This is a genomic window from Desulfovibrio sp. TomC (genome assembly GCF_000801335.2).
Taxonomy (GTDB): domain Bacteria; phylum Desulfobacterota; class Desulfovibrionia; order Desulfovibrionales; family Desulfovibrionaceae; genus Solidesulfovibrio.
Window position 1 is genome coordinate 1 of the sequence record NZ_JSEH01000016.1, and the last position, 56,857, is coordinate 56,857.

At 64.9% G+C, this 56,857-nt stretch carries 50 protein-coding genes (1 of these 50 cut by a window edge); 24 read left to right on the forward strand and 26 right to left on the reverse strand.

The window, feature by feature from the left end:
- Positions 1–139 precede the first annotated feature (139 nt).
- The gene (locus NY78_RS14980; RefSeq protein WP_043637636.1) at positions 140–2,188 is read right to left on the reverse strand and encodes an acyl-CoA dehydrogenase family protein; all 2,049 of its coding nucleotides are present in this window, start codon (positions 2,186–2,188) and stop codon (positions 140–142) included.
- Positions 2,189–2,423: 235 nt separating this feature from the next.
- Between NY78_RS14980 and NY78_RS14985 the strand changes: the two genes are divergently transcribed.
- The gene (locus NY78_RS14985) at positions 2,424–3,542 is read left to right on the forward strand and encodes a DUF342 domain-containing protein (protein ID WP_082140060.1); all 1,119 of its coding nucleotides are present in this window, start codon (positions 2,424–2,426) and stop codon (positions 3,540–3,542) included.
- Positions 3,543–3,627: 85 nt separating this feature from the next.
- Here NY78_RS14985 and NY78_RS14990 read toward each other — a convergent pair whose 3' ends face one another.
- A complete protein-coding gene (locus NY78_RS14990; RefSeq protein ID WP_043637638.1) occupies positions 3,628–4,098 on the reverse strand; it encodes a chemotaxis protein CheW in 471 nt (156 codons plus the stop codon).
- Positions 4,099–4,407: 309 nt separating this feature from the next.
- Here NY78_RS14990 and NY78_RS25270 point away from each other — a divergent pair, with 309 nt between their 5' ends.
- The 3 genes from NY78_RS25270 to NY78_RS15000 all read left to right on the forward strand — a co-directional run bounded on the left by NY78_RS25270 (position 4,408) and on the right by NY78_RS15000 (position 7,290).
- On the forward strand, positions 4,408–4,575 hold the full coding sequence (locus NY78_RS25270; RefSeq protein ID WP_197084261.1) for a hypothetical protein: 168 nt from the start codon (positions 4,408–4,410) through the stop codon (positions 4,573–4,575).
- Positions 4,576–4,722: 147 nt separating this feature from the next.
- On the forward strand, positions 4,723–5,997 hold the full coding sequence (locus NY78_RS14995; RefSeq protein ID WP_043637639.1) for a magnesium transporter: 1,275 nt from the start codon (positions 4,723–4,725) through the stop codon (positions 5,995–5,997).
- 15 nt (positions 5,998–6,012) lie between these two features.
- Positions 6,013–7,290: an Nramp family divalent metal transporter gene (locus NY78_RS15000; protein WP_043637642.1), complete on the forward strand. Its 1,278-nt coding sequence runs from the start codon at positions 6,013–6,015 to the stop codon at positions 7,288–7,290.
- Positions 7,291–7,544: 254 nt separating this feature from the next.
- Here NY78_RS15000 and NY78_RS15005 read toward each other — a convergent pair whose 3' ends face one another.
- Together NY78_RS15005 and NY78_RS15010 are read right to left on the reverse strand one after the other, a co-directional pair.
- Positions 7,545–8,744 carry an MFS transporter gene (locus NY78_RS15005; protein ID WP_043637645.1) on the reverse strand — a complete coding sequence of 400 codons (1,200 nt, stop codon included), beginning with the start codon at positions 8,742–8,744 and terminating at the stop codon, positions 7,545–7,547.
- Between the two features lie 175 nt (positions 8,745–8,919).
- Positions 8,920–10,035: a linear amide C-N hydrolase gene (locus tag NY78_RS15010; protein WP_043637647.1), complete on the reverse strand. Its 1,116-nt coding sequence runs from the start codon at positions 10,033–10,035 to the stop codon at positions 8,920–8,922.
- Positions 10,036–10,276: 241 nt separating this feature from the next.
- On the opposite strand from NY78_RS15010, the gene NY78_RS15015 reads away from it, so the two are divergent.
- From NY78_RS15015 to NY78_RS15040, 6 genes are all read left to right on the forward strand, one after another.
- Positions 10,277–10,516, forward strand: a complete 240-nt coding sequence (locus tag NY78_RS15015; RefSeq protein ID WP_043637649.1) for a hypothetical protein — start codon at positions 10,277–10,279, stop codon at positions 10,514–10,516.
- Positions 10,513–11,043: an acyl-CoA thioesterase gene (locus tag NY78_RS15020; RefSeq protein ID WP_043637652.1), complete on the forward strand. Its 531-nt coding sequence runs from the start codon at positions 10,513–10,515 to the stop codon at positions 11,041–11,043. Before NY78_RS15015 ends, NY78_RS15020 begins: the two co-directional genes overlap by 4 nt.
- Before the next feature lie 12 nt (positions 11,044–11,055).
- Positions 11,056–11,355, forward strand: a complete 300-nt coding sequence (locus NY78_RS15025; RefSeq protein ID WP_043637653.1) for a hypothetical protein — start codon at positions 11,056–11,058, stop codon at positions 11,353–11,355.
- A complete protein-coding gene (locus NY78_RS15030) occupies positions 11,352–11,582 on the forward strand; it encodes a MoaD/ThiS family protein (protein ID WP_043637655.1) in 231 nt (76 codons plus the stop codon). Before NY78_RS15025 ends, NY78_RS15030 begins: the two co-directional genes overlap by 4 nt.
- 16 nt (positions 11,583–11,598) lie before the next feature.
- The gene (locus NY78_RS15035; RefSeq protein ID WP_043637658.1) at positions 11,599–12,447 is read left to right on the forward strand and encodes a HesA/MoeB/ThiF family protein; all 849 of its coding nucleotides are present in this window, start codon (positions 11,599–11,601) and stop codon (positions 12,445–12,447) included.
- Between the two features lie 90 nt (positions 12,448–12,537).
- Positions 12,538–13,830 carry a histidine kinase gene (locus NY78_RS15040; protein WP_043637659.1) on the forward strand — a complete coding sequence of 431 codons (1,293 nt, stop codon included), beginning with the start codon at positions 12,538–12,540 and terminating at the stop codon, positions 13,828–13,830.
- Positions 13,831–14,062: 232 nt separating this feature from the next.
- Here NY78_RS15040 and NY78_RS25780 read toward each other — a convergent pair whose 3' ends face one another.
- On the reverse strand, positions 14,063–16,303 hold the full coding sequence (locus tag NY78_RS25780) for a transglycosylase SLT domain-containing protein (RefSeq protein WP_043637661.1): 2,241 nt from the start codon (positions 16,301–16,303) through the stop codon (positions 14,063–14,065).
- 190 nt (positions 16,304–16,493) lie between these two features.
- Between NY78_RS25780 and tmcD the strand changes: the two genes are divergently transcribed.
- From tmcD to NY78_RS15080, 7 genes are all read left to right on the forward strand, one after another.
- A complete protein-coding gene (tmcD, locus tag NY78_RS15050; RefSeq protein WP_043637664.1) occupies positions 16,494–17,762 on the forward strand; it encodes an electron transfer complex subunit TmcD in 1,269 nt (422 codons plus the stop codon).
- 10 nt (positions 17,763–17,772) lie between these two features.
- The gene (gene tmcC / locus NY78_RS15055) at positions 17,773–18,432 is read left to right on the forward strand and encodes a TmcC family electron transfer complex membrane anchor subunit (RefSeq protein WP_043637666.1); all 660 of its coding nucleotides are present in this window, start codon (positions 17,773–17,775) and stop codon (positions 18,430–18,432) included.
- A 15-nt stretch (positions 18,433–18,447) separates the two neighbouring features.
- Entirely contained in the window at positions 18,448–19,767 is a 1,320-nt protein-coding gene (tmcB, locus tag NY78_RS15060) for an electron transfer complex ferredoxin TmcB (protein ID WP_043637667.1), read from the forward strand.
- A gap of 23 nt (positions 19,768–19,790) precedes the next feature.
- A complete protein-coding gene (tmcA, locus tag NY78_RS15065) occupies positions 19,791–20,186 on the forward strand; it encodes an acidic tetraheme cytochrome c3 TmcA (RefSeq protein WP_043637669.1) in 396 nt (131 codons plus the stop codon).
- A 382-nt stretch (positions 20,187–20,568) separates the two neighbouring features.
- Positions 20,569–21,516 (forward strand): hypothetical protein, encoded by a 948-nt coding sequence (locus NY78_RS25785; RefSeq protein ID WP_043637670.1) that lies wholly within the window; start codon positions 20,569–20,571, stop codon positions 21,514–21,516.
- 107 nt (positions 21,517–21,623) lie between these two features.
- The gene (locus NY78_RS15075; protein ID WP_043637673.1) at positions 21,624–22,040 is read left to right on the forward strand and encodes a response regulator; all 417 of its coding nucleotides are present in this window, start codon (positions 21,624–21,626) and stop codon (positions 22,038–22,040) included.
- Between the two features lie 58 nt (positions 22,041–22,098).
- Positions 22,099–23,292, forward strand: a complete 1,194-nt coding sequence (locus NY78_RS15080; protein WP_043637674.1) for an NAD(P)/FAD-dependent oxidoreductase — start codon at positions 22,099–22,101, stop codon at positions 23,290–23,292.
- Here NY78_RS15080 and NY78_RS15085 read toward each other — a convergent pair.
- Complete coding sequence (locus NY78_RS15085) at positions 23,204–25,879, reverse strand: PEP/pyruvate-binding domain-containing protein (protein WP_043637813.1); 2,676 nt, start codon at positions 25,877–25,879, stop codon at positions 23,204–23,206. The genes NY78_RS15080 and NY78_RS15085 overlap by 89 nt on opposite strands.
- A 173-nt stretch (positions 25,880–26,052) precedes the next feature.
- Between NY78_RS15085 and NY78_RS15090 the strand changes: the two genes are divergently transcribed.
- Positions 26,053–27,462 (forward strand): SLC13 family permease, encoded by a 1,410-nt coding sequence (locus NY78_RS15090; RefSeq protein ID WP_053062239.1) that lies wholly within the window; start codon positions 26,053–26,055, stop codon positions 27,460–27,462.
- Here NY78_RS15090 and NY78_RS15095 read toward each other — a convergent pair.
- Complete coding sequence (locus tag NY78_RS15095) at positions 27,412–28,497, reverse strand: sensor domain-containing diguanylate cyclase (protein WP_047960220.1); 1,086 nt, start codon at positions 28,495–28,497, stop codon at positions 27,412–27,414. The two genes, NY78_RS15090 and NY78_RS15095, sit on opposite strands and share 51 nt — an antisense overlap.
- 130 nt (positions 28,498–28,627) lie before the next feature.
- On the opposite strand from NY78_RS15095, the gene NY78_RS15100 reads away from it, so the two are divergent.
- Positions 28,628–29,374 carry a hypothetical protein gene (locus tag NY78_RS15100; protein WP_043637676.1) on the forward strand — a complete coding sequence of 249 codons (747 nt, stop codon included), beginning with the start codon at positions 28,628–28,630 and terminating at the stop codon, positions 29,372–29,374.
- Positions 29,375–29,714: 340 nt separating this feature from the next.
- Here NY78_RS15100 and NY78_RS15105 read toward each other — a convergent pair whose 3' ends face one another.
- Positions 29,715–30,032 (reverse strand): hypothetical protein, encoded by a 318-nt coding sequence (locus NY78_RS15105; RefSeq protein ID WP_043637678.1) that lies wholly within the window; start codon positions 30,030–30,032, stop codon positions 29,715–29,717.
- A 194-nt stretch (positions 30,033–30,226) separates the two neighbouring features.
- Between NY78_RS15105 and NY78_RS15110 the strand changes: the two genes are divergently transcribed.
- Complete coding sequence (locus tag NY78_RS15110; RefSeq protein ID WP_043637680.1) at positions 30,227–30,694, forward strand: chemotaxis protein CheW; 468 nt, start codon at positions 30,227–30,229, stop codon at positions 30,692–30,694.
- A 90-nt stretch (positions 30,695–30,784) separates the two neighbouring features.
- On the opposite strand, the gene asnB (NY78_RS15115) is transcribed toward NY78_RS15110, so the two are convergent.
- From asnB (NY78_RS15115) to NY78_RS15190, 16 genes are all read right to left on the reverse strand, one after another.
- Positions 30,785–32,698: an asparagine synthase (glutamine-hydrolyzing) gene (asnB, locus tag NY78_RS15115; protein ID WP_043637682.1), complete on the reverse strand. Its 1,914-nt coding sequence runs from the start codon at positions 32,696–32,698 to the stop codon at positions 30,785–30,787.
- 3 nt (positions 32,699–32,701) lie between these two features.
- Positions 32,702–33,979 carry a glycosyltransferase family 4 protein gene (locus NY78_RS15120; RefSeq protein ID WP_043637683.1) on the reverse strand — a complete coding sequence of 426 codons (1,278 nt, stop codon included), beginning with the start codon at positions 33,977–33,979 and terminating at the stop codon, positions 32,702–32,704.
- Entirely contained in the window at positions 33,976–34,854 is an 879-nt protein-coding gene (locus tag NY78_RS15125) for a class I SAM-dependent methyltransferase (protein WP_043637685.1), read from the reverse strand. The genes NY78_RS15120 and NY78_RS15125 overlap by 4 nt, the downstream gene beginning before the upstream one ends.
- Complete coding sequence (asnB, locus tag NY78_RS15130; protein ID WP_043637688.1) at positions 34,844–36,718, reverse strand: asparagine synthase (glutamine-hydrolyzing); 1,875 nt, start codon at positions 36,716–36,718, stop codon at positions 34,844–34,846. Before asnB (NY78_RS15130) ends, NY78_RS15125 begins: the two co-directional genes overlap by 11 nt.
- A gap of 8 nt (positions 36,719–36,726) precedes the next feature.
- Positions 36,727–37,680 carry a glycosyltransferase family 2 protein gene (locus tag NY78_RS15135; protein ID WP_043637690.1) on the reverse strand — a complete coding sequence of 318 codons (954 nt, stop codon included), beginning with the start codon at positions 37,678–37,680 and terminating at the stop codon, positions 36,727–36,729.
- A 54-nt stretch (positions 37,681–37,734) separates the two neighbouring features.
- Positions 37,735–39,387 carry a hypothetical protein gene (locus NY78_RS15140; protein ID WP_043637693.1) on the reverse strand — a complete coding sequence of 551 codons (1,653 nt, stop codon included), beginning with the start codon at positions 39,385–39,387 and terminating at the stop codon, positions 37,735–37,737.
- On the reverse strand, positions 39,371–40,510 hold the full coding sequence (locus tag NY78_RS15145) for a hypothetical protein (RefSeq protein ID WP_043637695.1): 1,140 nt from the start codon (positions 40,508–40,510) through the stop codon (positions 39,371–39,373). The genes NY78_RS15140 and NY78_RS15145 overlap by 17 nt, the downstream gene beginning before the upstream one ends.
- Before the next feature lie 5 nt (positions 40,511–40,515).
- Complete coding sequence (locus NY78_RS15150; protein WP_043637697.1) at positions 40,516–41,463, reverse strand: efflux RND transporter periplasmic adaptor subunit; 948 nt, start codon at positions 41,461–41,463, stop codon at positions 40,516–40,518.
- 1 nt (position 41,464) lies between these two features.
- Positions 41,465–43,138, reverse strand: coding sequence for a TolC family protein (locus NY78_RS15155; RefSeq protein ID WP_043637700.1), 1,674 nt, complete (start codon positions 43,136–43,138; stop codon positions 41,465–41,467).
- Between the two features lie 20 nt (positions 43,139–43,158).
- Positions 43,159–43,863 carry an ABC transporter ATP-binding protein gene (locus NY78_RS15160; RefSeq protein WP_043637701.1) on the reverse strand — a complete coding sequence of 235 codons (705 nt, stop codon included), beginning with the start codon at positions 43,861–43,863 and terminating at the stop codon, positions 43,159–43,161.
- Positions 43,856–45,109 (reverse strand): ABC transporter permease, encoded by a 1,254-nt coding sequence (locus NY78_RS15165; RefSeq protein ID WP_043637704.1) that lies wholly within the window; start codon positions 45,107–45,109, stop codon positions 43,856–43,858. Before NY78_RS15165 ends, NY78_RS15160 begins: the two co-directional genes overlap by 8 nt.
- A 63-nt stretch (positions 45,110–45,172) precedes the next feature.
- On the reverse strand, positions 45,173–46,456 hold the full coding sequence (locus NY78_RS15170; RefSeq protein ID WP_043637706.1) for an aminotransferase class I/II-fold pyridoxal phosphate-dependent enzyme: 1,284 nt from the start codon (positions 46,454–46,456) through the stop codon (positions 45,173–45,175).
- Positions 46,457–46,582: 126 nt separating this feature from the next.
- On the reverse strand, positions 46,583–47,119 hold the full coding sequence (locus NY78_RS15175; RefSeq protein ID WP_043637709.1) for a hypothetical protein: 537 nt from the start codon (positions 47,117–47,119) through the stop codon (positions 46,583–46,585).
- Positions 47,116–47,559: a hypothetical protein gene (locus NY78_RS15180; RefSeq protein ID WP_043637712.1), complete on the reverse strand. Its 444-nt coding sequence runs from the start codon at positions 47,557–47,559 to the stop codon at positions 47,116–47,118. The genes NY78_RS15175 and NY78_RS15180 overlap by 4 nt, the downstream gene beginning before the upstream one ends.
- Entirely contained in the window at positions 47,556–49,214 is a 1,659-nt protein-coding gene (locus NY78_RS15185; protein ID WP_043637714.1) for an ArnT family glycosyltransferase, read from the reverse strand. Before NY78_RS15185 ends, NY78_RS15180 begins: the two co-directional genes overlap by 4 nt.
- 40 nt (positions 49,215–49,254) lie before the next feature.
- A complete protein-coding gene (locus tag NY78_RS15190) occupies positions 49,255–50,946 on the reverse strand; it encodes a sensor domain-containing diguanylate cyclase (RefSeq protein WP_043637716.1) in 1,692 nt (563 codons plus the stop codon).
- 580 nt (positions 50,947–51,526) lie between these two features.
- Here NY78_RS15190 and NY78_RS15195 point away from each other — a divergent pair.
- Positions 51,527–52,339 (forward strand): glycosyltransferase family 2 protein, encoded by an 813-nt coding sequence (locus NY78_RS15195; RefSeq protein WP_043637718.1) that lies wholly within the window; start codon positions 51,527–51,529, stop codon positions 52,337–52,339.
- Here the strand turns inward: NY78_RS15195 and NY78_RS15200 are convergent.
- A complete protein-coding gene (locus tag NY78_RS15200; RefSeq protein ID WP_043637720.1) occupies positions 52,281–53,294 on the reverse strand; it encodes a hypothetical protein in 1,014 nt (337 codons plus the stop codon). The two genes, NY78_RS15195 and NY78_RS15200, sit on opposite strands and share 59 nt — an antisense overlap.
- Positions 53,295–53,488: 194 nt before the next feature.
- Here NY78_RS15200 and NY78_RS15205 point away from each other — a divergent pair, with 194 nt between their 5' ends.
- Positions 53,489–54,778: an HDOD domain-containing protein gene (locus tag NY78_RS15205; protein ID WP_043637723.1), complete on the forward strand. Its 1,290-nt coding sequence runs from the start codon at positions 53,489–53,491 to the stop codon at positions 54,776–54,778.
- Positions 54,779–54,999: 221 nt separating this feature from the next.
- Here the strand turns inward: NY78_RS15205 and NY78_RS15210 are convergent, their stop codons facing one another.
- A complete protein-coding gene (locus tag NY78_RS15210) occupies positions 55,000–55,464 on the reverse strand; it encodes a hypothetical protein (RefSeq protein WP_197084262.1) in 465 nt (154 codons plus the stop codon).
- 193 nt (positions 55,465–55,657) lie between these two features.
- On the opposite strand from NY78_RS15210, the gene NY78_RS15215 reads away from it, so the two are divergent.
- Positions 55,658–56,806 carry a PP2C family protein-serine/threonine phosphatase gene (locus NY78_RS15215; protein ID WP_043637725.1) on the forward strand — a complete coding sequence of 383 codons (1,149 nt, stop codon included), beginning with the start codon at positions 55,658–55,660 and terminating at the stop codon, positions 56,804–56,806.
- A gap of 5 nt (positions 56,807–56,811) precedes the next feature.
- Positions 56,812–56,857 carry the 5' portion of an ATP-binding protein gene (locus NY78_RS15220; RefSeq protein ID WP_043637727.1) on the forward strand. It continues 734 nt past the right edge of the window, so the window shows 46 of its 780 coding nt (coding positions 1–46); the start codon lies at positions 56,812–56,814; the stop codon falls past the right edge of the window.

Genomic DNA, 56,857 nt, shown 5'->3' on the forward strand with positions numbered 1-56,857 from the left:
CCCACCTTCCCCAAAAACTTTTAAAGGGGTCTTCGTAACGTCAGTACCAGAACCATTTATAAAATACCAAGCAAGGGGGGCCGGGGGGAATAATTCCCCCCGGCGGGGTTCGGGGCAGCGCCCCGATTTTCCCTCTCCCCTACATCGGGTAATCGAGCGCTTCGGGGATCATCACCTGGGTCAGCGCAGCGCCGGCCCGTTCGCGGGCCAGGCCCAGGCCGGCCAGGGACTTGTCGAGCGCCTGGCGAAGCGGGCCAAAGGCGGCCAGATCGGCGTCGGGCGTGGCGTAGCCATGCACGAGGCCGGAGCACACGCGCGAGGCTTCGCCGGCGGCGCGGGCGGCCTGCATCCGGGCGATGTCGTTAAAAAAGGCCATGTAGCCTTCCAGGCCCTCGGCCACCATGGGATTTTCCGGCCCTTTGGCGGCCAGTTCCAGCACGTCGAGGATGAAAAGGCGGCTGGCGATCAGCGGGCACAGGGCGTCGGCCAGGGGGAAGGTCACGGCTTGGCGGTTGCTGTGGTAGAGCTTTTTGCCGTCGGCGTCCTTGTTGGCGCACAGGAAGTCATAGGTCTGCTTCCACAGCCGCAGGCCGGCGGCAACCGAGGCCGCGCCGGTCTCGGGATGGGCCCCGGCCACGCGGTCCATTTCGACGATGTAGTTATCGACATAGGCCTGGAAGATGTCGCTGGCCATGGTGATGCCGAGCTGGCGGCGCTGGACGCATTCCGGGCCTTCGTAGGTGGCTTCGAGCTGGGTGTCGTTCCACTTGTGAAAGAGGAACCCGGGGCAGTCCTCGGTGATGCCGTAGCCGCCCATAAGGGCCACGGCCTCGCGCATGACGGTTGCGCCGTGCCCGGTGTTCCAGAGCTTGCAGGCCGGGCACAAGACGCCGGCTTCGGCTTCGAGCGCCTGGAACTTGACCACCGGATCGGCGTCCAGGGCGGCAAAGCGGGCGGCGTCGCGTTCGGCCTCGGGAACAAAGAGCAGATTGACGTATTCGATGGCCTCGGGCTGGACCTTTTTCAGCGCCGTCATCTGGCCCCGGGCTCCAGACACGCCTTTGGCGGCCAGGGCCGCATCCTTGGCCTTTTCCGTGGGATCGAGCTGGTCGAAAAGCCGCGCCGTGGCGAACCCGAGCGAAGCCCCGGCCTCGCCGGCCGCCCAGACGTCGGCCAAACGGATGACGGCGTCCTGCTTCTGCTGCAGGCCGAGTTCGAATTTCGCCGAACCGGCGTCGCAGGCGTCGCCGCCGCGGAAGCGGCTGCGCTGGTAGCGGATGACCGGCTCAATGGCCGAGAGGAGCTTGGCCGTGGTCATGAGCGCCACCGGCACGCGGGTGCGGTGGAACACGGCGGCAATGACTTCGGAATGGGAATAATTGGGGACGATGCAGCCGTCTTTGACGGTGTAGCCGCCGATGATGCGGCTGGCCGGCACCTTGAGGTTGAAGACCGGGTCGCGGGTGGAGGACAGCTGGTGCACCATTTTAAGCGTCGGCGCGCCGCGGTCGAACAGCCCCGGATCGGTTTCTTCCAGGATGATGATGCAGGAGGACTTGATGCGCGGATCGGCGGTGTCCACGGCAGCGGTGGCGTAGTTGGCGAAATCCATGCCGGTGATGAAACGGCCGCGCTTTTCCACGTGCAGGATCGGCTCCTGCCCCTCTTCCCAGGAATCGACCCGCACCTTGCCGGTCAGGACGCCGGTATCGACGCCGACGTAGGGAATGGGCTCGGTCAGGGCAAACGCGCCGCGCCAGGGGGCGCGGTCCGGGGACGGGGCGCACAGGGTCATGTAATGGTCGCGCTGCTCGGTGGTGCCGCGCTCGTGGATGGGCGACAGGGCCAGATTGTTGGCCAGGGAGCAGGTGGCTGCGCCGGCATCGACCCAGGACAGCTCGAAGGCGACCAGGGACAGGGCCATATTTTTCGGGCCTTCGATGAAACCGCCCTGGTGGGGATCGAGAAACACGGCGGTGATGCCGGCTTCGTCAAAGGCTTTGAGCAGCGAGTCCTTCTGCTCGGTCCATTCATGGGAGTGGCGCACGCCGTCGGCCACCATGCGGGCGACAACGCCCCGGGCCACGCCGCGGGCCGACTGGACGGCCATCTGGAGATCGAAGCGGTCGGCGTAGCGCCACATAATTTGCCGGACATCGTCGCCCGGGAGAGTGCGTAGGGTTTCCATAGGTCTCGCCTGGTTCGTGGTTTGAACGCGCGGGAGCGCTTTGATGCTCTGATAATAAAGTACGGGAAGCTAAAATATTCGGCCCCAGGCGTCAATCGGGCGCGGGCGCACGCCTGTGTTCCGGTTCGCCGCCGCCCGATTTCGCCCGGCCCGGGGTTGTGTAAACATCGACTGTTGGTTACGAATCGAACAATGGGGCGTATGCCCCGAAATATTCGACAACCGGCGGGCGTCCATGCCGTATGTCCTTACGTTTCATTTCGATCCCGATTTCGAACAGCGCCGGTTGCGCCCGAAAAATCGTGACGACGGAAGCGTTGACCAATTCGATCTGGGGTACGTCCAAAACGTCGCCGCAGGCCAGTCCCTGGCCGAATGGACTCCCCTGCCCCCGGGCGATGACGCCGCCAGCGCAGCCGGGGCCATTGTTTCCGAAAACACCACCTTTCCCCACGGCGAGGGCTGCCGCGTCGATCCCGACAATCCCCTGCGTCTTCTGGCCGGCGTCAACGGCCATGTCGCCTTCATCGACGGCCGCATCACCGTGCGCGAAACCCTGGCCATCGGCTGCGACATTGATTTCCATACCGGCAATATCGTGGCGGTCGGCGACGTGCTCATCGGCGGCGACATCCGGCCCGGCTTCATGGTCATGGGCCGAAACGTCACCGTCAAAGGCTCGGTGGTTTCGGCCCGCATCCGGGCCATGGGCAACATCACCTGCCACAGCGGCATCCAGGGCGGCAACCGGACCACGCTTCGGGCCGGCAAGAGCCTGCGGGCCAAATTCTGCGAGAACGCCGTGCTCCACGCCGGCGACAACATCCTGATCGACGCCTCCTCCATGCACTGCCGGCTGTTTGCCGGCGAGAAACTGGCCGTCAAGGGACGCCTTGTCGGCGGCGAAGCCTACTGCGGCGAAGCCGTCTACGTGGGCGAGCAACTCGGCGGCGGCGGCCAGAGCCAGACCCGGCTGCTGCTCGGCTACGACCCGGAGCGCATTCACAAGGACCAGCATCTCAAGGCCGGTATGCGCCAGACCCTGCTCGATATCGAGACCTACCGCCTGGAAATGGGCCGCAGCGAAGACGCAGCCAAGGAATTCGGCCCGGCCCTGGAGCAGAGCCGGCAACGCCTGGAGACCTTCAAAAGGCAGCTCAAGAAACTCTGGGACAACCCCGCCGCCATGCGCCGTTTCAGCAGCTGCCGGGTCATCGTGCCCGGCCGCATCGGGGCCAATGTGGAAATTTCCATCGGCGAAGCCACCCTGGCCGTGCCCGAGGACACCCGCGACGCCGTCGTGCGCTACCACGCCGGCGAAATCATCGTGGAACACCCGGCCCTTCGCAAATAACCCGCCTTGCCTCCAGGGCCTGAAGGGGAATGCCTCCGTCCCCGGCCGCCGTCGGCATTCTTTCCCTTCCCGCTTGCTCTCTCCGCTACAACTCCCCGCTGTCGGCAGATAGCTCTTCCAGAGAGAAGAGGCGGTCGGCGTCGAGGATGATGGTGAACGTGCCTTCCAGGCTGACCAGGCCGCGCACGAACCGGGGGGGCACGGCCAGTCCCATGTCCGGGGGCGGGGCGATGTCGGCGTCGGCGATTTCCACCACCTCATGGACGGCGTCGGCCAGGGCGGCCACGGCCAGGGTGTCGCCGTCGTAGTCGCGTTCGACGATGATCAGGCAGGTGGGAGCCTTCGAACCGAACTCCAGCTCGAGCTTGCAGCCCAGATCCACCACGGTGGCGGCGTTGCCGCGCAGGTTGACCACACCGCGCAGATGGCCAGGGGCCAGGGGCACCACGGTCATCGGGGGCATGTCCAGGACCTCGGACACGAGCAGCGAGGGCAGGGCGAAGTGTTCGCCGCACAGGGTAAAGGTCAGGTATTGGTGCGTGGCGTCGTCGGCCATGGAGGGCGCCTCCGTTTAAGGGCAATCTTCTCTCTGCATACGACAGCCCGGCCGTTCCGGCAACAGCCCGGTTCCATTGGCGATGCCGCAAGCGTTGACAAGACGGCCGGCCAGGCATACACACCCTCTCAAACTATGGAACCTTTTGAGGAAATAATGGACGAGCCGTACAGTAGTAGTTGCTTTTTCCCGCACGTTTATCCGCTGACCGTTACGCGATAACGCTTCCTGCCGTCCACCGCGCCGCTGCCGCCCCATCCGGGTGCGCCAGGGTCGCCGCCGGCAGGCGGCGGCACAAGGAGGCGCCAGATGAACACCTTTTTCATCGGGTCTGAAAATTTCGCCTCAGGGCTTTCCCCCCGTGCCGGCATCCGGCCCGGGGCGGCCGTACTTTTCCCTGTCTCGCGCCGGCTGTGCGCCGCCACCTCCGGCACAGCCCAGGAACCTCCCTCAGCCAGCCCCCTGCCCTCGTCGTAGGGCCGTGACGCGGCCTTGGCCGCACAGCGTTCTCTGTCCCTTTGCGTCTGGTCGCAGCGGTGGATTGTCTGTCGTCCGCCGGTGCAAACCCTGGCGATTTGCGGGGCGGCCCTGGGCCGCGCCCGTCGCCCGGGGGGAGGCTTGGTCATGAACGAACTCTATGTCAGCGCGGTGCTCGGCCGTCCGGTCATCGACCCTTCAGGGGTCGAACTCGGCCGGCTCACCGATCTTGGGCTGGTGCCCGGCAAGACCCTGCCCGTGGTGTCCGGGCTTTTCATCCGCAGCGGCGGCCGGCGGCGCTTTGTGCCCTGGAGCTGCGTCAATCTGTTCACCCCGGTGATCGTCTCGGCCGATCTTTCCGGCGAGGCCGACAGCGACACGTCCTGGACCGAGGACGAGGAAACCGGCGCTATCACCGACATCAGGCTTCGCCGCGACATCCTCGACCGCCAGATCGTGGACGTGGACGGGGCCAAGGTGGTGCGGGTCAACGACCTCAAGCTGCATTCCCGGGGAAAAAGCCTTTTTATCGAGGCCGTGGACGTCGGCATCCGGGGCATGGCCCGGCGTCTGGGCCAGCTGCGCTTCTGGAACTGGCTGGCCAAGAGCCTGGGGGTGACCCTGCCCACCCGGGAAATCGACTGGCGTTTCGTGGCCCAGCTCGATCCCAACGCCGACAAGCTGACGCTGACCGTGGCCCGGGAACGCCTAACCGACATGCACCCGGCCGACATCGCCGAGATCCTGGCCCAGCTGCCCCACAAGGAAGCCGGCACGGTCATCGGGGCGCTCGACCCGGAAACCGTGGGCGAGGCCATCGGCGAACTCGATCCCGAGGTGGGCGGCCGGGTGATCAGCCAGCTCGACAGCGAGATGGCCTCCGACATCCTCGAAGAGATGGAGCCGGACGAAGCCGCCGATCTGCTGGCCGATCTGCCCGAGGAAAAGGTCCGGGAACTCCTTGGCCTCATGGACACCGAAGATGCGGAGATGGTCCAGGAACTGCTCGAGCACGAGGAGGATACGGCCGGCGGCCTCATGAACAACATGTTCGCCTTCGTGCCCCCGGCCATGACCGCCGAAGAGGCGCTCAACTACATCCGCCTGGTCGGGGCCGAGATCGAAAACGTCTACTACGTCTACGTGATCCGGGCCGACGAGACGCCTCTTGGGGTGGTGACGCTCAAGCGGTTGCTCCTGTCCCCGCCCAAGACCCCGGTGGCCGAGATCATGACCGTGGGCCTCAAAGCCGTTGGCGTCGAGGACACGCCGGGGAAGGTCATGGACATCATTTCCAAGTACAATTTGTTGGCCGTGCCGGTGCTTGATGACGGGCATATGGTCGGCATCGTGCAGGCGGATGCGGTCATCGAACGCTTTCTGCCCGAATCCGTCACCCGCACGCGGTTCGCCGCCCATTAGACGTTGAGGTCTGTCATGCCGTTTTTCAAAAAGTTCTCGCGCAAAAATATCCTGCTCTTTTTCGCCCTGCTCGGTCCCGGCATCATCACCGCCAACGTGGACAACGACGCCGGCGGCATCACCACCTATTCCCTGGCCGGGGCGCGCTACGGCTATTCCCTGCTGTGGATGCTCATTCCCACCACGGTCTCCCTGGTGGTCATCCAGGAGATGTGCGCCCGCATGGGCGCGGTGACCGGCAAGGGCCTGTCCGACCTCATCCGCGAGTCGTTCGGGCTGCGCACCACGTTTTACATCATGATTGCGCTGTTTCTGACCAACCTCGGCAACACCATTTCGGAATTCGCCGGCATCGCCGCCGGACTCGAGCTTTTCGGCGTCACCAAGTACCTGTCCGTGCCCCTGGCCGCGGCCCTGGTCTGGCTGCTCATCGTCAAAGGCTCGTATCGCATTGTGGAGCGGGTCTTTTTGATCGTCTGCGTGGTCTATCTGGTCTATCCCCTGGCCGCGCTCTCGGCCGACGTGCCCTGGGGCGAGGTGGCCCGGGCCGCCGTCACCCCGACCTTTCGGGCCGACGGCGACTATGTGGCCATGATGATCGCGCTCATTGGCACCACCATTGCCCCCTGGATGCAGTTCTACCAGCAGGCGGCGGTGGTCGAGAAAGGCATCACGGCCGAGAACTACGGCTTTACCCGGCTCGACGTCATCATCGGCTGCGTCCTGGCCGTCATCGTGGCCCTTTTTATCGTGGTGGCCTGCGCCGCCTCCATCCACCGCCAGGGCCTGCCCATCGAGACGGCGGCCGACGCGGCCATGGCCCTTGAACCGCTGGTCGGGAAATACGCCTCCTGGCTTTTTGGCGTGGGACTCATCAACGCCTCGCTCTTTGCCGCCGGCATCCTGCCGCTGTCCACGGCCTATTACATCTGCGAGGCCATGGGCTGGGAACTGGGCATCGACAAGGATTTCCGCCGCGCCCCGGAATTCTTCTGGCTCTTTACCATCAGCGTGGTCATCGGCGCGGCCACCATCCTCATCCCCGGCATGCCGCTCATGTTCGTCATGTACGTGTCCCAGGTGGTCAACGGCGTGATGCTGCCCTTTGTCCTGATCCTCATGCTGCTCTTGATCAACAACAAGCGGCTCATGGGCAAATTCGTCAACGGGCCGATCTTTAACGCCGTGGCCTGGGTGACGGTGGCCGGCCTGATCGTTCTGACCGCAGTGATGACCATCGACACGGTCTGGCCCGGAGCCATCAGCGCCCTGGTGAAGCTGGTGGCTGGGTAGTTGGGGTGAGAGAAGAGTTGAGAAGAGAGAAGATGCCTCCGGCGGCCGGGGGGATGATCCCCCCGGACCCCTGCAACTGAAGAAGTTTTTTAGGGGGTTCTTGGGGCTGGCTGATCATCCGGTCGGTTGTGGACCGGAAGCAGCCCAGGCAGAGGCTTGACGGGAACCACCGTTTTGTTCCGGTGGCCGGGAGAAGTTCTTCAAGCGTCGCGGCAACGCCGCCCCCCTTTACCCCTTTGGGGGGTCCGGGGGCCTCAGGCCCCCGGCCGCCGGAGGCCCTCTTCCTCTTTCCCCGTCCCCAGGCCCAGGCTCAGGGCCGTGCCGGCGAAGCTGGCCACTGCCCCGACCAGCAGGAACCCGTCGTAGCCGTAGGCAGCCACGGCCGCGCCGCCGAGAATCGGGCCGAGGAAGCTGCCGCCTTGCAGCGACAGCATCATGAGGTTGGCGTTTAAGCCCTTAAACGCCGGTTCGGACAGGTCGTACATGAAGGCGTTGAGCGACGGCGACCCGACCCCCATGCCGCAGCCGAGGAGCACCGCCGCCAGATAGGCCAGCCCCTGGGTGTGGCTGGCGTAGAGCAGCAGAAAGGTCGCGCCGGTAACAACATAGCAAAAGCGGATGAGCTGGATTTTCGGCACCACGTCGAAGATGCGGTTGGCAAAGACGCGCAGCGCGATCATGCAGCCGGTCTGGATGGAAAAAAAGAGGCCCACCCCGGCCAGCCCCCGGGCCTGGAACAGGCTCTTGGCCAGAAAAAAAAGCGAAGCAAAACTCAGGTAATACATGGCGTTGACCACAAGCAGCTGGGCCACCGGGCGCTTGCGGGCATTTTTGGCCATGGCGGCCAGACTCGGCCGCGCCCCATGGGCATGCTCCCGGCCCCGGCTGCGTCGGCTCATGAGCGCCAGGACCACCAGGGCCGGAGCCAGGGCCAGGGCCACCAGGGCATAGCCCTCGGGATAGCCGAGATGGGCCGGCGAGAGCCAGTCGAAAAGCGGCGGCATGGCCGAGTAGGGCAAGAGCATGGCCACGGAATAGACGCCAAAGGCCTGCCCGCTGCGGGTCGGGGGAATGATGGCCACAAGGAGCGTCATGGCCCCGGCCGAGACCAGGGCCACCCCCAGGCCGTTGGCCAGCCGCACGGCCAAGAGCGCCGCCGGCGAGGCGGCCGTCAGATACGCCCCCCCGCAACCAAGCAGCACCACAATGCCCAGGGCCGCCGCCTTGGCCGCGTTTCGCGTGGTCAGAAAGGGGCTGACGGTCAGGTAGGTGGCCATGGTGGCCAGGGAGGACGCGCCGATCAAAAGGCCGCGCCAGGACTGGGGGATGCCAAGGGTCTCAAAATAGACGTACAGGCTGTAAAAGACTGAAATATTGCAATATGATAAAAATATCAGCAGACACAGACTGACGAATTCGAAGGAAAAAAAGCGGGTGTTTGGGGGTGTGGTCATGACCTGCCGCCGAATCGGGCCGGGTTGGACGGTGCTTGGGAAAGCACGCCGGATACGCGGGGTCGGGGCCGAACGTCAAGGTCGGTGTTGTGACAACTATTTCTTTTGGAAACTTTTTTGTTTTTCCGGGGTCGAGACCGGGCCAGACTGTCCCTGATCCCGACCCCGGTTCTGGCTACTTGTACGGCGTGGCCGTGGCCGTGGCGTCGGGGTAGGCCGGCGCGACGTTGATGGGCACGGTCTGTATGGCGCTGCCGGCGGCGGCCAGGGCCTGCTTGACGTCGACATAGTGCCAGTTTCTGTCCGTGTCGGTGTGGTAGTAGTAGCGGCTCCGGGCCACGTCGGCCACGGCGACCCACTGGGTGACGTCGAACATCGTCTCGGCGGCGTCCTTTTCGCGCACAGCGCCCTTGGGGATGTCCACGTTGCCGATAATCGTCATGGCCAGGGCCAGCCCGGCGTCAGGCCCGGTGACGGGCAGGGCGGACTGGGTCAGCGCCACCATGCGCACGAAGCGGCTGGGCGGGGTGAAGTCGCCGGGCAACCCGAGCATCCCCGACCCCTGGCCGGTCTGGCGCACGACGTAGCCGGCCAGATCCAGGGCCGGGACATTTACGGCCGAGAGATTGACGGTGTTGCTTAAAAACGTGAGCATCCAGGTGAAATCCGGGGAGTTGGTGAGTACGCCAATCGGATTGTCATGGATGCGCACCTTGCCGTCCATGTACTCCAAAACGATGCTGTCCCCGGTGGCGTCGTGGACGGTGAAGTGCAGGGGCAGGGAGCCGGCGGTCACGCCGTTTAAGGTGGTCGGTCCCTGGCACACGCGCACCTTGCCGATGTCGCGGCGCACGTCCGCGACGGTGGCGCACTGGGAGAGCAGCCAGTTGACCATTTCAAACTGGGCAATGGTGTTGCCGGCGGTGTCGGGCGAATACGGCTCGTAGCCGGCATAGCCCGGGAAGAGCAGGCCGCCGACCACCAGGCCCTTTTCATTCATGCCGTCGCTTAGGTTGTTGATGCCAAGGGCGTTCATGCCGACGAAGCCGTATTTGGCGGTGAAGGGCAGGCCCTTGGAGGTGCCGTCGGGCAGGGTGCCGACAAAGCTCGTTCCCTTGGGGATTATGGCCACCTTGGAGCCGAGGTCCTGGGCGTATTCCATGGTCCGGGCGTAAAAAACGTCGCCGTCCGTGGTTTTGAGGCGAAAACTGGTACAGGCGCGCGACGCCTGGGCCGGGACAAGCAAGGCCCCGAGCAGGAGGGCGAAAGCGACGTGACGCAAGAGGGGCATGGCGGAATCCTTTGCCGCGTGGCGGGTCGGGGGGTTGTGGGGCGGGAAACGGAAGTCGGGAAACGTGATCATACTGCTTTATGCTGTACGGAAAAGGGACAGGCAGGTCCAGGGACAGATGGAGACAGCATTTTACCTGTCAGGCCCCCCCCCGCATTGACCCCACCCCCCCCAGGACGCTAAGGATTTTGTGCGGCCATCCCGGCCCGTACGCCATTTGGCCCCCAAGGAGGCTTTTCCCATGCTACGACACTTCGCCGTCGCTGCCTCGCTGGCCCTGAGCGCCCTGGCCTTGGGCTGCGCCAGCACCGGACCCACGGCCGACAATGTGCCGCAGGAAACGGTCGATATCGACTACAGCCAATGCCAATCCCGGGCGCTTGTTTCCACGGCGCTTATCAAATCCGCCGGCGAAGCCGAGGATCGACAGCAGGAAATCATTGACGAATGCATGAAGGAAAAGGGGTACACCGCCAAATGAGCCCGCCGGAAAAACGCTCCTTGGACCCAAAGCCCGTTTCCGCCAGCCTGGTGGTCATGCCCCAGCGCATGTTGCCGTCTGACGCCAACCCCGCCGGCAACGTCCACGGCGGCGTCATCCTCAAATATATCGACACCGCCGGCGGCATCTGCGCCATACGCCATGCCCGCTCGGCCGTGGTCACCGCCTCCATCGACCGCATGGATTTCTTGAAACCCGCCTATATCGGCGAGGTTGTCACCTTCATGGCCGCCGTCAACCTCGTGGGCGCGACCTCCATGGAAGTGGGCGTGCGGGTGGAGTGTGAAAATCCCATCACCGGCGAGACCCGCCACGCCGGTTCGGCCTACCTGACCTACGTGGCTCTGGACGCCGAACGCCGGCCCCAGGCCGTTCCGCCGCTGATCCTTGAGACGGAGTCCGACCGCCGCCGCAACCGCGAGGCCGCAGCGCGGCGCGAAGCCCGGCTCCAGGAACGTCGCCGCGAACGTGATTCCCAACTGCAACATCAGTCTGAAAACCCTTAACCGAGGTGCGACGTGGCCGAAACTATTGATGATTTGACTGTGAATTACGAGGAAGACGGCGTCGAGCTGACCAAAGAGCTCGACAAGGTCATCCTCACCCGCGGGGCCTGGACCACCATCATTTTCCGCTTTGTCCAGTGGGACCCCAAAAAGGATGCCTACAGTCCCGACCGCTACGCCATCCGCCGGTACAAGAAATCCGGCGATACCTACCGCGTGCAGTCCAAATTTGCCATCTCCAGCCGCGACCAGGCGCAAAAGATCGTTGCCGCCCTGTCCCGCTGGACCGAAGCCCCGGAGGGCGAAGCGTGAGCGATACCGTCACTATCCGTGCCCTGGCGACCCTGGCCCCCTATGCCCCTCCCGGGGGCGTGGCCTCGGTCGGCCCCGGTGAAACCGCCGGAGAACTGGCCGACCGTCTGGGCATCGAAGGCGAGGCCCTGGGCGCCGTCCTGGTAAACGGCAATCCCGCCACCCTGGAAACCCCGCTTTCCCCGGGCGACGTCGTGTCTTTCGTGCCGCCCATCACCGGGGGCTGAGCCAAGGCCGGACGCCATGCCCGACACCGCGCTCCTTGCCGCTTTGCGCAAGGCCAGTTGCCAGCGGCCCTATCCTGACGGCCGCCCCGGCTGGTTCCTCGACGCCCCGGCCGTGGCCGGGCTGGCCCGGGACTTTGCCCTGGCCCCGCGCCGGGTGGAGATCGCGGCCCTTTCCGGCGGCATCTGCCCCCTGCGCTACGCCCGCAACCTGACGGCCTTTTCCATGGCCGAGCAGGCCCGGCTGCTGGCCTCCAAGGCGGCCCTGGTCGGCCTTGGCGGTCTGGGCGGCGGGGTGCTGGAAAATCTCGTGCGGGCCGGGGTGGGATGCATTCACGCCGCTGACGGCGACGTGTTCGAGGAAACCAACCTCAACCGCCAGCTGCTCTCGCGCCTGGACGCCCTTGGCCGGCCCAAGGCCGAGCTTGCCGCCGAGCGGGCCGCTGCCGTCAACCCGTCCGTGGAATGTGTCGCGCACAACCAGTTTCTCGACCGGGCCGGCATGGAGGCGCTCCTTGCCGGGGCGCAGGTGGCCGTGGACGCCCTGGGCGGTCTGGTCGACCGTCCGGCCCTGACCGCCGCTGCCGCCGGGCTTGGCATCCCCCTCGTCACCGGGGCCGTGGCCGGCTACACCGCCATTGTGGCCACGGTGTTGCCGGGCGGTCCTTCCCCGGCTGATTTGTTTGGCGGGGGCAGCGGGAAGGCAGCCGAGGACGTGCTGGGCTGTCCGTCGCCGGCGGTCATGGCCGTGGCCGCGCTTGAGGCCGCCGAGGCCATCCGCCTGCTGGCCGGCCGCCCCGCCGCGTTGGTCGGCAAGGCCCTTATTATCGATCTCGAAACCATGCGCTTTGAGACTGTCGCCTTCTGACGCCGAATGCAGGCAGGGTGACAAGGAGGCCCTGGACGCGATATACGGGCACAAGGCGTGCCCCGCGCGCCAAATCCTCAAGGAAGCGTCATGACCCTCAAAGCGGATTCCTGCTATCTGGCCACGCCCCTCCAGCTCATGGGCTGCGATCCCCGCGAGCGACTGCTCAATATTATCGGTTCCGCCCCGGAAGCCGTGCGGGTGGCCATCACCGACCTCATGCACTCCATCAAGACCTCCCTGGACGTTTTGCCCATCATGCCGTCCTTGGGCGACCCGGACCGGCCGGTTGCGGACTGGGAGTCGCTTCTCACCTCGCTGACCGCCTTTCGCCGCGAACTCGACGTGCTCAAGGCCTCGAAGATCGAGGGCCTGCGCCGGGCCAACCCGGGCTTTTCCCAGCTTGAGCACCGCTATGGGCTGCTCAAAAAAGCCCACGAAAAAGCCAAGCTCATGCTTGAGATCCTCTACGAGCTGATAAACGCCGGCCAGGATTTCCAGACTGCCGGTGAAATTCTTGAGCAAAGCGCCGAAGTCATGCTCAAGGAACTCAAAGGGGACCTGTACGTGTGCCGCCTGCGCGACGAGGACGGCAACTGGGTCAATATCGCGGCCAACACCCACACCGGCCGGGCCACCCCGATTTTCGTCAAGTTCATGGAAGAGACGCTGCCCCACCATCCGGTCATGCGCTCGGTCAACAATCCCAAGACCCTTTTTGTGGTGTCCAACAACCTGCTTGGCCCGGAGCGCGGCGGCGAGTCCATCGACTGCGTGCCCTATCTCGAAGGCTACCGCTGCCGGCTGTCCTTTTTCCTGCGCGAGCCGGCCGGCAAGGCCTTTGGCCTCATGATGCTCTATTCCCGCAAGACCCGGTTTTTCGACCGCTATGAGACCGACTTCCTGGCTGACTGCGCCCGGGTGGTGTCGCTGACCGTGGGACGCCGCCTGGAACTGGGCCGCGACACCCTGGCCAAGGCGGCCGGCGGCATGGCCCACGTCGGCAACAACGTGCTGGCCATCATGAAGAACGGCGCGGAACTGATCCTTGAAGACTACGAGGACTTTCTCGACCACGAAGACGAGATCGGCACCGGGCTGATCGCCGAGGCCATCCAGCTCGTCCCCGGTCCCTGGCCCAATCTGGCCCCGGCGGCCATGCGCCATCTGATCGGCCTGACCATTGAGCGCATGGAGGTCGAAAAAAAGATGCAGTACGTCAATCTCATCGTCGAGAATATCAACCGCCTCAAAGGGGCCATCAGCAACCTGCTCAAGGCCGTGGAAAACCCCATCTTCATGCCCTATGTCGGCGGCGAGGAAGTGCTCGATCTCGAACCGGCGGAACACGACGAGCGCGAGGTCTACCGGCAGACGTCCTAGCCCGGGCTTCGAATCGTCGGCCCCCGTCTGCTCCGCCGACAGGCCGCATCAGGCGGGTTTCCGGCGGGCGCAGCTGGGCCGCCCAAGCCGCAGTGATCCCTCTGCCCGGGCTGCTTCCGGTCCACAACCGACCGGAGTATCAGCCAGCGGCAGCGACCGGGAGGCACACCGCAGAAACCCGCTTCTTGAGGCGTGAAACGAGTCGGCCGGGACGCGCGACAGGCGTCCCGGCTTATTTTCCACCGGGATAGAGCCGCTTGTAGAGCATGGCGTTGGTGGTGATGCGGCGCACGTAGTCCCGGGTTTCGGTGTAGGGAATAAATTCCGTAAAAAGCTCCTCGCCAAGCCGCCCGAAGCCGGCGTTCCACACCGCCACCCGGTTTTGCCCGGCATTGTAGGAGGCAAGCGTGGCCGGGAGCGTCCCCTCCTGGCCCAGCCGCTCCCGGAAAAAAGCCACCCCGAGCCGGATATTGATCACCGGATTGAACAGATCCGCCCGGTTGGGCCGGATGCCGATCTTCTTGCCCATGGCCTTGGCCGTCTCCGGCATAAGCTGCATAAGCCCCACCGCGCCGGCCCCGGACACGGCCTTGGGATCGAAAAAACTCTCCTGGCGGATCAGCGAATAGATGATGTCCGGGTCAATGCCCGATCCGGCCAGGGCGGCCGTCACATCGCCGCTGTAGGCCCGGGGATAGAGGGCGTCGCGCAGCGGCCCCAACTCGGCCGGCGTGCCGCGCAGCAGGCAGGCCCCGAAGGTGCGCCAGGCCGTGCGCATGGCCGCCGTGCGCCGCCCGGACTCCATGGCCGCGCGGATATGGGCCATGGCCAGATCGGCCCGGTCCGGGGCGGCCTTGGCGGCAAATTCCAGCGCCATCTCGGCCAGGGCCGGCAACCCGGCGTCGGACAGGGCGTAAGCCTTGCCCAAGGCGGCGGCAACGGCCGGCGACGGCGGCGCGGCCGCGTCCGGACAGCGGGGCGGGGTGGTCGGCGACGAGGCCACCACCCGCTCTCCCACATCCCCGGCCCCGGACAGGGCTGCCGCCGCCCGTCCGCCGTAATAGGTGTTCGGACGGGCCGCAGCCACCTCCATCCAGGCGGTGGCCGCCTCCTGGGAACGCCCCAGCCCGACCAGGGCGCGCCCGCGCCAGTAGCGCGCCCCGTCCGCCCAGTCGTCCTCGGGAAACCGCCCGGCAAAGGCGGCCAGATCCGCTTCGGCCCCGGCAAAATCCCCGACGACATAGCGCAAAAGGGCGGTGAGCGAGGCTCCCTGGGCGGCCAGATCAGGGCCGACGGCCAGGCCTTTGAGCTGCCCGGCCGCTTCCAGGGCCTCGGCAAAACGACCCCGTTCAGCCAACAGCAAGGCCAGATGCCGGGCCGCCGCCTCACGCAGGGGATCGTCGCGCCCAGGCCCGGCCAACACCTCGCGCAACAGCGCCTCCATGCGCCCGCCATCCTCCGGTTCAAGGGAGCGCCACAGGCAGCGGGCCTGATGGTAGCGGGCCCAGCCGGCCAGGGAGGCGGCGGGGTCAACGGGAATGGCCTTGGCAAAGGCGTCAAACGCAGCCTTGGGCCGGCGCAGACGATAGAGCGCCTTGCCCCGGACATAGTCGGCCCGGGCGGCCTGGGCCGGACTCCAGCCGGTACGGCCGTCAAGCAGCGTCAGGGCGGCCTCGGCCCCGCCCTTCTCCACCAGCGCCTCGGCCAGAAGCAACACCGTGTCCGGGGCGTCGGGATCAAAGCCGCCGGCCCCGCCCGGTTCGGCCAACAGCCGCCGGGCCAGGGCCGTGCCGGCTGCGGCGGATTTGGAAACCGGAAAGGTCAGGACCAGATGGCGCAAAAAATCCTGGGATTTTTGCCGCTCCCCCAGATTGGCCGCAGCCGCGGCCGCCCGCAGCCAGACTTCCGGGGCCAGCGACGGCTCGGCGTCGGCCAGCCAGGCCTCGGCCAGGGCCAGGGTCCGGTCGTGGCGGCCGGCCCGGGCCGCACTTTCCATGGCCAGATACAGGGCGTCGCGGCCCAAAAAGGAATTGGCCGCGTGGGCGCTCAACCCGTCCAGGGCGGCCAGGGCGGCCGGGGCGTCGTCGGCCAGATAGAGGCCAAGGCCCTGGTAATAGGCGGCCACGTCGGCCTGGTCCCCGGCCTTGGGCAGGACCGCCGCCAGCCGGGCCGCGCCCTGGCGATGGTTGCCGGCCAGGACCTCGGACACGCCAAGGACCAGTTCGCGCATGGCCTCGCTGGCCCCGGCCGGGGTTTTGACGGCCCGCGCCGCCGGCAGGCTGTCCTCGCTGACCCCGAGCCGGGCCGAACGCGGCAGGGGCGCGGCCTCGGGCCGGGCCGGCGGCTGCCAGGGTTCGGGGGCGGCAGCCCAGGCCGCCTGAAAAGCGCTGGCCACCAGAAACACCAGAAACAGGTTGGCGGCCAAGACCGCACCAAATTGATCGGAGAAGGAGAGTAATCCCGGTCTCTGCATGGTGGAATTTCCTACCTTAGAGCGTCATATCCCGCAGTTTTACTGGATGTATTTAAAAAATACCCCCCCTTGACTTCATCGGCAAATCGTGACTAACGTGCGGGAGTTCACAAACTGTCCGTTTCCCTAGCCAGGGCGTGCGATCCCGGACGCCTGCCCTGCGTGCCTTCCACCCGTCAAGGAGGTCGATATGTCCTTCGCGCAGTCCTGGGATTTCACGCCGGGCGCCCGCGTCGTTCTCGACGATATGCGGCAATGCTCCCGTGAATACGAATGGTTGGAGGAACCCCACGTCTCGCCCGACGGCGAACACGTGGCCATGGTCGCAGCCCTGCCGGATCCCGCGTTTTCCGTGGCGGTCAACGGCGAAGTCTGGGAAGCGACCTTTGACAAGGTTTGGTATCCCCGGTTTTCGCCCGATGGCCGCCTGACGGTCCTGGCCCAGACCGACGGCGAGTGGACCATGGTGGTCGACGGCGAACCCTGGGACGAGCAGTACGCCTACATCTGGGGCACGCTTTTTTCGGCCAACGGCGACATCATTGCCGCGCCGATCCAGCAGGACGGCAAGTACGGTTTGTCCGTCAACGGCACGCCCTGGGACACGCTCTATGACAACGCCAACCAGGTGACGCTCTCGCGCGACGGCAGCGCCGCCGCCGCCGTGGTCCAGGTCAAGGCCCCGGCCCAGGCCGACATCGCGGCCTTCCAGGAAGGCATTTTCAGCGTGGCCGTCAATGGAGTCGCCTGGGACTCGATTTTCGTCAACTGCTGGGCGCCGACCTTTGATCCGGCCGGAAAAAATGTGGCCACGACCATCCGCCGCTCTCTCTACGACTATTCCATTGCCGTCAACGGCAAGGCCTGGGCCGGCTCGTACGCCTGCGCCTGGGGACCGGCCTTCAACCCGGCCACGGGCGCGGTCGCCGCGCCGGTGCGCAAGGCCGGGGCCTGGGGCATGGCCATCGACGACGCCATGGCCTGGGACATCCGCTACGGCCAGCTGTGGCATCAGGCCTTCTCGCCCGACGGTTCCAAGCTCGCGGCCATTGCCGCCGTGCGGTTTGGCGACTTCACCGTGGTGGTGGACAACACCCCCTGGGACATCGTCTTCCCGGTGGTGACCGACCTGACCCCGAGCCCGGTCGGCAACCGCTTCGCCGCCCTGGCCAGCAACCACAATACGGATTTCGCCATCCTGTGCGACGGCAAGGTCTGGGACGGCCGCTACGACATGGCCTACCCCCCGGTGTGGAGCCCTGACGCCGCCCATCTGGCCGTGGCCGTGGAGAAAGCCGGTCGGTTCACCGTAGTGGTGGACGGCAAGGCCTATCCCAAGAGCTTTGACAAGTGTTTTGCCCCGGCCTTTTCCCCGGACGGAGCTTACGTGCTCATCCGGGCCGTGGCCGATGGCAAGTGTCACCGCATCGTGGCCCCGGTCGCCGCCTTCACCGGCTAGGAGGTTCTCCATGCACGCCCTGTTTGATCTCGCCGTCGGCCCCCTGGCCTGGCTGGCGTTTGCCCTGTTCATCCTCGGCTCGGCCTACCGGCTCATGGCCATGCGCGCCCTGGCCTTTAAAAAAGACGCCACGTTTGTGGCCTACATCAGCTGGCCCCATGCGCTTAAATCCCTGGCCCACTGGATCACCCCGTTCGGGGCGCTGGGCTGGCGGGAAAACCCCGGCATCACCATTGTCACCTTTGCCTTCCACATCTGCCTCATTGTCGCCCCCCTGTTCCTCATGGGACACATTGCCCTGTTTGACGCCTTCCGCGGCTGGTCCTGGCCGGCGCTGCCCGGCACTGTGGCCGACACCCTGTCTATCGTCGTCGTGCTCGCCTGCCTCTATTTCCTGTGGCGGCGTCTGTCCGTCCCGGAAGTCCGCTTCGTCACCCGCACGCATGACTGGCTGGTTTTGGCCCTGGTCGGCGCGACCTTTTTGACCGGCGTCCTGGCCTATCACCGCATCGGCGACAATCTCTTCGTGACCACGCTGCACATCCTGTGCGGCGAGGCCATGCTCGTCGCCATTCCGTTTACGAGGCTTTCCCACATGCTGTTCGGATTTTTCAGCCGTGGCTACATCGCCTCGGAATTCGGGTCCGTCAGACACGCCAAGGACTGGTAACCGCCGGAGGATGTCATGAAAACCATTGCCGATCGTCTTATCGAGGACGTGGGGCTCAGACGCGGCGTCGACCGCCTGACCCCGGAGAAAATACAGAAGGTCTTCAAAGAACTCGTGGCCGGCGAATGCGGCGCGCGGATGAAGACCTACATGGAAACCTGCGTGCGCTGCGGCATGTGCGCCAAGGCCTGCCATTACTACCTGTCGCACAAGGACCCGAGCTATTCCCCGGTGGCCAAGGTCAGCCAGACCATCTGGCGGCTGTTTGACAACGACGGGAAAGTCGATCCCGCGCTCATCTACGAGTGCGCCCAGGTCGCCTACACCGAGTGCAACCTCTGCCGCCGCTGCATCCACTACTGTCCGCTGGGCATCGACACCGGCTACATCATAAGCGTCGTCAGACGCCTGTGCCACAAGCTTGGCGTCACCCCCCAGTACATCCAGGACACCGCCCACAGCCACTCGGCCACCATGAACCAGATGTGGGTCAAAGACGACGAATGGCCCGACACCCTGCAGTGGCAGGAAGAGGAAGCCCGCGAGGAATTCCCGGGGCTGCGCATTCCCCTCGACGTCGAGGGTGCGGACTTCATGTATTCCGTCATCGCCCCGGAACCCAAGTTCCGCACCCAGCTCATTTATCAGGCCGCGGCCATCTTCCACGCCGCCGGGGTTTCCTGGACCATGCCCGCCACCCCGGGCTGGGACAACTCCAACATGGCCATGTTCACCGGCGACTCGGAAATCATGGCCCGCATCGAACGCGCCCACTACGAAGCGGCCCAGCGCCTGCGCGTCAAACGCATCGTCATGGGCGAGTGCGGCCACGCCTTCCGGGCCGTCTACGACGTCGGCAACCGCTGGCTCGGCTGGAAATGGCATCCCGTGCCGGTGGTCCACTCCGTGGACTTCTTCTGGCAACTCATCCAGGAAGGCCGCATCAAACTGACCCACAAGTTTGCCGAGCCCGTCACCATCCACGACCCCTGCAACATCATCCGGGGCCGGGGGCTGATGGACAAGCTGCGCGAGGTCGTCCACTTCCTGTGCGACAACGTGGTGGAAATGACCCCCAACCGCGAGCACAACCTGTGTTGCTGCGCCGGCGGCGGCGTCATCAACTGCGGACCTCCCTTTAAAAACGTCCGCATCGTCGGCAACTCCGTCAAAGCCGAGCAGCTGAAAGCCACCGGCGTCCACTGGTGCATCGCCCCCTGCCATAACTGCCACGGCGGCCTGGACGACATCATCAGCAAGTTCGGCCTGGAAATGCACACCAAGTTCCTGGGCGACCTCATCTATGAACTCATGGAGAAGCCCGAGGCCGAGTAACCCGGCGCGCAGGAGAAACCGACATGAAACGATCGCCCCTTATATCCTTGGCGCTGCTGGTCCTTGTCGCCGCCGTCCTCCTGGCGGCTCCGGCCATGAGCCAGCAGGACATGACCACCGTGCCGACCGAAGGGTTTCAAAAAACCACCCGGCTGCCGGTGGCCTTTGCCCACGACGCCCATAACGAAAAAGCCGGGCTGACCGACTGCACGGCCTGCCACCACGGCGAAAAAGACGGCAAGCGGGACAACACCGCCGACACCGCCGGCATCCCCTGCTCGGATTGCCACACCGCCGTGGCCGCGCCCGGCAAGACGCCGCTCATGCGGGCCTTCCACCGCCAGTGCATGGGCTGCCACATGACCCAGAAAAAAGGTCCGGTCACCTGCGGCGACTGCCACAAACCGGCCAAGAAGTAGCCCGCCTGTCCGGGGCTTGACGCACACGCCCAAGGCGCGGCCGGGAAACCGGTCGCGCCTTTTTTGCGCCAATGGTCAGGCACCCCCTGGCGACGTGCGCCCATCAAGGGCCTGCGGCGCCTGACGGGTATTGCGCGCAGCCCACTCGCGCTTCGGTTCGTGCCCAAAACCCCTTCAAAAACTTCCCCCATCAAGGGGGTCCGGGGGGGATTATCCCCCCCGGCCGCCGGAGGCTTTTTTCCCCTTTCCAACTCCCGCCTCCGGCCGCCCGAGACACTCTTTCCCCTTTCCAACTCCCACCCCCGGTCACCGGGGCCTCTTTTCAGAAACACCACATTGGAATCATTCTTGCTTGTCCCTGCGGCAAACCCAGGAAGGCCCCATGCCCAAATCGCTTCTCGCGCTCCTTGCCGGCCTGTTCGTGGTCGCCGGCTCCCTGGCCCCGGCCCTGGCCCAGCAACGGCCCTGGTCTGCCGCCCAGGCGGCATCCTCGTATGGGCCGCCGCCTTCGCCAGTCCCATCCCCGGGCGAGACCGCCCGGCCCGCTGCCGCGCCCGCTGCGGCCACGACTCCTGCGGCCGGCCCGGACAGCCCGGAGGTGCGGCGTCAGGTTTCCGGCGCTCACGCCCTGTCGGCCGCGTCCACCTGTTTCTACGGTCCCCACATCGATCAGGGACAGGCCAAGCGGCTGTGCCGCTATCAGGCCCGGGGCAAACTGCTCGACACCGCTGCCAGCCAACTGGCCGGCGACCCGGCCGTGGCCCGGGCCGGGCTGTCCGGGCCGGATCTGCGGGCCTTTGTCGACAGCCTGCTGGCCGTGTCCGTGACCGACGAGGAGGTCCGCCCGGTACCGGACGGGCTGGCCGTGCGCCTGACGCTTCGGGCCGAGACCGAACCCGGCACGCTGGAACAACGCCTGGCTTCCTTTGCCGGCAATCCCGAACTGCGCGCCGCCGCCCTGGCCGAGACCGCCGTGCGCGACCGGCAGGCCGGCGAGGCCCGCATGGCGGCCGTGCCTTTTGGGGCGGACCGTGAATTTCGGGCCAAGGAAATAGAGAACGAAATGGGGCAGGACGCCGCTTTTGCCGAACGGCGTCTGGTTCCGGGCATGTCGATCAAACAGGTCAAGGAATTGCTTGGCGACCCGGCCGCCGTCAAACAAGCCGTCCTTGGTCCGGAAAGCTATCTTTGCGCCAGCTATGGCCGCATCTGGGTGGTGTTCCGGGACGGCGTGGTCAGCTGCCTGCGCAGCCGGCTCGATTACGTGCGCCGCTACGACACGGATTGCCACTGCGCCGGAAACTATTCCACGATTCTTAAAAACGACTAGGCGTTAGCCTGCCTTGACAGCCAGGGCGGCCGGCCGCTAGAAACACCAATGGCTGCATATACATCAACCCTCGACGTTTCCCGCTCACCCACCCCGCCGGAGGAATCATGAGGGCGCTCATTGTCGATGACGACTTTTACAGCAGAAGCTTTCTCGAATACATTTTGCACCCCTACGCCCAGTGCGACGCGGCCGTGAACGGCGAGGACGCCATCATGGTCTTCCAGAAAGCCCTGGAAGAGGGCAAGCCCTATGCCCTGGTCTTCATGGACCTGCTCATGCCGGTCATCGACGGTCCCCGGGCACTGAAAGAAATGCGCGAGATCGAAAAAGACTTCGGCCTCACCCACGAGACCTGCTGCAAGGTGGTCATCACCTCGGTGCTCGAAGACGGCGAGGACACCCACAACGCCATGTATCTGGGCGGGGCCACCTCGTTTCTGCAAAAACCGGTGGATGAAAAATCCATCATGGCCGAACTGCGCCGCCTCCACTGCCTGCCGCCCGAAGCCGACGAGCCCTGATCCCCGCTTTTTTCCCGCCCCGCCTTCCCGTCGCCGCAGCCTTGGCGTAGAGTAGGCCATGTTCAAAAAACGCCTTATCCTGGCTGGCGGCGGCCATGTCCATCTGCCTGTCCTGGCCCGGCTGGCCGATTTCCGGGCGGCCGGCATCGATATCCTGTGCATCGCCCCGGGGCCGTATCTGGCCTATTCCGGCATGGGGCCGGGTCTTTTGACCGGCCGGTATACCCTGCCCGAGGTACGCTTCCCCATCGCCGCCAGACTAGCCCGGCCCGGGGGGACCTTTGTGCGCGGCACGGTGTCGGCCATCGACCCGGCCGCCCGTCGCCTTTTTCTCCGGGATGGGCGGCATTTTTCCTATGACGCGGTCAGCTTCGGCATCGGCAGCCGGGTCGTGCCGGATTTTCCGGTCGCCAGCACGCCCGGCCTACCCGGCGCGACCGTCTATCCGGTCAAACCCATTGAAAATCTACTCCTGGCCCGCCAGGAGCTCCTGGCCCGGACGGCGGCTGGCGAAACGGCGCGGGTACTGGTGGTTGGCGGCGGGGCGGCTGGTTTCGAGGTGGCGGCGGGGGTGCTGGGCCTTGCGGCCGCTGCGGGACTGGACAGAACGACGGTGGCCGTTGCCGCGCCCCGGGGCCTGCTCCCGGGCTGGCCCGAACGGGCCGTCGAGCTGGCCGGGGAGTCGCTGGCCCGGCGCGGGGCGACCGTCATCCCGGCCCGGGTAGTCGGTCTGTGCGGCCAGACGGCGCAGTTTTCCGACGCCACGGCACGCCCCTGCGACATCGTCTTCGTGGCCACCGGAACCCAGCCGCCCGGCCTTTTCACCAACTGCGGCCTGTCGGTTGGCCCGGGCGGCGGCCTGACCGTTTCGGCCTGTCTGCAAAGCCCGTTTCATCCGGAAATCTTCGGCGGCGGCGACTGCATCCACTTCGGCCCCACACCGCTCCCCAGGGCCGGGGTCTATGCCGTGCGCCAGGGGCCGGTGTTGGCCCGCAACCTGCTGGCCTTTCTCACCGGAGACCGGCTTCGGCCCTTTTGCGACACCGACCGCAACTTCCTGGCGCTCCTCAACTGCGGCGACGGCCGGGCCATCCTGCGCAAGGGGCCGTTTGTGGCCGAAGGAGCCTGGGCCATGGGGCTTAAGGATTGGATCGACCGGCGGTTTATGCGGTCGTTTCCGCTTCGGCCGTCGTCTCGCTCGCCTGGACCGGACACGGGGGGACCGCGTGGGTCGGCGCACCCACCACGGTGACCAGATCGTCCAGAATTTTCTGCTTGTAGCTTTGCACCATGGGCTCGTTGTGCATGATCATGTCGAGCTGGCGGGTGTGCATGAGCATGTAGCCGATAACAGTCAGGGCCTGCTGCATCTCCTCCTGGGGGCCGCCGCTGACCCGGGCGAAGGAGGCGTCTTCCGTCACCTCCACCACAAAGCCATGGATCTCCAGGATCTCGCCCACGAACTGGGCCCGGCGGCGACGCCGGGTATATTCCGCTGCCCCGCCCTTGAACTGGAAACTCACGTAGTTTTCCGACGGCCGGTCGCCCACCATGGCCTCCACGGTGCAGAAGTGGAACCCGAAGCGGGAACTTAAGCACATGTAATTGCTCGAAACCATGAAATAATTGCGCTCGGAAAAAGACGAATGGGAGGCCGCCTCCAGTTGCGGGTTGGTCGAGGCCTGGATAATGATCGACATCAGTCCCCGGCCGTCCACCGGCGGCGGCCCCTGCCAGGGGATGGCGATGATGCCGTCCCACAAGGCCCCGACCGGAATCGAGCAGATTTCCTCCAGCTTGACGTATTTGCCCGGCACTTCGTGGGTGAAGCCGTCGTCGAGGTTGATAAACCACCACTTCATGGCCGTGCCCTTGTACTTGAGCTGCTTGGCCGCCCGCTTGGAGAAGTGGAACTCCTGGCCGAAATTGAACATCTCGGACACGGACTTTTCGTGGCAAAACCGGGTGACGTCGTGGAGCGAAGCGCAGTTTTCCGGGGCAAAGGCCGGCACATTGGGATCGATGAGATGCAGCGGCGTGATCTGGTCCATGACCCGGCGCAAAATGGCATGCATGGGCGTGATGCGCTCCGGCGCGGGCTGGCGCTGGGCAGCGGCCTCGTCGAGCAGCTCCTGGAGCCGGCCCGGATAGACCGCCCGGCCGTCGGCATCCACCGTGACCTCGGTCTCCGGGGCCAAAAGACTGGTCGCCCCGGCCAGCCCCATGATGGACGGCACCCGAAACTCCCGGGCCACATTGGCCAGATGGCCGGCCGCGCCGCCTTTTTCCGTAATAATGGCCGAGGCCATGTCAATGACCGAGGCATAGCGCGGCGGGGCCTCGACCGCGACCAGCACGCCGCCCCGGGGAAAGCGCAGCAGGTCGGCCTCCCGGCGCACCACAAACACCGGGCCGCAGCCCGCCCCCGGACTGGCCGTCACCCCGCCCGAGGCCAGCGGCGTGCCGTACACCCGGCTCTCCCCGCCCCCGGACTGGCTTGGCAACTGCACCAGCTCCCGGCACTGCAAAAACCAGATGGCCCCGGCCCCGTCCACGGCCCATTCCACATCGACCGGCGCGCCGTACATGGCCTCCAGCGTCACGGTGGCCTCAGCCAGGGACGTGGCCGTCTCGTCGGAAATACTCGGTTCCATGGCCCGCTGGCCGGTCGTTTCGGTGCGGCACACGCCCTCCCCGGGCAGACACATAAACTCCTGGTCCTTGCGCCGGATATGGCGCTCGGACAAACGCGGCGGCGTTTCCCGGACGAACACGAACTCGTCGGTGCCAACCGAGCCGTCGACCACGGACTTGGCCAGGCCGAAGGCGCTGTGGATATGGATGGAGTCGTCGCGGATATCCAGGGGATTTCGGGAGTAGATGACCCCGCCGGCCACCGCGTCGACCATGGCCATGACGCCCACGCACATGGCCACGTCCTCATCCGGGATGCCCCGGTTGAAGCGGTAGGTCATGGCTTGCGGGCTGTACTTGCTGGCCACGATCTCCTTGTAGCACTGGAGGATGTCCTCGGGACCGACGTTGAGCTTGGAGGAAAACTGGCCGGCAAAGGTCTGCCCGGCCTCATCCTCGCCCAGGGCCGAGCTGCGCAGCGACACCGGCATCGGACGGCCAAAGGGCGCGCACAGGGTGTCGTAGGCCGCCAGAATGGCCTTGGCCACATCCTCCGGCACCGTGGTCTCGGTGATCTTGTTGCGGATCTGCGAGCTTAAGATCATCAGGTTGCGCTGATCGTCGGGACCGGCCGACTGGAGCAGACGGTAAATCTCATCCTTGAGGTCGTTGTCCCCGATGAGCCGGTGATAGGCCCTGGCTGTGATGGCGAAGCCCGGCGGCACGGGCAGTCCGGTGCGGCGCACGATCTCGCCGAGGCCGGCCATCTTGCCGCCCACCAGATCGGCCAGATCGCGCCCGGCCTTGCCCATGGGGATGACCAGATCGGCCGGGGTGTCCTGGGTGCAGGAGGCGGCCAGGCATTCGCCGATGCGCCGCTGGATGTCTTTGATGCGGTTGTAGAGTTCCGCATACCGGCCCGGGGCGATGGCGTTTAGGTGCTCGACGATCTTGTAGACATTGACCGATACGGCCGTGGAATGGGCTCGAATGAAGGCCATGCCGAAGGTGCGGCGGCCGTTTAAAGCCTCCTCCATCTCGGTCATCAGTTCCAGGGCCTTTTTGTTGGCCGTCAAGAGCAGCTTGAAATGGTGGTAGCGTTTCTTGAATTCGGTCTGTATCTGCTCTTCGGTCAGTCCCTGGGGGACATCCGACTGGCTGTCGGAAAAAAAGCTCTTCACCGCACGCGCGAGTTTGCCGAACACGTCGCCCCCGCCTGGCCGGACCGGGTCCGGGTTTCGGTTCTTGGCCTGATTGTCCTTGTATCGTTTGGGTACAAGGAAGGCAATGGAGCGCCGTTGGAAGGCCGCAGGTTCCAGACCAGGCTTTGCAGGCCGCCCGCTTTGCAGCATGGTGCGCAAAACAGATGGAGCCGCCCATGCTTTCGCCCTCGCCCCCTGCCGCCCCGGCCATGACCCCGCCCCAGCGTCTGGCCCTGGCCGCCGTTCTCCTGACCGCCATGGTCCTTTTCCAGCCGTTTGTCGTTATTGACAATCAGCTCCGGGTCGCGGCGGCGATCCTCTTGTCCATCGGCCTGTGGACCACCGGCTGGCTGCCGCCGTGGCTGACCGCCATCGTCTTTTTCACCCTGTGCATGGCCGGCAAGCTGGCTCCGGCCAGCACTGTCTTTGCCGGGTTTGCCTCCTCGGCGGTCTGGCTGGTCTTCTCCGGGGCGGTCCTGGGCGAAGCCATCCGCCACACCGGCCTGGGCGACCGGCTGGCCCGGCGGCTGGCCCCGGCCCTGACGCGCTCGTATACCCGGGCCGTGGCCGGGGTGACGCTTTTTTCCGCAGCGCTGCTCTTTGTCATGCCCTCGTCCATGGGCCGGGTCATGCTGCTGCTGCCCATCCTGGCCTCCCTGGCCGACCGGTTGGGCTACCTGCCCGGCCGCAAGGGCCGCCACGGGCTTTTCCTCGGCGGCCTGCTTGGCACCTATCTGCCCGCTACCGCCGTGCTGCCGGCCAACATTCCCAACAATGTCCTGGCCGGGGCCATGGAATCCGTACTCGGCGCAGCCCCTTCCTACGCCACCTATTTCCTGCTCCACTTCCCCATCCTCGGGGCCTTGCGCCTGGGCATCCTCATTGCCCTATTGGCCGTGCTCTACCGCGACACCCCCCGCCCCGCCGATCCGGCCACGGCCGAAGGCCCGGACCAGACCCCAGCCACCGCGCTCCAGAAACGCCTGGGGCTGGTGCTGGTCCTGGCCGTGGCCCTGTGGTCAAGCGACAGCTGGCACCACATACCGGCCGCCTGGACCGGAATGCTGGCGGCGCTGGTCTGCCTGTATCCGGGCAGCGGCCTGCTCCCGGCCAATGCCTTTGGGACGCTTCGGTTCGAGGCGATTTTTTACGTGGCCGGCATTGTGAGTCTGGGCGCGGTGGCCGACCACAGCGGCCTGGGCAGCAGTCTGGCCCGGATGGCCATTGCCGCACTGCCGCTTTCGCCCGAGGCCCCGGGATTGGCCTTCGGGCTGCTGACGGGTCTGTCCACCCTGGTGGGGCTGGCGGTAACGCTGCCCGGCGTGCCGCCGGTCATGACGCCGCTTGTGCCGGATCTGGCCGCAGCCGTCGGCTGGTCGCCTCTGGCCGTGGCCATGACCCAGGTGGTGGCGTTCTCGTCGGTGATCCTGCCCTATCAGGCCCCGCCCCTGGTGGTGGCCATCCAGGCCGGCTACGTGCCGGGCCGGGATGTGACGCGGCTGTGCCTCATAACCGCCGCCATCACCATCATTGGCCTATGGCCGCTTACGTACTGGTGGTGGCGCGTGCTTGGGATCATCGGCTAGGACGGCGGGAGCCTCCTCCCCCAGGCTGCCGGCCATGCGCCAGCCGTTTCGACCGGCGTTCTTGGCGGCGTACATGGCCGCATCGGCCAGCCGCAGCAGTTCCCCGCCGCGCACGGCGTCGTCCGGGAAAAAAGCCACCCCGACGCTGGCCCCAAGCCGGCACGTCGCCCCGCGGACCAGAAACGGCTCGCGCAGGGCCGCCACCATCTTCCCGGCGATGGCCGCCGCATGCGTCGTTTCGCCGATACCCGGGGTCAGGGCCACAAACTCGTCGCCGCCAAGCCGGGCCACGGTGTCGGAACGGCGCACGCAATGCACCAGACGCTGGGCCGCCTGGGCCAGCACCGCATCCCCTGTCTCATGGCCGTGCTGGTCGTTGACGTCCTTGAAATGGTCCAGATCGATGAAATACACGGCTGCCCGCTCATTGTGGCGCTCGGCCAGGGCAATCGTCTGGCGCAGCCGGTCCATGTACAGCGCCCGTCCGGGCAGGCCGGTCAGCCCGTCGTGCAGGGACAAACGGGTGAAAAGCTCCTCGGCCCGCTTGCGTTCGGTGATGTCGTTGACAATGCCGTCGTAGGCCACAAGCTGTCCGGCGGCATCGCGGTGCAGCACCGGGGTGTTGCGCACATGACGGATGGTGCCGTCCTTGTGGACAATGCGGTGCTCTAGCGGCCCGGCGTCCTCCCCGGCCAGCAAGCGGGCGGCATGTTCCAGCACGGCCGGCCGATCCTCCGGCGGCACCATGGTCAGCCACAAGAGCGGACTGTCGTGGTACTCCTGCGCCGTATATCCGGTCACGGCCAGACAGTTGGCCCCATGATCCGTGGCCACAGGCCGACCGTCGCGCACCACCACGGTGTAGACATAGTCCGTGACCGACTCAAGCAGCCGGCGGTATCGGTCCTCGCCCTGGCGCAAGACCCGCTCCACTTCCATATACCGCTCGCGCTCGGCCTCAAGATCGGCCACGCGCCGCTGCAAAACCCCAACCTCCAGCAGCAGGTCCTTCCGGGTCCGGGAATCGGCGTCCATGGCGCACCTCCTTGCCAGGCTCCTCCAACCTAGCCAATATCCGGTGCTTTGTCATGGCCCCGCCGCTTGCCAAGCAACTGCCCAAGGCGTACCAGCAATCCATGGCAAACCGCAGCCCTGGAGCGCACCCATGACCATCGGGTCCGAATTCGCCGACGACCTCAAACACGAAGTATTATGCGAGATGGCAGACAGCTTTTTCTCCCGCCGCTGCCGCCTCGACGAACGCCTGGAAAATTTCGAATCCCTGCGAAAACGCGTCATCAGCCGGTCCGCCCCGGCCGTCGATGCCGTCCATACCCTGCGCCGCCTGCTCCTTGACCACCCCGGGGCCGATGCCTTCCTGGCCAGTCTCGGCCTTGATCCGGCCGCCTTGCCTCCGGTCAAGCAGCTTCGTCCCATCGCCCGTCCCATGGCCCTCACCGCCGCCGGCCGCTACCGCAAGGCCGTGCGTCGCGCCTACGAGACCATGCAACGGGAAATCAAGCAATACAACGACGGCGGCTATACAGCCGACCCCAGACAGCCCGGCCGCATGATGCCCGTCCCCGGGTACGACCTCCTCCATAGCGTGGCCGAGAAGATCAACGCCGAGATCGAAGCCATCAACGCCTGCCAATCCCCCTCGGATATGCTCCGCTTCACCAAGTCCCTGGACCCCGCCGGCCTGGAACAGGCCAGCGCCTGCGGCGTTGTCGGCGACGCCTGCCGGATCAATGACGAACTGGCCTTCACGCGGCTTGACCCCGACCACTTCGGCGTGCCCCATCTGCCAACGCCGCCCGCCCCGGACGCCATGGAAGCGCTCCTCGACGAACTGGCCGACAACGTGCGCGCCAGCGACCCGAATAAAGCGGATGCCGTCTTCTTCGGATGAAGGGGGGAGAAGAGGAGGCAGAAGATGCCTCCGGCGGCGGGGGATGATCCCCCCGGACCCCTGCAACGGGAAAAGTTTTCAAAGGGTTCTTGGCGTTGGCCGGCAAGGCGGTCGGCTGTGGACCAGGGCGCGCAGTTGCCAGCACTTGACGGGAACCGCCGTCTCAAAGGCCTGAAGTGAGCCCGGGCCGCTTGCGACTCTCCCGCCCCCCTTAACCCCTGTCAGGGTGGGTCCGGGAGGGGGTTACCCCCTCCCGGCCGCCGGAGGCAGCTCTACTCTATGCCCCTCTTCACTCCTCTTCGCATCTCGTCTCTGTACACACCCCTGACGCCTGCTCCCCCTACTGGCACTGCAAGCCATTTTCCAGCATCCAGAGCCGCTTGCCGGCGATGGTCACCTGGCACAGCTTGTCCGGCCCGCACTGGACGTCTTCCGCTGTGCCCTGGGGGATGACCACAACGCCTGTCGCCCGCAGGGAGCTTAGGCCATTGTCATCGGCGGCATCGGTCATGGCCTGGGCCTTGGCCAGCAGTTCGGGAGTTTGAGCGGCCGGGTAGCCGCCGACAAACGAGCAGGGAGGAGCGCCTGCGGCCTGGGCAACAAGAGCCACTGCGCCCAGCAGGGCGGCGATGGTCAACATTCGGACGGCATGGAGCATGACAGACCTCTTTTAGGTCGTATCCTGCCTGATTTTGTGTATTCCGAAAAGGGGAGGCGCGTATCGCGGCCCCAAGCCCCCCCAGTCCAGGCCCCGGCCCTCAAACAGATAATTGAAGACATGAAAACGGAAAGTGGGTCTAATGCCTCAGCCATCCCCTCCGGCCCAAAACCGCCTTGCCTCGGGAGAGCCTCATGAGCGAACCGACCACGATGAAGCAGGAAAACGAACTCCTCCAACTCGTCACCTTCGGGATCGGCGACGAAGAATTCGGCATCGACATTCTCAAAGTGCAGGAAATCATCCGCACGATGGCCATCACGAAGGTGCCCAATTCCCCTCCCTATGTCGAAGGGGTCATCAACCTGCGGGGGAAGGTGATTCCCGTCATTGATTTACGCAGCCGATTCAACATGGACTATCATCCGCATGACAACCAGACCCGGATCATCGTCATCGAACTCCACGGAATGATTATCGGGTTTGTTGTCGACGGCGTGTCCGAAGTCCTGCGCATCCAATCGAACACGGTCGAGCCGCCGCCGCCCGTCGTTTCCGGGATAGAATCCGAATACATCAAGGGCGTGGGCAAACTCGACGACCGGTTGCTCATCCTGCTCGACCTGGACAAGCTTATCCCGGTGGAAGAATTGACCCGCTGACCTGCTCGGAAAAGACGCAACGAAAGCCCGCGCCCTCCAGACAAACGAGGACGCGGGCTTTTCCATTATGCAGGCGCGAGTGCCTTGCGCTCAGCGGGCCGCAAAAAAGCGGCGCAGCCACAGCTCCAGCATGACCAGGGCGAAAATGCGTTTGCCGTGGTCGGCCCGGCCGGCGGCGTGGGCGTCGAGTATAGCTGCGACGGCCTCGGGGCGGGCGACGTCGCGGGCAACCCGGCCGTTGGTCAGCAGATCGCCTGCAAATTCGCGCAGCGGGCCGCGGAACCAGCCGGTCACCGGCAGGCCGAAGCCGCGCTTGGACTGGTTGGCGATCCCCGGCGGCAGGCAATCGGCAAAGGCCCGGCGCAGCAGGTACTTGCCGGTCAGGCCCCGCAGCTTGAGGCGCACGGGCAGCCGGGCGGCGAAGGCGGCCAACTCCGTATCGAGCAGCGGCGAACGCCCTTCCAGGCCGCTCGCCATGGCCATGCGGTCGGCTTTGACCAGCAGGTCTCCGGGCAGATAGATGGCGGCGTCGGCAAAAAGGCTGGCGTCCAGAGCGGCGTCGGCCTTGGATGCGGCAGCCGTGTATTCGTAGAGGGCCACGGAATCGGCCGGGCCGGCAGCCTTGGCGAATTCCGGGCGCAGTAAGGCCAGGCGGTCGGTTGGCGAGAAGTACGAGCCCCAGCGCACGAGGCTGGCGGCGCGGGGAAGACTCACGGCCTGGGCCAGCCGTTTGAGGCCGGCGCGCCAGTCGGCCTCGACCGGCACATCCCCCCGGGCCGGGATTTTATCGGCCAACCAGGGGACCAGACGACGGGTCAGGATCCGGGGCAGACGGGCATAGGCATCGGCCAGGGGATCGAGCCAGTAGCGCTGGTAGCCGGCAAACATCTCATCGCCGCCGTCGCCGTTTAAGGCCACGGTGACATGCTCCCGCGTCAGCCGGCACAGGTGCCAGGCAGCCAGGGCCGAGGGATCGGCAAAGGGCATGTCCGTGGCCGCGACCACCGCTTCCATGACGCTTCGGGCCTCGTCAAAGCCGACGATAAATTCCGTGTGCCGCGTGCCAAAGCGTTCGGCCACGGCCCGGGCCTTGGGGGTTTCGCTGAAGGCTTCCTCGGCAAAGCCGATGGAAAAGGTGCGCACGGGCTGGTCGGTCAGCCCGGCCATGACAGCGGTCACAATGGCCGAGTCCACCCCGCCGGACAGATGCGCCCCAAGCGGCACATCGGCCACCAGGCGCAGGCGCACGGCCTCGGTCACCCGCTCTCGCAGTTCGGCGGCCAGGGCGTCCACAGAACCGGTCAGCTTGGGCTGGTACTCCAACCGAAAAAAGCGTTCGATATGGGTCCGGCCGTCGCGCCGCAGCAGGGTATGCCCGGCAGGCAGGCTGGCGACGCCGATAAAGCCGGTCGAAGGCTCGGGCACGTGCTGGAGCGTCAGGTAATGGGCCACGGCCTCGGCATCCAGCCGGGCGGTCACGGCCGGATGGGTGAGCACCGCCTTGGGTTCCGAGCCAAAGGCCAGACCACCCGGGATGGCGGCGTAATAGAGCGGCTTTTTGCCAAAGGGATCGCGGGCCAGAAAAAGCTCACGGCGGGCGCTGTCCCAGATGGCCAGGGCAAACATGCCGCGAAGCCGGGCCACGCAGGCCGGTCCGAGCTCCTCGTAGAGGTGGATGATGACCTCGGTGTCGCTGCGGCTGGCGAACACGTGGCCCTTGGCCAGCAGTTCCTGGCGAAGCTCCTGAAAATTGTAGATTTCGCCGTTAAAAACAATGGTCAGCGTGCGCGTTTCGTTAAAAAGCGGCTGGTCGCCGGTCACAAGGTCGATAATGGCCAGCCGGCGATGGCCCAGGGCCGCGCCGCCGCCCTGGGGAAAGGCGTCGCAAAAAAGGCCCTCGCCGTCCGGGCCGCGATGGGCCAGCCGCCCGTTCATGGCGGCCAGGATGTTGGCCAGCGTCTCGGGGCTGCCCTGGTCGGTCAAAAAGCCGCAGATGCCACACATGGCTTACGCTCCTGTCCCGGCGCAAAGCGCCGCATAGCGCTCGGCCACGCTTTGCCAGGAATACTCCCGCACCACCCGCTCCCGCCCGGCCGCGCCCATCCGGCGGCAAAGGCCTGGGTCGGCCAACAGCCGGGCCAGGGCATGAGCCAGGGCCGGCGCATCGTCGGGAGGGACCAGAAAGCCGGTCTCGCCGTCGCCAACCAGCTCCTCGTTGCCGGAAATCCGCGTGGCCACCACCGGCAGCCCCGAGGCCATGGCTTCCAGCACGGCATTGGGCATCCCCTCGTCCCGGGAGGGAAAAACAAACAGGTCAGCCCCGCCAAGCAGCCCCGGCATGGCCTCACGCGCCGCCCAACCGGCAAAGGCCACCCGGTCGGCCAGGCCCAGGCCGGCGGCCCGCTCGGCCAGTTCCGGCCGCAGCGGCCCGTCGCCGACAATGGTCAGCCGATAGTCAAGCTCGGCCGGCAGCCGGGACAGGGCGTCGAGCAGCACATCAAGGCCCTTTTGGCGCACCACCCGGCCGACGAACACCAGACGCACGGGACCGGCCGCCCCAGATTCCCCGACCGCCCCGGCCGCCCCAGATTCCCCGGCCGGCCGGAACCGCTCGGTGTCCACGCCGTTTGGGATCATCAAAATGGGCGTCTCCCCGGCCGACTGCCGGGCCAGTCCGGCCAGCCCCCGGCTGTTGGCCACGACCTGGGCGGCATGACGCCACAAAAAACGGATGAGCGGCGAGGTCACGCGGTGGTAGCCGGCCAGATCGTAGGGCTGAAACCCCGGCACATCGCCGCCGCGAAGCGACACCACATAGGGCACGCCGCAAAGCACCTTGAGCAGCCAGGCGGCCGGGCCACAGGGGATGCCGAAAAAGCAGATGCAGGCATCGGCCTTGAACTGCCGCTGCATGACCGGCAGAGCCAGCCCGGCGCTGGCCAGAAACGTGAGCATCTCCAGCGGAGAACAGTGGTCGGCATGTCGCCGCACAGCCGCAACGCGCCACAGCTCGTAGCCGTCCACAACCTCCCGCTTCGCCTGCCCGGCAAAGGCGGCCGTCACCACCCGCACCCGGTGCCCCAAGGAGGCCAGCTCCCGGGCCATGTTGGCCGTGGCATTCCCCGCCCCGCCGCCTATGGGCGGATATTCGTAGTTGAGGAGGAGGAGATGGAGAGAAGACAGAATGCGAGAGGGGAACCCTTTTTGGGAAAAAGGGTTTCCCTCTCGCGCTCTCCCTTCCCCAAAACTTTCAATGGGGGTGTCGGCGGCGTTGGTTCCACTCATGCGCGGTCACCCCCAGTCGGGGGGGTCCGGGGGGACGCAGTCCCCCCGGTGGGGTGGTCCAGGAGGGGCAACGCCCCTCCTGGCCGCCGGAGGCACACCAACGTCGCCTGGATAATATTTAGCATATCAGGATCGCGGTCCTGAAAGTCGGGGTGGAGGCGGTCGGCTATGGCGGCAAAGCCGTCTTCGTCGCGCTCGTAATCAAGGACCGAGACGTCAAAACCGGCCTGGGCCAGGGCGCCGGCATGGTCGTCGTAGCGCCAGCGGGGCAGATCGCCGGGGTTTAGAAACCAGTTCCAGGTCCGCTTGGAATAGAGCAGGAACTGGAAGGGATATTTGAAGAAATGGTCGCGGTAATCGACCCGGTGGACCATGACCCCGCCCGGAGCCAGCAGCCGGGCCAGATCAGCAAAAAGGGCCTGGGTATCGGCCACGTGCTCCAGGACCGAATTGGACACGATGATGTCGGCCGAGGCATCGGGCAGGCCGGCCAGGGTGGCGACCCGGCGCACCACGGAAAATTTCACGCTGGGATGGCGGATGACCTGGGCCTCCAGGTGCTTGGCGTCCAGGCCCACGTCGTGGAGGGCATAGGGCTCGTGGCAGACAACCGAGGCCGCGCCCCTGGCGGCCAGGGCGTAGCCGGCACCATTGGCCGAGCCGCAACCGATCTCGATCACACGCTTGCCCGCCACGTCCACCCCCAGGCGGCCAAGGTCGGCGGCGTAGGCTGTGGCAATGGCGGTCGGGTCGGTCACGCCCTGGTTGACCCGGTAGTATGGCAGCCGGCTGCCCCAGGCGGCCAGCCGCTTTTCCGTGAAAAAAAACCGGCGCAGCACCCGAAGGCCCGCATATTCAATGCTGTCAAAGTGCAAGACGGCCTCCCCCCAGGTCCATATGGCGAAGGACCCAGCAATTCCAGAGAAACAGGCGATGATCGGCCCGGCCGGCCCGGTGCTGGGCGATGCGGGCCTCGATGGCGGTCGTGTTGAGGCCGGCTTCCAGCGGCGAAGCCGGTCCCATGGGCAATGCACCACCGGCCAGCCAGCGGCCGATGGGCACGCCGAAGCCCTGCTTTTTGCGGTAGATGATGCTCGACGGCAAGACTGCTTCCAGGGCCTTTTTGAGAATGTATTTGGTGATGCCCCGATGATACTTAAGCCCGGCCGGAATGGTGCGCACGTAATCGACCAGCTCGATGTCCAAAAACGGGGCGCGCACTTCCAGGGAATGCATCATGCCGGCCCGGTCGGTTTTGACCAGGATGTCGTCTTGCAGATAGAGCCGGGTGTAAAATTCCATGGTGCGGTCGATCATATCCGTGGACCGGCAGGACTCATAGATCTCGATCGCCTCACTGTAGAGGTCTTCTGGATCCACGGGTTCGGCGAACACGTCGGCGATCTCTTCCGGGGCCAGCGGCCCGAGCCAGACCGGATTCCACAAGGGCTTGGGCTGGGACAGGCCGCGCAGGAAGCGGTTTATTTTAAAACTGGCGGCCATGTAGCCGTGACCGACCGGCAGCCGGGCCGCCAAGAGGGCCAGGGCCTGGTGGATGGGCCGGGGCGTCAGCCGGCTGTACCATTCGGCCGCCCGCACGGCCCGGAAGGGATCGTAGCCGGCAAAGAGTTCGTCGGCACCGTCGCCGCCCAGGGCCACCGTGACGTGCCGGCGGGTCTCGCGGCACAAAAGCGCCGTGGGAATAAGCGACACATCGCCCATGGGTTCGTCCAGGCGGCCAACGATCTCCGGCATGAGGGCGAGCGCCGTTTCCAGGGTGAGCCGGGCCGTATGGCGGGGAACACCCAACGCCTCGGCGGCTTCCCGGCTCTTGGCCGATTCGTCAAAGGCCGGATCGTCAAAGCCAATGGAAAAGGCGCGGATGCCGCTGTCGTGGCGGGCGGCCAGGGCGGTGACGGCCGAGGAGTCGACCCCGCCGGACAGGAAAATGCCGAGCGGCACGTCGGACATGAGCCGCCGGGCCACGGCCGCCTCCAAAAGCTCCAGAACGCGCCCGGCCACGGCCGCCTGGGGGGCCTGGGCCAGCCGCTGGTCCGGCTCCAGGCGAAACGTCCACCACCGGCGCGGCTGCGCCTTCGGATCGTCCACGTCCAGGAGCAGATTGCAGCCGCCAGGGAGCTTATGCGTGCCGACGTACAGGGCGTTTGGGGCCGGAATGAATCCGTAGGCGAAATATTTGCGCAGACTGGCGCGGGACACGGCCCGGTCGGCCAGCTTCGGATGGGCCATGAGGCTCGACAGTTCCGAGGAAAAGGCAAAAAATCCCCCACCCGCAGCATAAAAAAAAGGCTTTTTGCCGAAGCGGTCGCGGGAGCAGAAGAGCTGTCCCCGGGCCGTATCGTAGAGGGCGAAGGCCCACATGCCGTTTAGGCGTTCGGGCAGGCCTTCGCCCCACTCCCGCCAGCCGTGGAGGAGAATCTCAGTGTCGCTGTGGTCCGAGACGAAGCGGTGGCCCCGGGCGGAAAGCTCCCGGCGCAGTTCGAGATGGTTATAAATCTCGCCGTTGTAGGTGACGACCAGCTGTCCATCGGCCGTGGCCATGGGCTGGGCTCCGCCTTCCAGGTCGATGATGGCCAGCCGGCGATGAGCCAGATAGACCCCGCGCCGGGCATCCATAAAACGCCCTTCCCCGTCCGGACCGCGCCGGGCCAGGGCCGCATTCATGGCGGCCAGCTCCCCTGCCCCGCCTGGGCCAATGAAACCGCAGATGCCGCACACGACAAGGCCTATTCCTTGCAGTTTCGGGTGCAGTCAACAATGTAGGTCGGCTTGTCCTGCGACTCGTGGTAGGTGCGCATCAAGATTTCCGCAATAAGGCCCATAAAGATGGCCATGATGCCGATAAGCATAAACATGACCACGCCAAGCGGCAGCGGCGTTTCTATGAAGCTCTTATTGAGAAAGAACTTGCAATAGAGCATAAAGAAAAAGAAGAACATGGAAACGGCAATACTGGCTAGGCCGAAGCCGCCAAAGAGGTACATGGGTTTCTGGGCGTACTTGTCCATGAACTTGACGGTCATGAGATCGAGGATGACCTTGATGGTCCGCTCCATACCGTACTTGGATTCGCCGTGAATACGCGGATGGTGGGTGACGCCCACTTCGGTCACCCGCGCTCCCTGCCAAGCGGCATGGATGGGAATGAACCGGTGCATCTCGCCGTAGAGCTTGACCCCCTTGATGATGTCGCGGCGATAGGCCTTAAGCGAACAGCCGTAGTCGTGGAGATGCACACCGGAAATAAACGAGATGAGCCAGTTGGCCATTCTGCTTGGCAGATTGCGCTTGATGGGATTGTCTTTGCGATCCTTGCGCCAGCCTGAAACGACGTCAAAGCCCTCGTCGAGCTTGGCCAGGAGCTTGGGGATGTCGGCCGGATCGTTTTGCAGATCACCGTCCATGGGGATAAGAATATGCCCCCGGGCCATGTCGATGCCGGCCATCATGGCCGGGGTCTGGCCGAAATTGCGCCGCAGATGGACCACGCGCACCCGGTCGTCGCGCGCGGCCAGGGCGTCGATGCGCTCCCGGGTGGCGTCGGCCGAGCCGTCATTGACCAGAATGATCTCGTAGGGCTGGCCCAGGGTGGGCATGATGGCGTCGAGCTTGGTGTAAAGCGGCTCGATATTATCCTGCTCATTATAAAGCGGGATGATGATGGAAAGCATATGCGGCATGGTTCCCGCCGTGTTGTGGAGGTTACAGGCTCAGGGACGGCGTGCGGTGGCCCGTCAGGGCGGGGTGCCCGCGTCGGGTCGCACATCCACAAGGCGCACCCCCGGCTCGGGGCTGGTATAGGGAAAATTCGCGCCGTCGAGAAGGGCGAAATTGCCGGGCTGACCGGCCAGCTCCCGGATGTGCGCGTCAAAGGGGGCGAAAAGCGGCCCCCGGGTCATGGCCGCCGGGGTCAGATCAGCTTCGCGCACCACCATGTACGACACGCCGTAGGCTCGGGCGAATTCCCGTACCACGCTGGCATCCTTGGCATAGTAGGCTTCGGCCTGATGGGCCAGACGGGGCAGCATGACCTTCCAGGCCCCGACACTCCAGGGATGGGCCAACTCGAAGGAGGCCACCACGTTTCGCCGGCCAAAGGTCAGCACATTGTCCATATCCTTGGCATTGCCGGCCAGGACAGCGTCCTTGGGCAGGGCGGCGAGGGCGGCAAAAAGCGGCGCATCAACCCGGTAGTCGTACAGCCCGACGCCAGTAAGCCGCCAGGACCCTAGGGCCACAGCCGCCAGGACCAAGGCGGCGGCCATGCCCCGGCGGGCCAGCAAACCGGCCAGGGCGTGGCGCAGGCACACGGCCAGGGCCAGGGCGTAGAGCAGATTGATGGTGTAGGAGATGTAGCGGTCCGGCACGAACAGGACCAGGGCAATGGCCCGGGCCAGAAGGTAGAGGCCAAGCGACCCGGCCAGGAGCATGGCCGCCGGCCGGGCCTTGGCGGCCAGATCCCGCCAGGGCGCGCGGCGCGCCCCGAAGACGAGGATGGGGGCCAGGACAATGAGGCTCACGATGCCCGGCACAAGGCCCCATTCGAGAAACAGGCCGATGCTCTCAAAAGGCCAATAGATCAAATCAAAAAACGGATTGGGCAGCGGAAAAAGTTCCAGACGTCCGGCAGCGGTGAATTCCGCGCCAGCGGCCAGGGCGGCCCGCCCGACCAGGGGGCCGTAGCCCTGGGCGGTCATAGACTGATTCATGGCATAGACCGCCATGCCTGCCGCCGCCAGGACCAGACCATGGACCGGCCGGGACGGAAACGGGGCCGCCGGCCGATCGGTCAGCCGGGCCAGCAAGGCATCCAGGCAGGCGCAGCCGGCGCACAGGATGGCGATGTAGGGAATAACGGCGGCTTCCAGCAGCAGCACCCAGGCCATACCCCGGCCGGACCGGCGCATCCAGGCCAGGAGAAAAAGGGCCAGCAGCGGCCCGGCAAACCCCCGGGACAGGCCGCCGGAGATGTTCTTGAGAAAATAGGGCATGAGCCAGGCCATGGACGCGGCAAACCAGCCCAGCACCGGCCCTTCGAGAGTCGCGCCCAGGCCGAACAGGGCCAGGGCCAAAACGAGGAAAAGCCCCCCGGTCAGCAGCTTGGAAAAGACAATGGGATCCAGGCCAAAACCGGCCGCTGCCGCAAAGTACAGGGCCTTGACCCCGGCCGGCACATAGGCGGCGGCATAGGCGGACAGGAAGTCGGGCGGATACAGGGCAGGATCAAGCCAACGGGCCATCCAGAAGAGCTGCTGGCGCACGTCGTCGTTGACGACATACGGCGAGGCCAGCCCCAGCCTGTGGGCCACGGCGTAGACAACCAGGGTGCACAGGGAGACCAGCAGCCAATCCGAGCGACGGATCGGCCGATCAGACAGCCCGGTCATAGAGACGGAACACCTTGTAGCGTTCGCCGCCAAAATCCATCAGCGTCTTGTTCCACTGGTCCAGGGATTCCGGGATAAGCGAACAGTCGCAGTATTCCATATTCGGATGATTATTGAGGAAATTGACGATGATATTGATGATGATGGCGTGGTGGAGCCGCTTCCACTGATGGGTCCGGGACACGCCCATGATGATCGCCCGGCAGTGGGTCAACGGTTTGACCCGGCAGTCCCAGAGCAGTTGGAGCTTTTGCCACAGCCCGAACTTGCCGTTGAATTTTTTGACCGAGCGGTTCATGTCCGGCGACACCACGGCAAAGGCCACAATCTCGTCGCCGTCGAGGATCATGCTCTCCAGATCCGGACGCACCAGCGGCTGCAGCGTGACGAACAGGTCCTCGTACTGGCGGTCGGTCAGCGGCACATGGCCCCAGTTCTTGCTCCAGATGTCGTTAAAAAGCTCTTTGATCTGGGGGCCGCGCTTGGCGAATTCCTTGCGGGGGATGGGCTGTATGGTACACTTCTGACGGGCCAGGATGGAATCGCGCAGCTTGGCCAGCTTGACCGCATCCATGCCGGGCTTGCGGCTGATGCGGTAGGCATACCAGTCGTAGGTCTTGGCAAAACCCCAGTTCGTAACGAGCGTTTCGTAATACGGCGGATTGTGGGTCTGCATCATGGACGGCGGCGAATCAAAGCCTTCGACCAAAAGCCCTACTTCGTCGTAAATCCCAAAGCACAGCGGCCCGTGGATACGAATCTTGCCGTGGCCGCGCACCCAGGCCGCCGCAGCCTCAAAGAGGGCGTTGGCCGTCTCCTGGTTGTTCTCGGACTCGAAAAAACCGAAAAACCCGGTTTCCGAATCATGGTACTGCTCGTAAAGGCCGTTGGTGTGCGCCGAAATGCGCCCCACCACCACGCCGCCACGGCGGGCCAGATAGTACTCGGCCTGACCGAACTCAAAAAACGGACCTTTCTCCCGATCCAGGAAATCCCGCTGCATGGGAATGAGCGGCGGCACCCACATGGGATCGTTGCGATAGATTTCCCAGGGGAAACGGATAAAGGCGTCGAGGTCAGCTGCGGAGCCGACAGCCTCGATCACGAGGGGAGCATGCATCATGGAACCTACTTACCGGGCTGAATGGTGATCTGACCTTTGAGACCTTCTTTCAGCTCGGCATCCGGGTTCGGAATGGTCAGCTCGATCTCGTAATACGACGGCTGCTGCAAGGCGGCCGGGATGGGCGCCCAGGGAATACGCGACACCGACGCAGCAAATTTTTTGCCGGGGATGGAATCGAACGTCACCACTGCCGCTTCGCCGTCCTTGAGCTTCTGGGCCTCGATCTCGTGGACCTGGGCCCGAATGATCATGGGGTTGAGCGAACCGACCTGAAACAGTTCCGCTTCCTTGGCCAGTTTGACCCCGGCGCGCAGTTCCGGGTTCATCCACATGACGAAACCGTCGTTGGGGGCCTTGATGATGCCGTCTTTGGGCACCTTGCCAACGCCAACGCCTTTGCCGAAGTGGTCCTCGGCCAGTTCCACCCGGTCGCCGAGGAGGTCCCGGGCCAGGGACAATTGCTCGCTGACGGCCGCCTTGTCTTTCCGATAAACGTCGATTTCCTTGGCGTTCATGGACATGGCCTGCTGCGAGGTCATGTTGCGCTGGCTCATGGCCTCCAACTCGCGGCCCTTGGCGGTGAGGCGGTCGATTTCCTTGTCGGCCACGGCCAGCTTGTGTTCGAGATCCTTGATGTTGGCCGGCGAGAGCTTGGTCTTCTCATCCATCCGGGTTTCCAGCGGGATCTCGTAGGTGGCCAGGACGTCGCCGCGCTTGACCTTCTGCCCGATCTGCCCGGAAAGGCTTAGGATTTTGGCATTGTACGGCAGGAAGACCGAGAGTTTGACCGGGCTGTAGAGCTTGCCGGAAAAGGTGATTTCCGCAGGCCGGAACGAGGCCCGCTCAGCGGTTTCCGCCTGGGGAGCCGGCGTGGCCGGAGCCTGGGCCAGGGTGGCGCAAGGTCCGGCCAACACAAGACCGGCCGCCAGAAGCGCGGCACGAAGTATCATGTTAGATGCTCTCCATAACTGTGGCATTGATGTAGCGATCCTGGAACTCACCCGAAATAGAGCGAACTTCGAGCATGGCCGAGTCGCGTTCGTACTGTTTGACCAGCAGGCTCTGCTTGCTGTCCAGGTACGCGCCCATGGCCGTGACAATCGCGTCGTATTCCACCTGGCCGGAATCAAAGCGGAACTGGGCCTGCTGCACGGTGAGCTTTTGCAGTTCCACCGAGGATTCGGCAAACTTGACTTCGGAAACAGCCGAACGCAGCTTGGCCAGCGCCTGCTGGAACTGGCTCATGAGCGAGAATTCCAGGTTGCGGCCTTCCACGTTCATCTGGGCCATCTTTTTGTACTGCCGGCTGACGTCACGTCCCTTTGTCCACCAGTCGAAGGGGAAATTGAGCGTCAGGTTGGGATACATGAAGGGCAGGGTCGAGGTGTCTTCTTTGTAGCTGGTGTTGTTCAGCGTGGACACCGAGGTGAAGCCAAAAGAGAACGTCGGCAGGAAGTGGATGTAGGACAGGGAGATGTTCTTTTTCTGCAAAGCCTTTTCGTATTCATGGATACGAAGGGCAAAGGAATGCTTCTTGAGTTTCTCGTCGGTGATGGTGGACGGATTGAAATCCTCAAGCACCTGCGACGGGGCATTGGCGAGCGACAGTTCGACCTTCTGGACAAAAGGCACGCCCAAAATGAACTTCAATTCGTCCAGAAGCACGGACTTGTTGGTGCGCATTTTTTCGGCTTCGGTGCGGGCCAGATTGACCTTGGTCTCGGCGATGCGCACATCCAGCTGGGCGCCCTGGCCAAGCCCGGCGCGGGTCTTGACGTATTCGAGATTTTTAAGCGCCAGATCTTCTTTTTCCTTGGCCATGCTGATCATGGCATCGGTCACGCCGAGCTGGAGATAGTTGGTCCCCAGACGCTTGAGGCCCTGATCAATGACCTTGAGGTGGGACAGAACGGCAATATTGGCCATTTCCTTTTTGGCCTGGACATCAAAAGCGGTCAGCAGCGGGTTCCAGGCCCCGGTGGAAAAGTTCAGGTCGTATTTCTTGCGGTTGCGGTTGGAGGAGTTGCCGGCATAGACGGCGTTGGCCGCCGAAATGGAGTTGGCCAGGTTCTGGGTCGCTTCCGAGGAAGCATTTTCCAGCACGGAGGAGTAGGCCGAGGGCGCGACGGCGTTTTTATACTCCGGCAGGCGCAGGTAAAACGTCGTGCTCATGACGATGGTCGGGATATACTGGGAATAGGCGTCCCCGACATCGAGCCGCTTGGACTCGATTTCGATGGAACTTTTGGTCAGAAGCGGCGACTGGGCCAGGGTCACGCGCACACACTCGTTGAAATCGGCCGGAGACTTGAGCTGGGTGGATCCAAGAGCCAAGGAGCCGGCGGCCTTGGAAAAACTGGGGGCCGGGTCGTCAGCGGCCGGCGCAGCCGGCGCAGCGGCAGCCGGGGCCTTGGGCTCCGAAGCGGCCGGGGCAACGCCGCCCTTGACCTTATCCTTGGTGTAGCGGTCGCCGGGCGCAGCAAAGCCCGACACCGCACTCCCGAACAGCACGGCGCACACGACTGCGACGGTAAAAAGACGCATCACCCCCGCCGCGCTCACGCAGCCCGCGACATCCCCCCCGGACGCCGACACCCCCTGCCGAAAGGACAGTTTCCTGGCCATGCGCTCCTCCCCGTCGAGCGTTACCCGTTTAAATACCCGTCCGTCAGGACGCATTTTCTCGTACAATGTTCAGCGGTCATGTTATCGTGGGTGACCACGACCATGGCCGTCCTGGCTTCTTCCGTAATCTTCGTAAAGTACTCTAATACACGGAGGCTGTTTTCCCGGTCAAGCTGCCCGGTCGGCTCATCCGCCAAAATAAACTCCGGTTCGTTGACCAGAGCCCGGGCAATGGACACCCGCTGCCGCTCGCCGCCCGAGAGCCGGTTGGACGGCTGGGTGATCCGGTGTTCCAGGTTGACCATGCGCAGGGCCTCGCGAATCCGGTCGGGCCGCTCCCTGCGGCGCACGCCGGCGTAGATCAACGGCAACTCCAGGTTCTCGTACACGGTCGAGTTTTCGAGCAGGTCACAGGTCTGAAAAACAAATCCGAGCATTTCCCGGCGAAAGATGGCCTGCTGGTCACGCGACAGGGACAAGACGTCCACCCCGGCCACCTTGTAGCCGCCGGTGCTTGGCGGCTGAAACAGCCCGAGGATGAACAGCAAGGTGGATTTACCCGACCCGGACGGCCCCATGACCGCCACCATCTCGCCCCGGCGCACATGGAGGTTGACGTCTTTTAAGACCGTGATGTCGCCCGCGCCGGTATTATAGTTCTTTGTCAGATGATTGATGTCGATGACAAGGGCATTGTCGTCGGCGATGTCGTAGACGTTACTCATAGCGCATGGCATCCACGACCTGCATCCGGCTGGCCCGGATGGAGGGATAAAGGCCGGCCCCGACGCCAAGGACGGCGGCGAAGCCCAGTCCCATGAGCAAACAGATCACGAACAGGCCCTCGGGCGGACTGGAGCCGAGCATCCGGCTCATGTATTCGATGCCGATGCGCCCCAGGATGACGCCGAAAACCGACGAGGACAGGGTCACGCACAGGGCCTCGAAAAGAAACTGGTAGAGGATGTCGGAGTCAAGCGCGCCCATGGCCTTTTTGAGCCCGATTTCCCGGGTACGGCTGGTCACGGTGGCCATCATGATGTTCCAGATGCCAAAGCCGCCGAGGATCATGGTGGCGACGATGGAGCTGTAAATGAAAAGCTCCACCCACCAAAAAATCCGCTGCACCTGCTTCAGCGGCTCCCAGGCCACGTTGACCCGAAGTCCCCGATCCGTCTGGTTGGCCCTGACCACGCCGGGGATGGCCGCCGAAACCGGGGCCACGTCATCCCAGGTGGCGCAGCGAATATAGGCGCTGTAGGGCTGGGAGATGCCGACCACCCTGGCCCGGGCCGTGGTGATGGGCAAAAAGACGAACTGGCTGCGGTCGCCGGCGCGCACGCCGCCGAGGATGCCGACCACGGAGTAGAGATTGTCGTCGATGGACAGCGTCTGGCCGAGACCTTCCTTTTCTCCGCCGAAAATCTGACGGGCCAGATCCGCGCCGACCACGCACACCCGGGCGCCTTCGTCCACGTCCCGCTGGTCCAGCAGACGCCCGACCGCGGCGTTAAACGAAAAGACCTTCCAATAGTTGGCCTCGCAGCCGACGAGGTTGAACCCGTAGAGCCGGTCGTGCCAGGTGGTCACCGCCCCGGCCTTGAGCGCCACCTTGGTCGTGTCGGTCACCCCGGGAATACGGCCGATGGCCTCCAGGGTGCGCGGACGGAACCATTCCTGGCGTTCGAGCTGGGCCTGCTCGAACATGGAGTTGATGATGGTCGCGCCGCCGAGCAGGTCAAGGTCGTTGTTGAAGTTCTTTTTCAGGTCGTTGCCCATGGTGATGATGACGATGAATCCCGCCATGCCCAGGGCAATGGAGGCAAGGACGCCGATGTAGCGGCGACGCTTGCGCAAAACCTCGCGCACGCTGACGCGCACGAGATCATAGTACCGAAGCGGACCAGCTCCGCGACGGCGGATACGGTCGAGCTCGGCAACAGTGATTTTTTTCCGTTTTCCTATGGCCATATCAAATCGCCCGGACGCAGGGCGTCCAGATCATAAACATCCCCTCGCGCCGGGACGTCTCGCTTACAAGTAAGACATTTTGGCCTTGGCCCCGGCTTCGCCTTCCTCGTCGCCTGCGGCATAGGTCGGCTCGTCGTCGAGGTCGCATTCCCGGATGCGGAATTGCTTGGCCAGCTTTTCCAGGACGTCAAGCACGAAATCGAGCTGACGGTCCTGGTGGGTGCTCATATAGGCGGTGCGGATCAGGGCCTGGCCGCGCGGCACGGCCGGGTACACGGCCGGCAAGGCAAAGACCCCGGCTTCAAACAGGGCCTGGGAGAACTGGAAGGCCTTCTCATCGGAGCCGATGATGATGGGGATGATCGGCGACGACGAGGCCCCGATGCGCAGACCGATAGACTTGTAGGCCTGGCGCATGCGTCCGGTGACTTCGTGGAGCCGGTCCACGCGCTCGGGTTCGCGCTCAAGGATGTCCAGGCAGGTGAGTACGGCCACGGTGTTGGCCGCCGGCAGGGCGGCAGAGAAAATCTGGGTGCGCGACTGGTAGCGCAGATAGCGCAGCATGTCCTCGTCGTCGGAAGCGATAAATCCGCCGATGGAGGCCATGGACTTGCTAAACGTGCCCATGATGAAATCGACCTTGTCCGTGATGCGGAAATGATCGGCGCTGCCGCGTCCGCCCCGGCCGAACACGCCCAGGCCATGGGCGTCGTCGAGGTAGAAGATCACGTCGGGATGGGCGTCTTTGACTGCGGCGATTGCATCCAGGGGGGCCAGCTCGCCGGACATGCTGAACACGCCCTCGGTGACCAGGAACAGGTCGTTGTCCGGGCGGTTCGCCTTGATGGCCTCCACCCGCGCCAGAGCGTGGGCGGCGTCGTTGTGGGCGAAAGTGGCCAGCCGGGCCTTGGTGTTTTTCACGCCCTCGAAAATACTGGCGTGGTTCTCCCGGTCGCACAGCACGGTGTCGCTCGGCATGACCAACACGCCCAGGACGCCCAGGTTGGTGCTGAAACCGGTGACATGGACCACGGCGTTGCGCTTGCCCACAAAGGCGGCCAGACGTTCTTCCAGCAGGTGGTGCAGCACCATGTTGCCGCTTAAAAAGCGGGAGCCGCCAGGACCGGTGCCCCATTGGTAGACGGCCTTGGCCGAGGCGTCCATGACCCTGGGATCATGGCTGAAGCCTAAATAGTCGTTGGAGCCGATCATGACCAGGCGCTGGCCGGCAATCTCGACCTCGGCGCCCCAGGACTTGGCAATGGGGCGAAAATAGGGATTGATGCCCTGGGCCGAAATCTGGGAGTGCAGGGCATTGAATTGATCGCAGCGTTGGCGCAGTCTCATGGCGTTCGTTGATTCCTCGCGTGGTTTGGAAACGACGGCTCGGGTTGGGCAGAAATCGCCAGCCGTATCGTCGGCCTTTTGGCCATGCCGGTTCCCGCATATCGGCCGGGAACAACGGCCAATACGTCAAAGATCAGGGCTTTGCAAGCCTCGGCGGGCAGCCGCGGCCGACCGGGCGGCCAGGGCCTCGCGCACCCGGGAGGCCAGCTGCCCAAGCAGCTTGCCGCCGGCCAGCCGGGCCCGGCCCAATTGGCCGGGATTTTGGCGGGTGAAATAGATCTCGTCGTCCGGGGCGGCCAGCTCCAGGCTGTAGTTGCGAAGCCACTGGCCCCGCTTCTTGCTCCACTCCAGGTACACCCAGTAAAAGGTCGTGGACCCGTCCGCCGCCTTGCACCGGGCCGCTCCCCAGGCATAGGCCTCGCCGCCGCGCGCCACTTCCCGGTACTTGAGAAAATCGAAGTCCTCAAAGGCCAGCCCGTCGGTGGCGGTCATGCCCCGGGCGGCAATATCCATGGCCTGGCGGTAGCCGTCCTTGGGAATGCCGGCCAGCCCCAGGGCCGGATAGTACCAGGCTCCGAACCAGATGAGCGCCCCGACGCCGGCCAGGACCACGGCCACGGCACACAGGGAAAAAATGCGCAGGATGCGCCCGAAAAGACTCACGGCCGGCCCTCCCCGGCCGGGGGGCAGGACAGGAGGCCCATGCGCCAGCCGGCGGCTTCCAGGCGTCTGGCCCGCTCAAGTTTTTCCATGGCCCGCAGTTCGTCGTCGGTCGCCCTGGCCCGGGTGGCCTCGTCCTTGCGGATGGCCCGCACGAGCGACTCCTCGGACACCAGGGACCCCGGGGCCGGCTTATACAGGCCCAAGCGCAGTTCCTCCAGGCGGACCCGGACCGCCTTGTCCGTGGCTTCCAGCACGTCGCGGTGGCGCTCCTTCATGATGGCGGTATTTTCGCCGTCGTTGACCAGCCCGTCAAAAAAAGACTTTGGCGTCAGATGGCTGGCCGCCTCGGGCGTCTTCATGAAGCCTTTGTAGATGGTGCCGCCCAGGGCCAGGAGGAGCAGCAGGCGCACGATGGTCTCGCGGGACAGGGGGAACCTCACTTGGAAGCCTCCTTGCGCCGCCAGATCTCCAGCTCCTTTTGCGGAGCCTCCACCGGGATGAAATAATGATGGTTGGGGTCGTCGGTGCGGTTGCCGAAGGTCTCGTCCGGGAAGGGCAAGGGCACGCGCTCATAGTCGCGGGCAAAATCCAGGGTGTCGGTGAACTCCCTGGCCCCGAACAGGAACCGGTCGCGGTTGACCCGGACCACCCGGCGACGCAGCACCCAGTCCGGGCGCGTGTCCGGCGGCACCGGCCCCTGCAGGCCGCCGAGCACCCGAACGCCGGTCAGGGCAAATTGCAGGGGCAGGTCGCCGTATTCGGCCACGATGGTCTGCCCGGGCTGCGCATGCGCTGCAAAAAAACCGGTGATGGCCGTGTTGACGTCGGGATAGCCGCACACCAGTTCGGTGACGAAGAGCTTGATCGGGAAATTGTCCGAGGTGAGCATCCGGAAATCGTTTTGCCAGGGCCGGTTGACGATTTTCAGCCGTTCCATGGGATAGACGGCCAGCCAGTTGGTCAGGGCCAACAGGAAAAAGAGCATGGCCGCCGAGACTTTGGAAAAATCCCACAGCCGGCGCACGCAAAACGCCAGCAAAATGGCGCACAGCGGCAGCAGATGGGCGATGTAGCGGAAAAAGCGCTGGGGCACGATGCCAAGGAAAAGCAGGCTCAGGATGATAAGGACGGCGGAAAAAAGCACGAACCGCTCGCCCGGATCGGCCGGACGCTCCAGGCGGGTGAAAAACCGCCGCCAGCGCCAGGCCAGATAGGCCGAGACCGGGAGCGGGATGCAAAACATCGACAGGTCGGCGAAATAGAGCATGAGGTTTTCCGGCACGAGCAAAATGTCGAACATGCCGCTTTGCCGGCCGATGCGATAGAGCAGGATGCCCGGGACCACCGCCACGGCCAGGGTGGCCCCGGTGAGGACGGCCAGCCGGCGCAGATGGAACTTCTCCGGGAAAACGAACAGGGCCGCAGCCAGGGCCGTTGGTGCAAAACTTAAAAAAAGCAGATAGTTGGCATGAAAAAGCAGAATCATGCCGACAAACATGGCCACAAGCGGCCCGGTGCGGCGCTGCCAGTCGGAAAGAAAGGCGTCCAGCGTCCACAGGACAAAGAGCGTCCCCGGGGCGTAGTAGCGGGCCTGTCGGCCGATGAGCAGATAGGGCACGCACAGCGTCAAAAGGGTTGCGGCCAAAAGCGCCCAGGTGCGGTCGCCGAAATGGCGGGCCACCAGCCGGTAGGTCCAGAAGACGGCCAGCAGGGCGGCCAGGGCAAAGGGCGCCCGGCCGGCGGCGGCGTTCAGGCCGCCCACGGTGAAGCCGGCTGCCTGCATATAGATCTGAATCCAGGGGGACCAGCGCCAGAGGTAGCCGCCGACCTTGTCGAACTCGCGTTCCTCTTCCTGGGACACGACGTTTATGCCGTCGCTCGCGTAGGGCAGACCGGTGGCCAGGACATTTTTGGCCAGACAGGCCGTCTCGGCCTCGTCCTGCCAAAAGGGCCGCTGCCCGAGATTGAAGAACAAAAGGAAAGCGGCCAGGGCCAGCACGGCAGCCAGTCCCCAGTTCATTTGAAAACCGTGTGCGGAGGGGCCAAAGGCCGGTTCGACCGGAATCGGTCCGGCTGTCGTCTGGGTATGCGGCATGGCCCGCCTTCGGTACTGAAGCCCGGCCGTCTTGTAAAGCCTAGCCGTGCGCCCCGGGGTCCAGGCGGCTGCAATTCTTGCCGGCGGCCTTGGCGGCATAGAGCGCCCGATCGGCGGCGGCGAAGAGGTCCTTTTCCGCATCCACCCCCGCGTCTGCCTCGGCCAACCCCAGACTGACGGTGCAACGGAGCGACTCGCGGCCAAACGGGACCGTCAGCCCGGCCACGGCCAGACGCACCCGTTCGGCCACCTGGAAGCCCTGGCCGCTGGCGGTGGCCGGCAGCACCAGGGCAAATTCCTCGCCCCCCACCCGGTAGGCCTCGTCCACGTCGCGCAGGGTCTCCCCCAGGGTCTGGCCCAGGGCGCGCAGCACCGCGTCGCCCGCGCTGTGGCCGCAGCTATCGTTTATCTGCTTGAAGTCGTCGATATCCAGGATGGCCAGGGAAAACGGCGTGCCGTAGCGGCGCAGGCGGGCCATCTCGTCCCGCAGCCGCTCAAAAAAGCAATGGCGGTTGCGCAGTCCCGTCAGCTCGTCGTAATCCGCCCGCCGCGTCAGTTCCTCCTTGGCCTGGCGCAACGCTTCCACAGCCCTGGCCAAGGCATCGCGTTCCAGGCCGAGGCTGGTCATGGCCGCGGCCAGATGCTCATTTTTTTCATGCAGGGATAAGGACATCTCCACCATGCGCCGGCCAAGCTGGGCGATCTCATCCGTTCCGAAACGCGGCGGCAGCAGGCAGACCCGGTCCTGGCCCAGGGAGGCGGCAAAGCCGGCCAGCACGGTCAGCCGGTTGACGATGGCCGCCCGGCACAACACCGCAGCCAGCAACACGGCCAGGACGACAGACCCGGCCGAGACAGCCGCCGTGGCCAACATCCGGTCGCGGGCCTCCTCCAGGGCCTGGGGCATGGGGATACCGACGAACATGACGCCGTAGGGGTCTGCCGCCCCCTTGCCCAGATGCAGGATCTTGTAGGCGTAAAGCGTCTCGACCCCGTCCGGACTGGGAATGACAAAGGAACCGGAATCCTGCTGCCAGGAAAACTGGCCCTGAAAGAGGGCCTCAAAGCGATCCCCGGACTGGATGGATTGCGTCGGCGGAAAGCGGGCCAGGAGCACGCCCGCAACATCGAAAAAGGCCAGAAAGGCCCCACTGGGCACGTCAAGGGTCCCAAAGAGCTGCTGATACCAGGCAAGGGGCACGGCCACGCCCAGGACTCCGACCACCTGGCCGGACCGATTTCTGATAGGCTGGGCAAAATGGATGGACGGGCCGCCCGACACTCGGGCCACGGCAAAATCGCCGGCCACAAACCCGCCCTGGCGCAAGGCCTCAAGAAAATACCGGCGGCGGTCGGAACGTACGCCGGCAAACGGTTTTTTGGCCGAAGCCGTCACATTGCCGGCCAGATCACAGACAAAGGCATTGCCGATGGCCGACGTCTCTTCGACCAGACGCTGCAACACGGCATCGGCAGCGTCCATGTCCATGGCCATAAGGGCTGGCTCGGCCGCAGCATCGGACAAGAGCTGACGCAACTGCCCGGCCACGGCATCCTGGCCGGCCGCAGCATCCGAGGCGGCTCGATGCAGCAGACTGCGCCCATGCTCCAGGGCATCATGGCGCATGGCGACTGAAAGCCAGATCTGGACAAGGACCAACGGCACAATGGCCACCAGAAAGACGGCCATTATTTTGGAATATATGCCATTTAAAAATGAAATTCTCGACATGAAAGAGTAGAGCTCCATGCCTCATGAAAGAATATGCCGCCTGCCACACCGTTGAACCTCGGCCTTGTACATGTTTCCATTGGAACGAACAAGCATTTTATCGCAATACTGCCCTACTCTTTGCGAAATACTTTCTTTTTGACATTACATTTAAAAATAAACTATTTCCACAGCTCTGCACTTACAGCTCTGAACCCCAAGTTGCATCCACGCCGCCAACGCGGCACAGCTCCCGCCCCTCCGGCTGTTGCCAATCGGACAAACTGGCCGGGTCACGATGCCGGCGCTCAAGACATTGAAAGCAGACAGGGGGAGACAGGGCGGGCGAAAGTCCGGAGTCATCCCGGAGAATGCCCGCGCCGCCCGGCAGAGACGGGCAGGACAGGAAATTTCAGCACAACGGCAACCAGCCGGAATTGCACGCCCCCCGGCCCTGTTTTGCGCCAATCTCCCGCCGACGACAGTTGACAGGCCACCCAATTTCAGGATTAGTTCCACGTTTGGCCGCGAACACTCATTTCATCGCGGCGCATCCCGCCGTTTCGCCCTCGATTCGGCGACCCCCCTGGAGCGAACGCCCATGATGAACGGAAAAAAAGTGGTGGTGGTCATGCCCGCCTACAATGCGGCCTCCACCCTGGAACGTACCTACGCCGAGGTGCCCAAGGACATTGTGGACGAGGTCATCCTCGTTGACGACTGCAGCCGGGACAGCACCATCGACCAGGCCAAGGCCCTTGGTCTGCGCTGCTTTCGCCACCAGCAAAACTGGGGCTACGGCCGCAACCAGAAGACCTGCTACGTCGAGGCCCTTAAAACCGGCGCGGACGTGGTCATCATGGTCCACCCCGACTACCAGTACACGCCGAAAATCATCCCGGCCATGGCCAACCTCATCACCTGCGGCGAATACGACGTGGCCATTGCCTCGCGCATTCTCGGCGGCACGGCCCTTGGCGGCGGGATGCCCCTTTACAAGTACGTCGCCAACCGCTTCCTGACCCTGTCCCAGAACCTGCTCATGTCGGCCAAGCTGTCGGAATACCACACCGGCTACCGGGCTTTTTCCCGGGAAGTGCTGGAGAAGCTGCCTTTGTGGGAAAATTCCGACGACTTCGTCTTCGACAACCAGATGCTGGCCCAGTCGGTCTATTTCGGCTTCCGCATCGGCGAGGTGTCCTGCCCGACGAAGTACTTCGAGGAAGCCTCGTCCATCAACTTCCGCCGCAGCTGCACCTACGGCATCGGCGTCCTTGAGACCTCGATGCAGTTCCGCCTGCAAAAACTCGGCTACAAGCAGTACGCCATCTTCGACAAGAACGGCCGCGGCCTGTCTAGCCCCAATCCCGAGTACTATTCCGACGAGACTCCGGGCTGCACGCCGGCCAACTAAAGCCCGGTCCGGCCAGTTCGCCCAGGGTCGTCCCCGTCACCTCGAAGGTCCGTCGCAGCCATCCGGCAAAGCGGCGGACCTTCGCCACAAAGGCGTCCACTGCCGCCCGGTCCGGGAAATGCGGGCTGCCGCCCGGGAGCAGTTCCGAGGAATGCCAGAACAGGGTGAGCACCCGCCCGCCGCGCCGGGCATGGGCCAGGGCGGCCAAACGCATGGTGGCCTCAGGCATCCAGACCGGATTGACCCCCAGGACCAGTGTTTTCATAAAGCCGCCCAAGAGGGCGTCGCGCCAGGCCGGCAGCCGCCCGGCCAGGGCGTAGGCCAGCCCAGGACTGCCGGGCACCAGCGGCGCCTGGGTGGTCGGGGCTTCAAGCAGTCGCGGGGCGTCGGGATCTTCCGGAGCGCCGGGGCGCACCCAGTAGGGATCGCACGGGGCCAGAAAATGGTCCGGCCCGCCCGGCACATGGCGCAGGGGGGCAACGCTGGAATCGACCAGAAAGCCGGCCCCGGGCAGTTCGGCCATGGCCCGGCGAAACAGATTCCAGCGGCCCATGCGAAACGACACGGCCGGCTGGCCGGCAAAGTCCCGCACCGCCGCTTGCAGGCTGTCAAGCTTGGCCCGGAAGAGTCCAGTCGGCATGACGGCCGTGCTCACCGGTTCGGGCCAGGGCAGGTCGGGAAAGGGCGGCGTGTTCCAGGGATGCAGATGCGCCCCGAGTTCCCCGCCGTGGCGGGCGAGAAGCCCGGCCAGGATGTCGCGGCTTGGCCCGTCGGACAGCACCGGATAATCGCACAGATAGGTCAGCGGCAGCCCGAAGGCGTCGGGAAGAAATTCCAGACGTTTTAACTCGACAATATTGGACAGGCCCGCGCCCTCCCGGGGATAGGTTCCGGAAAAAAGGCCCTCTTCCTCCACATCGAGGCTTATGACGACAGCAAGCGGTTTCTTTCCCATGGGTGCTCCTTGCGGCCTATTCTAGCGGCAGGGGGGCCGGGGCGCAGCAACAATCTCAGCCCCGCGTCAGGCTGGCGTCATCCTTGCATGGCCGGCCTGACGGCGAGAGTCTTTGGCTTTTCCTTGACATTTTTCTTCCAGGACTTTTTGTTAACATGACGACAGGACCGCTGTGACCAGGACCGAGCCAGCCCATGAAGCAACGCCTTTCCCTTGATGCCCTGCGGCCGGATATGCGGCTGGCCGAAGACCTTCGCCGCGACGACGGCATTCTGCTGTTGCCGCGCGGCACGATCCTCACCCTGCGCCATGTGGCCCTGTTGCCGTCCTGGCGGGTGCTTGACGGCGTGGCCTGGGTCGCCTTGTCCAGCCAGGACGAGCCGGACCAGATGACGGAAAACCTCGCCCAGCCGCCCGAGGACACGCCCCTTGACCTCAGCGCCGCCGCCAAGGCCCTGGCCCCGCGCTTTGCCCGTACCGATCTTGAGGAAACCGGCCAGGCGGCCCTTTTTTCCGTGGCCCTGCCCCGGGCCGCCGGCCTACTGGCCTGTCGCGGCCCCCATTGTCTGGATCTGCCCGGTCCCGTGGACCCGGAGACCCTGCCGCCGGCGCCGGATACCCCGGCCCCCGGGCCCATGGCCATCATCGAATCCGACCCCAAGCTGACCTCCCTGCCCGACGTCTTCGTGCGCATAAGCGATGTGCTGCACGACCCCAACAGCACGGCCAAGGAAGCGGCCGACGCCATCGGCAAGGACGTGAGCCTTTCGGCCAAACTGCTGCAACTGGTCAACAGCGCCTTTTACGGCTTTCCTGTCAAAGTGGACACCCTGTCCCGGGCCGTGACCATTGTCGGCAGCCGCCAGCTGACCACCCTGGCCCTTGGCATCTCGGTCATCGGCATTTTCAAGGATCTGCCCGAAAGGCTGGTGGAGATGCGGTCGTTTTGGAAGCACAGCATCGGCTGCGGCATCATCGCCTCCAACCTCGTGCCGGCCACGGCCGACAACGGGGCCGATCTGGAAGTGGAGCGGCTGTTTGTCGCCGGGCTGCTCCATGACGTGGGCCGGCTGGTGCTCTACCGCAACCTGCCCCGCCATGCCGCCCATGTCCTGGCCAAAGCCCGCAACGAGGGCATCGCCCTGCGTGACGCCGAACGGGCCATGCTCGGCTTTGACCACGCCACCCTCGGCGGGATGCTGCTGCGGCGCTGGCGTTTCCCGGAAAACCTGGAACGGGCCGTGCGCCATCACCACGGCGGGGCCACGCCCATGGGCCAGCTCATGCCGGCCATGATCCACGTCGCCGACGCCGCGACCAACGCCCTGCTTCTTGGCTCCAGCGGCGAAGTCTACGTGCCGCCCCTGTCGCCGCCGGCCTGGGTCACGCTGGGCCTGACCCAGGAACGCCTGGGGAAGGCCGTGGCCGCCGCCGACATCCAGGCCACCGAGCTCATCAACGTGTTCCTGCCAGACGAGGCCTGAGCCGGCCGGAAGGCCCAGGGCCGGCAACCGGCCGCATCGTCTCGCCCAAAGCCCAGCCGGCCGCCGCCGCTTGGCCCGGCACGTCGCGCGCCTCCCAGACGACCAGCCGCTGTCCCGGCCAGGCCCGTCCGGGCGCTTCCCCCAAACGACAAACGCCCCGGCCGGCTCCACAACAGGGAGCCGGCCGGGGCGTACAATCCACCAGGATTCGAACAACGCCGCTAGACGATGCTCGAATTGCCGTCGCGCAGTTTGCCCACAAGAAAACCGATGGCAATGCCGAGAATGCAGCTGCCAATACAGCTCACCCCGAAAATGGCCACCAGATCATTGACGTTGCCGATGATCTTGCGGCCAAACAGGATATGGAAAAAGCCGTAGCCCACCCACAGGATCATCCCGGCGTGGAACCCGAAAAAAAGGCCGTCCATCATCCGGTCGTGCACTTCCACCGACTCGATGTACTTGTAACAAATGATCTGGGCCACCACGCCAAAGAGCGTAATGGAGCCGAAGGAAGCCAAGAGCTGAATGGCCATGACCACGGCCGTGGCGTGCCAGGGATCGCCCTTGCGCAGGGAGACGATAAGCCCGGGCAAAAGGCTTATAACCCACAGGGCGACGATGCCGAGGCCCTGATGCCGTTTGATCACAAACTTCCAAAACCGTTCCAAACCGTCTTGCATTGTCCGCCTCGTGTCGGGCCGTCCGGGCCGGCCGTCCCGGGTCTTGATGACGCCGGAAGACCGCCAACAAAAAGGACGCCGGCCTCGTTGTCAAGCGTCCCGGAAAACGTCATACTGGTTGACAGGTTGTGAGGCAATGCGTTTTGCAGAAACCAGCGCGCCGCCCGCAGCGGGCGTCCCCGACCGGACAGACATGAAAAACCAGCTTATCGGGGCGCAGGCCGCTGCCCGGCCGCCCCGAGTCCTCATTATTGACGACGAGACGATCAACGTCGAAACCCTGGCCTGGATGCTCAAGGAGGCCGGGTTCACGCCGCTTCGCGCTTCGTCCGGTCCCATGGGGCGTGCGCTGGCCGCCCGGGAGCAACCCGCCCTCATCATCCTCGACATCATGATGCCCGGCGAATCCGGCTTTGAAACCTGCACCCGGCTCACGGCCGATCCGGCCACCACCGATATCCCCATTATTTTTATTTCGGGCCTCGACGACGTGGAAAACAAGGTCCGGGGACTCAAGCTCGGGGCGGTCGACTATGTCGCCAAGCCCTTTGCCCGGGAGGAGGTGCTGGCCCGGGTCAAGATCCATATCCGCCTGCGCCAGGGCCTGCGGGCGCTTCTGGCCGAACAGGCGGCCAAACTGGCCCAGATCCGCGACGCCCAGCAATCCATTCTCGTCTCCCCCGCAGACATCCCGGAAGCCAATTTCGCCGTCCGCTACGTGCCGGTCCTGGAGGCCGGGGGGGATTTCTACGACGTGTTTCCCTGGAGCGACGCAGAAATGGTCTATTTCGTGGCCGACATTTCAGGCCACGATCTCGGCGCTTCGTTTGTCACCTCCTCGCTCAAGGCCCTGGTGCGCCAGAACGCCAACCCGCTCTATTCCCCGGTGGAGACGCTTAAAAACATGAACAGCGTCCTTACCACCCTCCTGCGCGACGGCAAACATCTCACCGCCGCCCTGGTTTTCGTAAACCGCACCCGTTCCCGCCTGACCCTGGTCAACGCCGCCCATCCCGCCCCCATCCTCGTGACCGGCCCGGGCGAGGCCGAACTGCTGGTCGCCGACGGCGACGTGCTCGGGGTGTTCGAGGCGGTCCAATGCGGCCAGATCGAGCGCGCCGTGTCGCCCGGCGACCGCCTGTTTCTCTATACCGACGGATTGATCGAACGCTTTGGCGAGAACGCCCGGGGCCGCAGCCAAGGTCTGGCCGCCCTGGTCGCCGCCTGCCGGGACACCGCCCATCTGCCTCTTGACGCTGCTGTGGACGCCATCGCCAACACCACGCTCGAAGGAGCCGGCCGCCCCCAGGACGACGTCGTCCTCATGGGCATCGAGGTCTGACGGCCATGTTCGAAATCGAATCCTTCCCGGGAGGCCGCACCTTCCGCTTCT

What these genes read in the sequence shown, in the direction of transcription:
- NY78_RS15160 (WP_043637701.1), bottom strand. Translation starts at nt 43,863, where the DNA reads ATGAGTAACGTCTACGACATCGCCGACGACAATGCCCTTGTCATCGAC.
- NY78_RS15040 (WP_043637659.1), top strand. Translation starts at nt 12,538, where the DNA reads ATGACCCTCAAAGCGGATTCCTGCTATCTGGCCACGCCCCTCCAGCTC.
- NY78_RS15110 (WP_043637680.1), top strand. Translation starts at nt 30,227, where the DNA reads ATGAGCGAACCGACCACGATGAAGCAGGAAAACGAACTCCTCCAACTC.
- NY78_RS15190 (WP_043637716.1), bottom strand. Translation starts at nt 50,946, where the DNA reads ATGTCGAGAATTTCATTTTTAAATGGCATATATTCCAAAATAATGGCC.
- NY78_RS15080 (WP_043637674.1), top strand. Translation starts at nt 22,099, where the DNA reads ATGTTCAAAAAACGCCTTATCCTGGCTGGCGGCGGCCATGTCCATCTG.
- tmcA (WP_043637669.1), top strand. Translation starts at nt 19,791, where the DNA reads ATGAAACGATCGCCCCTTATATCCTTGGCGCTGCTGGTCCTTGTCGCC.
- NY78_RS15095 (WP_047960220.1), bottom strand. Translation starts at nt 28,497, where the DNA reads ATGGACGCCGATTCCCGGACCCGGAAGGACCTGCTGCTGGAGGTTGGG.
- tmcD (WP_043637664.1), top strand. Translation starts at nt 16,494, where the DNA reads ATGTCCTTCGCGCAGTCCTGGGATTTCACGCCGGGCGCCCGCGTCGTT.
- NY78_RS15195 (WP_043637718.1), top strand. Translation starts at nt 51,527, where the DNA reads ATGATGAACGGAAAAAAAGTGGTGGTGGTCATGCCCGCCTACAATGCG.
- NY78_RS15200 (WP_043637720.1), bottom strand. Translation starts at nt 53,294, where the DNA reads ATGGGAAAGAAACCGCTTGCTGTCGTCATAAGCCTCGATGTGGAGGAA.
- NY78_RS15090 (WP_053062239.1), top strand. Translation starts at nt 26,053, where the DNA reads ATGCTTTCGCCCTCGCCCCCTGCCGCCCCGGCCATGACCCCGCCCCAG.
- NY78_RS15100 (WP_043637676.1), top strand. Translation starts at nt 28,628, where the DNA reads ATGACCATCGGGTCCGAATTCGCCGACGACCTCAAACACGAAGTATTA.
- NY78_RS15105 (WP_043637678.1), bottom strand. Translation starts at nt 30,032, where the DNA reads ATGCTCCATGCCGTCCGAATGTTGACCATCGCCGCCCTGCTGGGCGCA.
- NY78_RS15135 (WP_043637690.1), bottom strand. Translation starts at nt 37,680, where the DNA reads ATGCCGCATATGCTTTCCATCATCATCCCGCTTTATAATGAGCAGGAT.
- asnB (WP_043637682.1), bottom strand. Translation starts at nt 32,698, where the DNA reads ATGTGTGGCATCTGCGGCTTTTTGACCGACCAGGGCAGCCCCGAGACG.
- NY78_RS25780 (WP_043637661.1), bottom strand. Translation starts at nt 16,303, where the DNA reads ATGCAGAGACCGGGATTACTCTCCTTCTCCGATCAATTTGGTGCGGTC.
- NY78_RS15150 (WP_043637697.1), bottom strand. Translation starts at nt 41,463, where the DNA reads ATGATACTTCGTGCCGCGCTTCTGGCGGCCGGTCTTGTGTTGGCCGGA.
- NY78_RS15020 (WP_043637652.1), top strand. Translation starts at nt 10,513, where the DNA reads ATGAGCCCGCCGGAAAAACGCTCCTTGGACCCAAAGCCCGTTTCCGCC.
- tmcC (WP_043637666.1), top strand. Translation starts at nt 17,773, where the DNA reads ATGCACGCCCTGTTTGATCTCGCCGTCGGCCCCCTGGCCTGGCTGGCG.
- NY78_RS15210 (WP_197084262.1), bottom strand. Translation starts at nt 55,464, where the DNA reads ATGCAAGACGGTTTGGAACGGTTTTGGAAGTTTGTGATCAAACGGCAT.
- NY78_RS14980 (WP_043637636.1), bottom strand. Translation starts at nt 2,188, where the DNA reads ATGGAAACCCTACGCACTCTCCCGGGCGACGATGTCCGGCAAATTATG.
- NY78_RS15185 (WP_043637714.1), bottom strand. Translation starts at nt 49,214, where the DNA reads ATGCCGCATACCCAGACGACAGCCGGACCGATTCCGGTCGAACCGGCC.
- NY78_RS15005 (WP_043637645.1), bottom strand. Translation starts at nt 8,744, where the DNA reads ATGACCACACCCCCAAACACCCGCTTTTTTTCCTTCGAATTCGTCAGT.
- NY78_RS15145 (WP_043637695.1), bottom strand. Translation starts at nt 40,510, where the DNA reads ATGATGCATGCTCCCCTCGTGATCGAGGCTGTCGGCTCCGCAGCTGAC.
- NY78_RS15165 (WP_043637704.1), bottom strand. Translation starts at nt 45,109, where the DNA reads ATGGCCATAGGAAAACGGAAAAAAATCACTGTTGCCGAGCTCGACCGT.
- NY78_RS25785 (WP_043637670.1), top strand. Translation starts at nt 20,569, where the DNA reads ATGCCCAAATCGCTTCTCGCGCTCCTTGCCGGCCTGTTCGTGGTCGCC.
- NY78_RS15035 (WP_043637658.1), top strand. Translation starts at nt 11,599, where the DNA reads ATGCCCGACACCGCGCTCCTTGCCGCTTTGCGCAAGGCCAGTTGCCAG.
- NY78_RS15015 (WP_043637649.1), top strand. Translation starts at nt 10,277, where the DNA reads ATGCTACGACACTTCGCCGTCGCTGCCTCGCTGGCCCTGAGCGCCCTG.
- NY78_RS15155 (WP_043637700.1), bottom strand. Translation starts at nt 43,138, where the DNA reads ATGGCCAGGAAACTGTCCTTTCGGCAGGGGGTGTCGGCGTCCGGGGGG.
- NY78_RS15000 (WP_043637642.1), top strand. Translation starts at nt 6,013, where the DNA reads ATGCCGTTTTTCAAAAAGTTCTCGCGCAAAAATATCCTGCTCTTTTTC.
- NY78_RS15170 (WP_043637706.1), bottom strand. Translation starts at nt 46,456, where the DNA reads ATGAGACTGCGCCAACGCTGCGATCAATTCAATGCCCTGCACTCCCAG.
- NY78_RS15140 (WP_043637693.1), bottom strand. Translation starts at nt 39,387, where the DNA reads ATGACCGGGCTGTCTGATCGGCCGATCCGTCGCTCGGATTGGCTGCTG.
- NY78_RS15205 (WP_043637723.1), top strand. Translation starts at nt 53,489, where the DNA reads ATGAAGCAACGCCTTTCCCTTGATGCCCTGCGGCCGGATATGCGGCTG.
- tmcB (WP_043637667.1), top strand. Translation starts at nt 18,448, where the DNA reads ATGAAAACCATTGCCGATCGTCTTATCGAGGACGTGGGGCTCAGACGC.
- NY78_RS25270 (WP_197084261.1), top strand. Translation starts at nt 4,408, where the DNA reads ATGAACACCTTTTTCATCGGGTCTGAAAATTTCGCCTCAGGGCTTTCC.
- NY78_RS15010 (WP_043637647.1), bottom strand. Translation starts at nt 10,035, where the DNA reads ATGCCCCTCTTGCGTCACGTCGCTTTCGCCCTCCTGCTCGGGGCCTTG.
- NY78_RS15215 (WP_043637725.1), top strand. Translation starts at nt 55,658, where the DNA reads ATGAAAAACCAGCTTATCGGGGCGCAGGCCGCTGCCCGGCCGCCCCGA.
- NY78_RS14985 (WP_082140060.1), top strand. Translation starts at nt 2,424, where the DNA reads ATGCCGTATGTCCTTACGTTTCATTTCGATCCCGATTTCGAACAGCGC.
- NY78_RS15120 (WP_043637683.1), bottom strand. Translation starts at nt 33,979, where the DNA reads ATGAGTGGAACCAACGCCGCCGACACCCCCATTGAAAGTTTTGGGGAA.
- NY78_RS15075 (WP_043637673.1), top strand. Translation starts at nt 21,624, where the DNA reads ATGAGGGCGCTCATTGTCGATGACGACTTTTACAGCAGAAGCTTTCTC.
- NY78_RS14995 (WP_043637639.1), top strand. Translation starts at nt 4,723, where the DNA reads ATGAACGAACTCTATGTCAGCGCGGTGCTCGGCCGTCCGGTCATCGAC.
- NY78_RS14990 (WP_043637638.1), bottom strand. Translation starts at nt 4,098, where the DNA reads ATGGCCGACGACGCCACGCACCAATACCTGACCTTTACCCTGTGCGGC.